Here is a 57671-nt window from a genome sequence, read left to right on the forward strand (position 1 = left end):
CCAGCCCCGGCCGCCAGTCCCCCGGGCGGATGAGGAGCGTGCCCGGGTAGTACCAGGAGGCGTAGCCCTCGGGGCTCTCGAGCGGCTGGGGAGCTCCGGGGGTGGTGTTGAATTCGGCGCTGTAGCCGCGCCAGCGCCCGTCCTTCCCGGGGAGGATGACGCGCGGGGTGCCGCGGGGAGCGTTGCGCACCCGCAGCTCCGCCCGCTCCAGCGACGTCTCCTCGGTGAGCAGCAATTGGGTGCGGACCTGGACGCTGGAGCCGTCGGACGAATAGAAGCGGCCCACCACGCTGCCCGGAGCCAGGACGGGCGAGCCATCCATGACGAGGTAGCTCGTCTGGAAGCGCGTGGAGCGCAGGGCGACGGCCTTGCGCAGGGGCTCGGCGGCTTCGCCCAGGGAGGGCCAGTCCGCGTCCCGCCAGGGGCCGAGCGCCTGGAGGTAGCGGTCGAAGTAGCTCTGCCCGGCCTCGTCCGGAATGTCCGAGCGCTGGGCCCAGCGCAGGCCGCGCTCCACCAGCGCGGCGGCCGCGGCCCTGTCCAGGGAGGCCGCCGAGAGCTGGGCACGGCTCCAGGCGGCATCCGCCTCCAACCGTGCCTCCAGGGCACCGCGCATGGCGGCGAGCAACCCTGGCACGAGCGCTGGCGGGTGGCGTACGCGCACACAGACCGGGAAGCCCTCCAGAGCGCTGGAGGGAGGCGCACGGGGCTCGAGGTCGAAAGCGCCCGCCGCCGCGGCCTCCCCGAAGAGGCGCGAGGCGATGTCCTCACGCGAGGCGTACCCGGCCACCCACAGCAATTCCGGCCATTCCGGGTCCACCTGCACGGGGAAGGAAGTCTCCTGGGCCGGGAGGAAGGTGAGCGCGCTGTCCTCCCCGTCCTCCGGCGTGTCCTCCCGCTCCCCTTCAACCCACTCGTCCTCCAGCCACTCGGGTGGAATGTCCTCCACGGGCGGGAGGCGCCAGGTGAGCTCCAGGGCGGGCGTGTCCCGATAGTCCCAGCCCCACTCATAGGTGAGGGTGAGCATGGCCCCGGCGCCCATGCCCTCCGGGACGTCTACTTCCACCTCTTCCCGGCCTGGCTCGCGGCTCACCACCCGCGGCAGCGGCGCGGGCGGGTAGCCCCTGCGTGGCTCCACTCGCAGCCGCGAGCCCTCGCCCCAGAGGAGCTCGCCCGCGGCGAGGACTTCATCACCTGCCTCCACCACGAGGAATCCCGGGTCCATCACCTGGAGGGAGAGCACGTCCCTCTTCCAATCTTCCACGCGGGGGCCAGGGGCCTTGGCTCGCGCATGCGCCTTGGCCGAGAGAGCTACCCGCTCTCGTCTCGGCTCTTCGCCGGCCGCGCTCATGCTGGCGACGAAGCAGCTTGCGAGCAAGAGGACCTGGAGTCCTCTGGCCCAATGTGGCTGGCGCCTGTTCCCTCCCTTTCCCTCCTTCTGCTTCCCCCCGCTGTGCGCCGAAACCACTGGCTCCGAGCCGGTGCTGGCCTTCCCAGGTGTCGATGCTCCGAAGCCGGGACTCGAGTCGGCCAGGGGGATGCCTGCGCGCACCGGAGGCAAAACCGCCAGTGCTGGGGGCGGCCGTGCGCACGCGGTGGATGCATCACCACGACGGGTGGACATGCTGCACCTCCTCACCTGGACGAGTCGGAAAGGGACACGGGATGCGTGAGGCACGCCGTGGCGAGGCTCTTGCCCGGGCGGAGAAGCCCCCGCCCCAGTGCGTCAGCGCCGTCAGGAATGTGCCGAGGCTGTCCCCGTCAGGGCGTTTCCGGGCGGCGAGTGCGTGGTCCTTCGCCATCCAGGGGCCCCTTGAACGACAACCGACCGGGAAGATAGTCCGAGGCACTGACTACCCGGAAGAAGGTTGGGACTGATTCGAGGCGCAGTTCCACCCTCTCAACTCCGGCTTTCAGCGGAGCTTGGGTTCGGATTCAACCTGGGCGCCCCCCTGTGGCTTCGCCCCTTTCCAGCCATGTGGAACACCGATTCCGGGCAAGTGGAACGCACCCGGCAGGGGACGAGGGGGGCAAGAAACCCTCCCCAGGTGTACGCGCCCAGGCGGGCCTTCCCGGAGGAGCCCCTGCCCGCGACAGCCAGATGCGTGCGCATGGGCGGTTTGGGCGCGGGGAGACGGGCCCGTTGCTCGACACGGGTAGACGTCTCCCACCGGGGCACTGGTAGACGTCTACCACTCAAGGCGCACATTGATATACATGTGGCTACATGACTGGTAGACGTCTACCAGTCAAGCCCACCCCCAGTGGCATTCACGGGGGCTTGGGAGGGGGTGTGTCCACCGCGTGGACGGGCGCGACAGGCTCCGGACGATTTCCATCGGGTGTCCCGCACGCCTCGAGCCGTCATGTAGGCTGGCCCACCTCGGAGGTGGTGTGCATGAGCGAGGCGAGCGCGCGCAGCGGTGAGCAGGAGCAGCAGCGGCCAGGGGTGCTGGAGTCCCAGGAGGAGGAGTCCTCTGCCTGGCGGCCCCGGCCGGGCCTGGTGGTGGCCGGCTACACGTTGGAGGCGCGCCTGGGCACCGGCGGCCAGGGCACCGTGTTCCGCGCCTCGCGCGGGGGCGTGCTGTACGCGGTGAAGTTCCTCTTCCTGCCGCGCGCGGCGCGCTGGGCCTGGCGCGAGCGCGACGTGCTGGTGAAGCTCAGCCACGCGGGCGGCCTGCCCCTGGTGCACGAGGGCGTGTGGCCCGAGCACCACCCCTTCTACTTCTTCCTCGTCATGCCCCTGGTGCGTGGGCTGCCGCTGGACGTGTGGACGCGCGTGCACAACCCCTGTGCCCTCGAGGTGGCACAACTCTTCGGCCAGGGCGCGCGCCAGCTGGCGGTGGTGCACGCGGCCGGCGTGGTGCACCGGGACGTCAAAGGCGCCAATCTGCTGGTGCATGGCGAAGGGCAGGTGGTGCTGGTGGACTACGGCGTGGCCACCTACGAGGACGCTCCCAGGCTGACGGGCGCATTTCCCCCGGGCACCTGGTCCTATCTCAGCCCCCGGGTGTGGCGCGCCTGGCGCGGCCTTGAGGACTCGCGCGCCTGTCCGGGCGACGACGTGTGGGCGCTGGGCGTGGAGCTCTACCTCACGCTCACGGGCAGGCTGCCCTTCCCGGGCCGCGAGGGCGAGCTGGTGCATGCCGTGCTGCACGAGGAGCCCCCGGTGCCGCACGTGTCCAACCCCCGGGTGCCACCGGCGTTGGGCGAGGTGTGCTGGCGCATGCTGCGCAAGGCGCCCGAGGAGCGCTACGCGGACGCGCTCGCGGTGGAGGGGGCCATTTCGCAAGCGTTGAAGGAGGCGGACGAGACGTGGCGGGAGCCGCTGTGCGAGGCCTGGGGGCCGCACCACGCCACCACCGTGCTCGAGGGCGACATGTGGCGCGGGGGAGACGTGCTGGCCCTCTATGAGCGGCGGGCCTCCTACGCCCGGGTGCCGGTGCGAGGCAAACCGCGTGCGCCCGACGAGGTGTCCACCCTGCTCGCGCATGCGCCGCCCGAGGCGCTCCCCGTGGGCACGGCGCCCGTGGAGCCGCCCGGGCCGCTGCCCGCGCAACGGGAAGCACCCGAGGTGGCGGTGCCCCAGTCGGCTTCGACGGAGGCCGTACCGCTCGCCGTGTCCGAGGAGAAGCCCGAGGTGACACCCGGAGTAGCCGTGCCCCCGGTGGCGGCGGAAGAATCCATGCCGCTCGCGGGATCCGAGGTGCCGCCAGCGGCGGACGAGGCTCCGGCGGTGCCGCCAGCGGTGGACGAGGCTCCGGTGGCCGCGCGGGCTCGGCAAGCCACGCGGCCCGCTGCACGCTCGCGCCGGGCGCTGCTGGCCGCCAGTTCGGTGCTCGTGCTGGGCCTGGGGCTGTGGCTCGCCGTGCGCCCTTCGCCCCCCGCCGCCGTGCGTACCGCGTCACCGGTGGAGACACCTCGCGCCAGCCTACCCGAGGAGTTCCTTCCTAACGCCCTGGCGGGGGAAGGCCAGGAAGTGGCGCCGCCGTGGAAGCGGCCAGAAGGTGACGGCGGCGCGACGCCCCCTGGGGCGGCAACCCCCGCGCCCGTCGCCCGTGCGACGCTGCCCCCAGAGACGCGCGTGAAGACTCCATCGAAGGAAGCCAAGACCCCCACCCTCCCGAAGCAGACGGGCTCCACGGCCACGAAGGTGGGCGCGGCCGTGCTCGGCTGCGCCCTGGCCACCGGCTGCCCCAGCCCCGCCACCACCGCCACCGTACTGCCCAAGCCCCCGCTGCCCCCTCCCGCCGAGTGCCCCCCCGGTGCGCAGCAGGCCATGAAGGAACTGGAGCTCACGGATCACTACGGCCTCGTCGAGATTCACCCGTTTCAGGGGATAACGCACACCGTGAGGCCGGGGCCGGTGACAATCCGTGTGGCGGGCCATGGCGGTTGGGGCAAGCTGCCGACAAACACCCTGTTCACCGGCCAGTTGCTCTTCGGCGAGCGGGTGCAGGCGCGCCTCTCCCAGGCGTACACCCCCGAGGGCCAGGCCTATCCGGTGTGCCTGGAGCTGAGGTCCGGGCGGTACTGGGGCTGGGAGAAGCTGGAGGGCAGTGGCCAGGACACCGCCGTCGTCCGCAGCGGCGGGTCTCTGTATCCGGTGAAACGCTTCGGCGAGGCGTCGCGGTACGAGGACCAATAGACGCCGCGTTTCGACTGACAGGAGGGGCCGACTTCCGAGGACCTGCTAGTGTGGGCCACTCTGGAGGTCACCCCCATGTCCACACTGCTCGCCGCCCCCCTGCTGCTCGCGCTCCTCGTGTCCACGCCCGCCGCGCCCCACGGGGAGGAATGGGATACGCCGGGCGCACGCCACCTGGAACTGACGGCGGAGAACGCCGACGTGCAGCACCCGGTGCGCATCCGCCCCCATGAGTCCACCACGCTGGTGTTCGACACGCCGCTGCAACCCGGTGGCGTGCGGGTGGAGGACGGGCAGGGGGTGAAGGTGGCGGTGAGCGAGGCCGAGGGCGTGGTGCTGCTGCTGCCCACGCGGGCGCCGCCGCTGGACAGGCCGCCGCGGGTGACGGTGCGCTTCGCGGACGGGCAGGTGCCCGGCGGCGTCACCTTCCGGCTGGTGGAGGACGTGCTGCGGGCCGAGCACCAGGTGCGGGTGTACCGCCAGCCCCGCTCGGGGGAGTCGTTGCAGCTGGAGTCCCGGCAACAGCGCGAGCGGGCCGAGTGGTGCGAGGCCGCGCTGGCACAGGAGCGTGCCCGTCCGCCGGGGCCGTGTTCCGGAAGTCTCCAGGGACTGCTGGAGGCCGGGCTGGTGGGGGAGGGGCTGGGCATCCTGGCGCGCGAGCTCATGAGCAGCCTCTCCTCGCGTCCCGGAGCGCCGCTCATGGTGACAGAGGCCTGGAGCTACCGCGCCGAGGCACGGCAGCAGGTGGCGGTGGAGCTGAACGTGAAGAACACGAGTGCCCTGGCCTGGACGACGGAGGGGGCGGAGCTCGTCAGCACGGAAGGCGTCCGGCTGCGGGTGACGCGGGTGTGGCAATCCGGGCCCCTGTTGCCGGAAGGGCAGGTGCGGCTCGTGGTGGAGGCGGAGGCGCCGGAGAAGAAGCAGTTACAAAGCACCTTCCTGCTGAAGCTGGGCGAGGCGGGCGGAGCGCGCACCTTCACCGTGCGCGGCGTGGCCTTCCCTTGAAATATCCTGGCAGTGGTCCCGCGACATGCCGCGACTGGATACAACCGGTGCGAGCTCGGAGCCGTCTCCGGAATGGGACGCGAAGAGGGGACTATGACACCCGCGCAAATGCCCTAGAGTGCGCCGCCGTGGAAAGGCGACTCGAAGGCATCCGTATCCTGGTGACGCGACCCCGTGAACGCTCGGAGGAGCTGTGCTTCCTCCTGGAGGACGAGGGCGCGGAAGTCCTGCATGTACCGTTGCTGGAGCTGCTGCCTCCAGAGGACCCCCGTCCGCTGATGGCGGCCGCGGAGTCCATCCAGCGCTACAAGTGGGTGGTGTTCGCGAGCCCCTCGGCGGTGGAGGCGCTCATGGAGGCGCTGCGCGAGGCGGGCACGGTGGATGTGCTGCCGCGGGTGCGCGTCGCCGTGGTGGGGCCGCGTACCGCGCGCACCGTGGAAGGCTACGGGCTGAACGTGGCCGTCGAGTCCCCCGAGGGCACGGGCGCCGCGCTCTACGAGGTGATGCGCCCGGGATTGGATCCGGAGGACGAGGTGCTGCTGCCGGCCGCGGAGGAGGGCCGCCGCGAGCTGGAGGACGCGCTGCGCGAGCACGGCGCCCGGGTGACGCGGGTGACGGCGTACCGCTCCCGGCCCGCGCCCCTGCCGCCCGAGGCCCAGGCACTGCTCGAGTCCTCGCCGCCCCACGTGGCGCTGTTCGCCTCGCCGCGCACCGCGGAGGCCTTCGTGGATGCGGTGGGGCGTGAGCGGCTCGGGGCGGCCCGGCTGGTGGCCATCGGGCCCACCACGGCGGCGGCGCTGACGCACCTGGGGCTGCCGGTGGCCTCGGTGGCCGAGCGGCCCACCCCCGAGGCGCTGGTCGAGGCCACCGTCCGGGCCATTCGCGGGTAGACTGTCGCCCTCGGGGGGGACGGCTTCCGTCCTCGACTCGCCGGAATGGCCCGGCGCCCCCCTGTTGTTCTTCGTGGCCGCAAGGAGACGACGTTGCCAGCGCCCGTGACCCCGCCTGCTGCCCCGCCGAGCCGGAGCAAGACCGACTTCTCCCTCGCCTTCGTGCTCGAGGCGCTCGTCGCGCAGCGGGTGCTCACCGCCGACCAGGCGCAGAACATCGCCACCCGCGAGGCCGCCGCCCGCGCCCGCGTCCTCAAGAACAAGAACATCGTCGGCACGGACGCCGCCCGCTACGACGTCTCCCCGGTGGAGATCGTCGCCGCCTTCCAGGTGCCCCTGGCCGATGGCCGCGGCGCGCTCGACGAGGACCGCGTCACCGAGCTCGTCGCCCGGGCCGGGGGTCTGCCCTACAAGAAGATCGATCCGCTCAAGCTGGACATGGCCCTGGCCACCCGCACCGTGTCCCGCCCCTTCGCGCACAAGCACGTGCTGCTGCCGCTGGAGAAGGCCCAGGACGGCCGGCTGGTGGTGGCCGTGGCCAACCCCTTCGACAAGGAGCTCTTCGAGAGCATCCACGTCCTCACCGGCATGCCCATCGAGCCGGTGTTCTCCTCGAAGACGGACATCCTCAAGGCCATCGCGGACGTCTACGGCTTCAAGCGCACGCTGGCCAAGGCCGCGGACGACTTCACCACCAACGCCCACAACTCGCCGCAGGTCAGCAACTTCGAGCAGCTCGTCACGCTCAGCGGCCGCCAGGAGCTGGACGCGGCGGATCAGCCCGTGGTGCAGGCCGTGGACTACATGCTGCGCTACGCCTTCGACAACCGGGCCTCGGATATCCACATCGAGCCCAAGCGCAACACCTCCCTGGTGCGCCTGCGCATCGACGGCGTGCTGCACCCCGTGTACACGCTGCCCGCCGGTGTGCATCCGCCCATCGTCTCGCGCGTGAAGACGCTCGCGCGCATCGACATCTCCGAGAAGCGCAAGCCCCAGGACGGCCGCATCAAGACCGAGCGCGATGGCCGCGAGGTGGAGCTCCGCGTCTCCACGCTCCCCACCGCCTTCGGCGAGAAGGTGGTCATCCGTGTCTTCGATCCCGAGACGCTGGTGCAGGACATCGCCCAGCTCGGCTTCGACCCGGACGAGAAGCGCGTCTTCGAGTCGTGGATCGATCAGCCCCACGGCATCATCCTCGTCACCGGCCCCACGGGCAGCGGCAAGACGACGACGCTCTACTCGGCGCTGAAGGCAGTGGCGGGCCCGGACGTGAACGTCGTCACCATCGAAGATCCCATCGAAATGGTGTGGGACGGCTTCAACCAGGTGCAGGTGCAGCCCAAGGTGGGGCTGGACTTCGCCAACGCGCTGCGCAGCATCCTGCGCCAGGATCCGGACGTCATCATGGTGGGCGAAATCCGTGACGCGGAGACGGCGGAGAACGCCGTGCAGGCCGCGCTCACGGGCCACCTGGTGCTCTCCACGCTGCACACCAACGACGCCATCGGCGCGGTGGCGCGCTTGAAGGACCTGGGCGTGCCGCCCTTCCTGCTGGCGCAGAGCCTCATCGGCATGATGGCCCAGCGTCTGTTGCGGCGCGTGTGCCCCCACTGCGCGCAGCCCACGACCCTCACGCCGGACGAGCTGACCCTGCTGGGCGCGCCGATTCCGCTGCTGCCCGGTGGGGTGAACATCGTCAAGGGCGCCGGGTGTCCGCGCTGCCGCGGCACCGGCTACTGGGGCCGCACGGGTGCCTTCGAGATTGTCAATCTGAACAACGATCTGCGCGAGCAGATCTCCCGGGGCGGTAATCATCAGCAGATGCTGGACGCGGCGCGCCGGGGCGGCACGCGCACCCTGCGCGAGGCGGCGGTGCGCAAGCTGGCCATGGGCCTCACCTCCTTCGACGAGGTGGTGCGCATGACGTCCGTGGCCTGATCGGCGGCCCTGAAGGGAGCCGGTGCAATCACCAGGCGCCCGGCCCGTTCTTTGTCGTGTAGCCCACGGACCGGGGGGCCGAGGGGTTTTCCGGAATACTGGCATGGCCGTGGGGTTACGCTCTGGATGCGCGGTGACCTTCACTCAGAGGAAGAGCCATGGCGGGAGGAAAGACCGGAATGACGCGACGTGACTTCGTCGGCTACGGCACGACGGCATTGGCGATGGCGGGAGCGGGTGAGCTGTTGTCTGGCTGTGCGACGGCACAGCGGGCGGGCGGTGGACCCGGTGGCGGCTCGGATGGGCCCTCGCAGTCCATTGGCTACTTCGCCCGCTTCGGGGTCGACGAGACCCTCATCCGCGAGACGCTGGCCGCCGCCCTGTCGCGAGGCGGCGACTACAGCGACCTCTTCTTCCAGCACCGGGTGTCCACCTCCATGGCGCTCGAGGACGGCGCGGTGAACAAGGCGTTCACCACCGTGGAGCTCGGCGTGGGCGTGCGCGTCATCAAGGGTGACCAGACGGGCTACGCGTACACCGAGGAGCTCACGCTGGACGCGATGCGCAGCGCCGCCCGCACCGCTGCGGCCATCGCCGATGGGCCCTCGCGGCCCGGCCCCCAGCGCCTCCACGTCTACAAGGACATTCCGCAGCGCTACGTGCTCAAGATGGGCTGGGACGCCGTCCGCCCCGAGCAGAAGCTGCCCATCCTCGAGGGGCTGAACGCGGCGGCCTTCAAGGCGGACAAGCGCGTCTCCAAGGTGACGCTGTCGTTCTCGGATGAGCACGGCGCGGTGCTCGTGGCCGACAGCAACGGCCGGCTCGTCGAGGACGTGCAGCCGATGACGAGCCTCTACCTGTCGTGCGTGGCCGAGCAGAACGGCAAGCGCGAGCAGAACACCTACGGTGTCGCCGGCCGCGCGGGCCTGGACTTCTACTCGCCCGAGCGGCTGGACCGCATGGTGCGCGAGGCGGTGGGCCGCACCACCATCCTCTTCGAGGCCATCCAGCCTCCCGCCGGTGAGCTGCCGGTGGTGCTCGCGGCGGGCTCGTCCGGCATCCTCCTGCACGAGGCCATCGGCCACGGCATGGAGGCGGACTTCAACCGCAAGGGCACGTCCATCTACGCGGACAAGCTCAACAAGCCCATCGCGCACCCCTTCGTGAACATCGTGGACGACGGCACCAACGAGTACGCGCGGGGCGCCATCAACGTTGACGACGAGGGCAACGAGCCCGGCAAGACGATGCTCGTGGAGAACGGCGTCCTCACCACGTACCTGCACGACTCCATTTCGGCGAAGCACTACAAGGTGAAGCCCACGGGCAACGGCCGCCGCGAGAGCTACCGCTACGCGCCGCTGCCGCGCATGCGCTCCACGTACATGCTCCCGGGCCCCCACAAGCACGATGAGATCATCGCCTCGGTGAAGAAGGGCATCTACTGCACCAACTTCACCAACGGGCAGGTGAACATCGGCGCGGGTGACTTCACCTTCTACGTGAAGAACGGCTACCTCATCGAGGATGGCAAGCTGACGCGGCCCATCAAGGACGTGAACATCATCGGCAACGGGCCGAAGGTGCTCGAGAAGGTGGACATGGTGGCCGATGACCTCGTCATCGACGAGGGGGGCTGGACGTGCGGCAAGGACGGGCAGGGGGTGCCGGTGTCGCAGGGCATTCCGACGGTCCGGGTCGCGTCGATCACCGTGGGCGGACGCAACGCTTGAGGGAGGCGGGCATGAGCACGACGAACACCACGAATCTGGCGGATGTCGCGCGGCAGGCGGTGGACCTGGCGCGTCAGAAGGGCGCTTCCGAGGCGGCGGCCACGGCCAACCGCACGCGCGATGTGGAGATGCAGTGGCGCGATGGCCGGCTGGACAAGGTCTCCGAGGCCACCACGCGAGGCCTGTCCCTGCAGCTCTACGTCGATGGGCGTTACTCCGCGGTGGCCACGAGCGATCTGCGGCCGGAGGCGCTGGAGCGCTTCATCACGGACTCCATCGCGATGACGCGCGTGCTGGCGCGTGACGAGCACCGCCGGCTGCCGGAGCCCGAGCTCTACGCGGGCCGGAGCGCGGTGGACCTGGCCATCGAGGATCCGCGCCAGACGGCGCTCACCGCGGATGAGCGTCAGCGCTTCGTCCGGGAGCTCGAGGCGGGGGCGCGCGAGGTGGACAAGAAGGGCGCCATCCTGTCCGTCACCACGGCCTTCGGGGACACGCTCCGGGAGATGTTCCGGGTGAGCTCGAACGGCTTCGAGGGCGGGCTGCGCGGGACGCAGTTCGTCGCCTCGGCGCAGGTGAGCGCGCAGGATCCGGACGGGCGCCGGCCGGAGGAGAGCGACTTCGCGGTGGCGCGCTTCTTCGAGGACCTGCCCGAGGCGGCCGCCCTGGGCCGCCGTGCCGGAGAGCGGGCCCTGGGCCGCATCGGCTCGACGAAGGGCGCGTCGGCGGTGATGACCATGGCCGTGGACAACCGGGCCGCGGGCCGGCTCGTGTCGATGCTGCTGGGGCCCATGTCGGGCGGCGCCATCCAGCAGAAGCGCTCCTTCCTGGATGGGAAGCTCGGCCAGCCGGTGGGCAGCGGGCTGCTCGTGCTCACCGACGAGCCGCACGTGAAGCGGGGCCTCGGCTCGCGCCTGTTCGACGGCGAGGGGATTACGGCCCGGCCCATGCCGCTGTTCGAGGGGGGCGTGCTCCGCACGTACTTCATCGACACCTACTACGGCCGCAAGCTCCAGGCGCGTCCGACGTCGGGCAGCGCGTCCAACCTCTCCTGGAAGCTCGGGGGCAAGGGGCGGGCGGAGATGCTCGCGGACCTGAAGGAAGGGGTGCTCGTGACGGGCTTCCTCGGAGGCAACTCCAACCCCGTCACCGGTGACTTCTCGCTCGGCGTGCAGGGCTTCCGCGTGCGCGGCGGGAAGGTGGCCGAGCCCATCGGCGAGATGAACATCTCCGGCAACCAGTTGGATTTGTGGAAGCGGCTCGTCGCGGTGGGGAACGATCCCTACGTCAACAGCGCGATGCGCACGCCCACCCTCGTCTTCGAGGGCGTGCAGTTCGCGGGCGTGTAGCCGCGGGGCTGTGAGGTGAGGGTGCCCGCTCCCCGGTGGATGGCCGGGGAGCGGCGTGTGCCCACGGCTCAAGCGGGCTCGATGAAGTTGAGCCGGTAGCCGTCGGGATCCGTGACGATGATCTCCCGGGTGAACCAAGGCTGCACGGTGGGGCCCTCGACATGAGCGCCCAGTGCGCGGGCGCGCGAGGCCACCTCCTCGAGGTCCACGGCGCCGATGCGGAAGCCCAGCAGCACGCCGAGCCCTCGCTGGCCCTCGAGCTTCACCATGGGAGGCAGGGTGACCAGGTACACCTCCGCCTGCTTCTCCCACTGCAGGTGGATGAAGGGCGGAGCGGCCTGGGTCCGTTTGAAGCCGAGCGCCTCGTAGAACTTCGCCGAGCGCTCGGGATCGGACACGAGCACCTTCACGAAGGACGACAACAGCTGATCGCTATCCATACGCGCGGTCTGTAACACGAGGCCGCGTCAGCCGCTCGGGGACATGAAGTCCCCACCCTTCGCGTTGGCTCACCGCAGGGCATGGACCGCCCCAGTGCGCTCTTACCGCGCTTCCTCGCCAGCAGGCTCGCCCTGGGGACGGCCTCCCCTTGGAGGCTCCATCCGCCAGCGGGAGACCCCCACTGCTTGCTGGGTGACCACCATCGGCTCTCGAGACCACCGGGCTTCACCGAGATGAAAGGCTGACTCGGCCTCGAAAAAGCATTCAATCCATCACACATCCTCATCCCCTGGTGCGATGGCAAGGAGTCACTTCCTTGGCCGATAGTACGAGTCACCAGCACGGAGCGGACTGGGCATTGACTGGCACGTCACTGTTCCCTGAGCAGAGAAACAGTCGCTGTGGTCATCATCCGCCTCTCCTTGCCAACGGGAGGGGAGGCAATGATTGCTCAGACTCGCGCCAGCGCTCAGGCCGGTATGGGGGAGGAATCAGGATATGGCAGGGATTGCATCCGAGCGGTCGATCGAGGTGGCCATTGTCGGAGCAGGGCCCGTAGGGCTCACCGCGGCGAATCTGCTGGGGATGCATGGAATCAAGACACTGCTCCTCGAACGAGCCCCCTTGTCGAGCGCCTACCCTCGAGCCACGAACGTGGACGATGAAGCCCTGCGGACGTTCCAGATGTGTGGGCTGGCGGAGCAACAATTGGAAGGCATGCTGGCCAACCCCTACGTGAGGGTTCAGACGGGTTCGGGGGAGGTCGTGGCGGAGATGCGGACGGCGGGGGTGGAGTCTCTTGGTTTTCCTCGCGTATGCACCATGCTCCAACCGCTCATGGAGGAGCACCTGCGCATGGGGTTGGGGCGCCATCCCTGCGTGGAACTCCGGTCCGGGCACATGGTGACGTCCGTGAGCCAGACCAGCGGACGCGCCAGCCTCCGGGTACAAGGTCCCCAAGGGGAGAACTACACCGTCGAAGCGGACTTCGTGCTGGGTTGCGATGGCGGCCGGAGCACCGTGCGCAAGGCATGCGACATCCCATTGCGTGGCGCGTCCTCCGAGGAGAAGTGGATGCTCATCGAGGCCCGCGCCGAGCCGCAGCCGGAGGGGTGCTTCCGCTTCTTCGGGGCACTCGAACATCCGATGGTGTTCGTTCAGCAGCCCCTGGGTTATCAGCGCTGGTCCATCCGCCTCCGTCCGGAGGATACTGCCGAGCAGTTCGAGCGATTGGACCGGGCGGGCCTCGAGGCGCTCACCGGGCGCTGGCTGGGCGGCCCCCGTCTGGGCGAGGTGTCGCGGTTGCGCACCTACCGGCTCAACACCTGCGTGGCGGAACGCTTCCGGGCTGGTCGCGTCTTCCTGCTCGGTGATTCCGCCCACATGATGCCACCGTTCGCGGGGCAGGGACTGTGCAGCGGACTTCGGGATGCAACCAATCTCTGCTGGAAGCTGGCGCTCGTGCTGCGCGGCGTGGCCGGTACGCGGTTGCTGGATAGCTATGAGTTGGAGCGGATCCCTCACGTCGAGGAGTCGATCTCCGCCACGCAGCGCGTCGGCTGGCTCTTCTTTCCAAATGGCCGGCGGCATGACCTGGTCCGCCGCTCCGTGCTCAAACTGCTCTTCGGGGTGCCACTGCTGCGCGAGCAGTTCGCGAAGCGCTCCCGCGCGTTGCCGGCGCTCCGCCAGGGGCTGTTCGTCGGCCGCGCTCCTGCCGGCACGATGTTCATCCAGCCCCGGGTCCGGCGGGCGGATGGAAGACAAGTGAGGCTGGATGAGGTACTGGGCAGCGGCTTCGCCGCGCTCGGCCTGGGGGTGGATCCAAGGGAGGCCATGGACGAGGCATCGCGGCACGCCTGGGATGAACTGGGAGCACGCACTCTCAAGATCGTCCCGGCGGGACAGGCACCGCTTCGCGGCACGGCTCTTTGTGAGGAAATCCAGGATGTGGATGGGGACCTGACCCGCTGGTTCGCGGAACACGGAGCGCCTATTGCCTTGCTCCGCCCGGACCGTTTCCTGGCGGCGCTCTCCACGCGGCAGCAGGTCCCCTCCGTCATCCGCTCCCTGCACCGTTTGATGGCAGCCACCACCGAGGTTCCATGAAGACAGGCTCGATACGCGTCGATGCTCCCCTTGCGGCCAGAGGCTTTCCCACCTTGATTGATGCCCTGCGGCATCAGGCCCTACGCAATCCAGATGGGGAAGCCTACCTTTTCCTGGAGGACGGCGAGCACGAGGGGCAGCGCCTCACCTTCTCCAGCCTGGAGCGGAGGGCTCGCGCGCTAGGACAGTACCTGTCCCAACAGGTGCCCATCGGCTCTCGTGTCCTGCTGCTGTTGCCCTCGGGATTGGAATTCATCGAGGCCTTCCTGGGATGCCTGTATGCCGGAATGGTCGCCGTGCCCGCGTACCCCCCGGAGCCCGCGAGGGTGAACCGGATGCTGCCGCGGCTCCGCGCCATCATCCAGGATGCCCACTCCTCCTTGGTCCTCACCACCCGCGAGCTCCTGGCGGCGATGGAGCATGTCCAGGTCCCGGAACTGCGGAGCGTTCACTGGCTGGCCCTGGACGAGTTGGACCTGGAGGTGGCCGGAGATTGGACGCCTCCCGCGCTCGACAAGAAAGGACTTGCCTTCCTCCAATACACGTCTGGCTCCACGGCCACGCCCAAGGGCGTACGGGTCAGCCATGCCAATCTGAGCAGCACCCTGGCGGACTCGGACGTGGGACTCGACCACACGCCTCAGAGCGTCATGGTGACATGGCTGCCGGCCTTCCATGACCTGGGGCTCATTTATGGACTGCTCCTGCCCCTGTGGGTGGGCTTCCGCTGTGTCATGTTGCCCCCCGCCAGCTTCCTCCAGCGCCCACTGCGGTGGTTGGAAGCGCTCTCTCGTTACCGTGGCACCCACTCGGCCGCTCCCAACTTCGCCTACGGGCTGTGTGTGGAGAAGAGCACCCCCGAGCAGCGGCGGCGATTGGATCTGTCTTCCTGGCGGGTGACGCTCAATGCCGCGGAGCCCATCCGCCGCGCCACCGAGCAGCGCTTCATGGAGGCCTTTGCTCCCTGCGGATTCCGGCCGGAGACGTTCTGCCACGCCTACGGGCTGGCGGAGTTCACGGTCAAGGTGTCCTCTCAGGCCGCCTGTAGGCTCCCCTCCTTCTGCTGCGTGGATGATGGGGAGCTCAAGGCCCACCGCATCCGCGAGGTGGAGGAGGGCCACCCGGGGGCGCGGTGGATCGCCAGCTGCGGGAGCCCCGCACTGGATACCCGGATTGAGATAGTCCACCCTGAAACGCGCGAGCGATGCCGCCCTGGCGAAGTGGGGGAAATCTGGGTCACCGGCTCCTCGCTGGCTGGTGGCTATTGGCAACAGCCAGAGGAGAGCGCCGCGACCTTCGGTGCCACCCTGGCCAGTACGGGCGAAGGGCCCTTCTTGCGCACGGGAGACCTGGGCTTCTTGAAGGAGGGGGAACTCTTCGTCACCGGACGGCAGAAGGATCTCCTCGTCGTCCGCGGGCGCAATCACTACCCGCAGGATCTGGAGCAGACGGCGGAGGAATGCCATCCGATGCTGCGTTCGGGCTGCTCGGCGGCCTTCGCGGTGGAAGAGGACGGCGAGGAGCACCTGGTGCTCGTGGCCGAGGTCAAGTCCCCCATGCCACAACCAGGGGAGCTGGAGGAGGTACTGGAAGCCATCCACCGTGCAGTGGCCGCACAGCACGAAGTCCATGTCCACACCGTCGTGCTGATTGACGCCCGCACGCTTCCCAAGACGAGCAGTGGAAAGATTCAGCGCCGGGCCTGCAGGTCCGTCTTCCTGGATGGAGGGCTGCGGGAAGCCGCCCGCCGCGTCTTCGCCAGAAGGCCCTGGAGTGAATCCGGGTCTGGCGGCAGGGCGCAGTTCCCCGAAGCAACCCGGGACGAGAGTGCCATCGCCAGCTGGATTGCCGCTCGCCTGTCGCAGTGGATGGATATCCCACTGCACGAAGTGGACACCCAACGCGCGCTCCTGGACTACGGGATGGATTCGGAGCAGGCGCTGGAGCTCACGGCGGATCTGGGCTCGTGGCTCGGCCGGAAGGTGCCAGCCACCGCCGTCTACGTCCATCCCACCATCCATGCGCTGGCCGTGCATCTCGCCGGAGCACACGAAAAGCCGTAGCCACTTGCCGGTGTTCCGCTGGAGAGCGGCTCGGCCTGAACCCCTGGACATTCATTACAAACGAGGAGCGCTGCACATGAGGAGAGTCGTCGTGACAGGAGTGGGTCCCGTGACCGCGGCCGGAATCGGCTCCGCTTTCTGGGAGAATATTCTGGGCAATCGTAGCCATGTCACCCGGAACAAGCTGTTCACTCCCTCTCCAGGGCAGGCCACGGCAGCGGCGAGCTTCAACCTGGAGGAGGTGGTGTCCACGGCAAGCCGGGTGCCGCATTGGAAGACCGTCGAGCACAGGCTGAAGAGGCTGGAAAACCGGGATCTGCACTTCCTCCCCAACCGCACCATCTACTCGGTACTGGCGGCCACGCAGCTCGCCCTCGAGGACTCCGGGCTGGACGAGCAGTTGCTGGAGGCGAACCGGGAGAACATTGGCAGCATCGTCGGTAACACCTGTGGTGATTCCGCCAACATCTTCGACGGCAAGCCTTCCACCATGTACACGGCGCTCAACCCCGCGCATGGACCCGCGGGCGCCATCAGCATGGCCTTTGGCTTCAATGGCGCCGCTCAGGGCGCGGCGGCGGCGTGTGCCTCGGGCAACATCGCCATCATCAATGCCGTGGAGAAGATTCTCCTGGGACGCACCCCTCTGATGCTGGCGGGCGGCACTTCGGCGGTCATCCACCAAGATGTCGGCTGGGAGTCCTACAACCGGCTGGGCGTCCTGGTGCAGAAGGACGTCCCCCCCGAGTTGCTGTACAGCTCCTGCGATCAAGACAGTGATGGCTTCGTGCTCGGGGAGGGCGCCGGCATGCTGGTCCTGGAGGAGTTGGAGCACGCGCTCGCACGCAAGGCTCGCATCTATGCGGAGGTGCTCAGCTACTCCCAACGCATGTTCCCCACGCGGATGATGGTGGATGTTGACGAGCATGGCTATTCATACGTCATCCAAGAGGTCTTGCATCGCGCTGGCCTGGAGCCCCGGGATCTCGGCAACCAGTTGCTGTATCTCAACCTGCATGGGACGGGGACGAAGCAGGGTGACAACGCCGAGCTCACCGCCATTCGCAACACCTTTGACGCCTCCCAGCTTGGAACCTCTGTCTTCGCGTCGAGCACCAAGCCGGCCTACGGCCACACCCAGGAGTCTTCCGCAGCCATCGAATCCATCATCTGCGCGCTCTCGCTGCACCATGGCGTGATGCCCGGCAGCCCGAACCTCAAGAATCCGATTCACCCGGGTGGGTTCCTGCTGCAGAAGCCAAAGCAACTCGACTATCCGCTCGCCCTGAACCTGGCGGCGGGTTTCGCCGGGTATCACACCGCCGTCCTCTTCAAGAAGTACACGTGATCAGGCCGGGTGAATCAGGGGCGGGGGTTGACCGCCTCCTGTCTGGCCCGGGTGGGTTTGGAACTCGAGCGCGCCTCCCAGCCCGTTGCGCGCGAGCGGGCCGCGAGTTCCGCGCTGGACCGCGGGGCCCCTCCCTGGGCGCCGTCATCCGTGTTGGACATTCAGTGCATCGAGGTCTCGATCGTGAAACCGTCCAGGACGCCACTCTTCGCCGGGCTCGCCGCCGTGGGATTGGCCGCCGCCGTACTGCCTCTTTCCGGATGTGAGGCGGACTCCGCATCACCTCCCGCTCCGGTCACCACGCAGCGCCTGCCCTCGGTGACAATGACCACGGCGCGCGCCGTGCGGGCCACGCCGCGCGAGGAGGTGACGGGCACGCTCTTTCCCTCCCAGGGGCTCCAGCTGGGCTTCGAGGTGGGCGGCCGGTTGGAGAAGCTGCGGGTGAAGAAGGGGGACCAGGTGCGGGCGGGCCAGGTTCTGGCCCGGCTCAATGTGGAGATCTCCGACGCGCAGGTGACGCAGGCCCTGGCCACCGTGGCCGCCGCCGAGGTGGCCGCCTCCATGGCCATCGACGTGGCCGGGCGCAACATGAAGCTGCAGGAGGCGGGGAGCGTGAGCGACCTGGAGAACCGCACCGCGTCCACTCAGGCGAGGCAGGCCGATGCCCAGCTCCTCGCGGCCCGGGCGCAACTCTCCCAGGCGCGGAGTGGCCGCCGTAGGCATGACCTCGAGGCGCCCTTCGCTGGCACCGTCATCGACGCGCCCGAGCAGGTGGGCGCCATCGTGGGGCCCGGCGTGCCCCTCTTCTCGGTGGAGAACCTGGACAACCTGCTGCTGAAGACGACGGTGGCCGAGCCGGCTCTCGCCTGGCTCAAACCGGGGACCCGGGTGCGCGTGGAGGCGGTGGGCGGAGGCGCCCGCACGGACGAGGCCGTCATCCGCACCATTCTGCCCTCGGCGGACCCGGTCACCCGGCGCATCCCCGTGGACATCCTCGTGCCCAACAAGGACGGGCGCTTCGTGGCCCACTCCCTGGCGCGGGCCGTCCTCCCGCAGAGCGGCCCGCAGGAGGCCCAGGCCGTCCCCTCCACGGCTCTGTCCGCCTCAGGCGGGGAGCATGTGTGGGTGGTGGATGCCTCCAGCCAGGTGCGGCGCGTGGCCGTCCAGGTGGTGGAGCGCCGCGCCCGCGAGGTGGTGGTGATGGCCGCTACGCCGCTGGACAAGGTCATCGAATACACGACGCCGGCTCTCATCGAGGGCACCCGCGTCTCCGTCAAGTAGTCCTCCGCGGCCCTCCTCGCGTCATCCGAGCGTTCCATGCTCCTCAGCGATGTCTTCATCCACCGGCCCGTCTTCACGGCCATGCTCTCCCTGTGCCTCATCGTCCTCGGGGTGATGGGCTACAACCGGCTGGGCACCGACCTGTACCCGGACGTCTCCTTTCCCGTGGTGGTGGTCAACACCCTCTATCAAGGCGCCGGCCCGGGAGAGATTGAAACGCAGGTGATCAAGCCCATCGAGGATGCGGTGGCCGGCATCAGCGGGGTGGAGAAGATCCACTCCTGGAGCCGCGAGAACCTAGCCTCCGTGGTGGTGCGTTTCACGCTGTCCACGAACCTGCACCAGGCGGTGCAGGAGGTGCGCGACAAGGTGGCGGGCGTGAGCAGTCGGCTGCCGCAGGAGGCGGATGCGCCGGTGGTGGGCCGCGTGGATCTCTCCGCGGTGCCCATCCTCACCTATGCGATCAGTGCCGAGGCGGACTCGCGGACGGTGCGCAAGCTGATGGAAGACAAGCTCAAGCCGGCCCTGTCGCAGTTGGAGGGCGTGGCGGAGGTGCGCATCAGCGGCGGTGACGTGCGGGAAATCCAGGTGGACATTGACCAGGGCAAAGCGCGCGCGGTGGGCGTGGCGCCGCTGGAGATTGCTCAGCGCATTGGCATGGAGAACCTCGACCTGCCGGCCGGACGGTTGCGGCTTGGCCCCACCGAGCTGACGGTGCGCTCGCGAGGACAGTTCAAGGACGTGGACGAATTGCGCACCCTGCCCGTGGCACAGAGCCGCACGGGGGCCCAGGTGCGGCTGGATGAGATTGCCCTCGTCACCGACGGCGTGGCCGAGCGGCGCACGGCGGCGCGGCTCAATGGCAATGACGCCGTCATCCTGGAAATCGTGAAGCAGCCCGGCTCCGACACCTTGGCGGTGAGCCAGTCGGTAAAGCGCGGTCTGGAGCAGCTCGTGCCCGCCCTGGGCAGCGGCTTCCAGATGCGGCTGCTGGTGGACCAGTCGGTGCTCATCCAGGAGAACGCCCGGGAGGTGTGGATTGCGCTCCTCTTCGGGGGCTTCATGGCAGTGCTCATCATCCTGGCGTTCCTGTTGGATCCGCGCGGCACCTTCATCTCCGCGCTGGCGTTGCCCACCTCCGTCCTTGGCACCTTCTTCGTCATGTTCCTGTTGGGCTACACGCTCAACCAGATGACGTTGCTGGCACTGTCATTGGCCATTGGGCTGCTCATCGATGACGCGGTGGTGGTGCGAGAGGCCATCACCCACCGGCTGGAGAGGGGCGAGGACCCGGTGAGCGCGGCCTCCAACGGCACCAGGGACGTGGGCCTGGCGGTGCTCGCCACCACCTTCGCGCTGGTGGCGGTGTTCATCCCCGTGGCCTTCATGCCCGGGTTCGTGGGCCAGTTCTTCCGGCAGTTTGGCGTCACCATCTCGGTGGCGGTGCTCCTCTCGCTCTTCATCTCCCTCACCCTGGACCCAATGCTCTCCGCGCGGGTGGCGAAGCGGCGCACGCCGGGTGATCAGCCCCAGGAGAACATGCTCAAGGCCTCCATCCGCCGCTTACTGGACGGCAGCGAGCGTTTCTACACGGGCATCCTGCACTGGGTGCTCAAGCACAAGTGGCTTACCACGGGCATCACGGTACTGGTGATGGTGCTGTCCGCCGGTGCGGCGAGCCGCCTTGGCGTGGAGTTCATGCCGGCGGAGGACCGCTCGCAGTTCATCGTGGACCTGCAACTGCCGGACTCCTCCAGCCTGGAGGAGACGGGCTTGCGCGCCGCCCAGTCCGAGGCGCTGCTGCGGCGCATCCCCGAGGTGCGTGACATCTACACCATTGCCGGCCCCAACGGAGACGTGAACAAGGCACGTATGCGCGTGCTCACCTCGGGCAAGCACGAGCGAGAGCGTGGCATCCAGCTCATCAAGGAGGAGGCGCGGGCCCTGCTCACGCCCGCGCTGTCCGCCACGCACGTCAACCTGTTGGAGCCGCCAACCATCGAGGGCCTGGGCGGTGACTTCTTCCCCATCATGGTGCGCATCACCGGTCCGGAGCTGGCGCGCGTGCGCGAGGAGGCGGAGCGTGTCGCGCGGATTCTCCGCGACATCAAGGGGACTGCGGACGTGCGCGTAGACTTCAGCCCACCCAAGCCGGAGCTGGCCATCGAGGTGGACCGAGCGCGTGCGAGGGATCTGGGGGTGACGGCCACGGCGGTCGCCTTGCAGATGCGGCTGGCGATCGGTGGTGACGTGGTCGCTAAGCTGCGCGAGGGCTCGGACGAGACGGACATCCGTGTGCGCTTGTCCGAGCGCGATCGCGCCACCCCGGAGCGGGTGCGCCAGCTCGAGATCCTTACGCCGAGAGGGCTGGTTGCCGTGTCAGACGTAGCGCGCGTGGAGCCGCAGGACGGCCCGAGCGTTATCGAGCATGAGAACCGCCAGCGGCAGATCGCCGTCTACGCCCAGCTCCAGGGCGCTGCGCTGGGTGACGTGGCGAAGCAACTCCGTCAGCAGATGGCCGAGCAGCCATTGCCCCCGGGTTACTCGCTCATCTACGACGGGCAGATGAAGCGCCTGGACGAGCAGAACGGCGCCTTCGCCACCGCGTTCCTGCTCGCCTTCGTGTTCATCTACATGGTGCTTGCCAGCCAGTTCGAGTCCCTCAAGCACCCCTTCACCATCATGGTGTCGCTGCCGCTGGCGCTGGTGGGCGCGCTGTTGGGATTGGTGTTCTCGGGGCTCGACGTCTCCATGGGGGCGATGATTGGCATCATTCTTCTCATGGGGCTGGTGACGAAGAACGCCATTCTCCTGGTGGACGGTGCGCTGCGGCACCTGCGCGAGGGCGCCACGGTGGAGCAGGCGTTGATGAAGGCCGGTCAACGCCGTCTGCGCCCCATCCTCATGACGAGCGCCGCCATGGTCATGGGCATGGTGCCCACGGCCATCGGCCGGGGGGTGGGCGCCGAGTTCCGCGCTCCAATGGCCATCTCCGTGATTGGGGGCGTCATCACTTCCACCTTCCTCACGTTGCTGGTGGTGCCGGTGGTCTTCGCCTCCATGGAGCGGGTCGGCTTCTGGCGCTCGAGGCGGGAGGCGCCGGGTGAGGAACTGCCGTTGGCTCCCGTCAAGGAGGCGCGGGCGGACCGCGTGGCCTGAGCGGGGGAGGGGAGCGCTGGCACCTGGGGTTCCACGCTGGGGTTCAAGCGTCGATACCCGCCGCTCTCCGTGTTGGATGGCCGCGCGCTCAAGCGGCCACGCTCAGCACGAGCCGCTGCTCGGGCCATCGAGCACGACCATCCACCGCCACTCCAGGACACCGCCCGCTTCCATGAACTCCAGCAGGAAGGTGTGGTGCCGATCATCGAGGGGCTGGTTCGCGCTCCGCAGCACCTCGCCCGTGTCCGCGTCCTCGAGCCGAATCCACGCACCCCATCCCAGCTCGCTCCGCTCCTGAGGCGCCCAGGCGAACCACCGGCCCGCGATCACCAGCCGCCCATTGGCGACCCTCGGCGCCGCGAGCTCCGGCGGCCGGGGCCAGATGGGCGTGGGCTTGTCGGTGGGTGGCCGGGGCTCGGTGAGGGCCCGGTGTACGCCTGGATTCATCGTGAAGCGCGCCGTCCCCGATGGGAACGCCGCTGTGGCGCTCATCGCGAGCGCATCGAAGTGCTCGACGAGCCAGTGCTCCGTGTTCCGTCCCCAGAGCGTGCTCGAGCCCTCGTAGTGCTGTGCCTTGTACTCCCGCTCGGTGGTGAGGTAGCCGGCGTAGTCACCGCATACGGCCGTGACCATGACCTCACGAGCGCCCCGCGCGCGCATCACCTGGGCCAGCTCATGCGCCAGCCAGGAGGTCGGCTCTCCGGGACAGCCCATCAACCACACGTCGCCCACCTCCAGCAGCCGGAGGGGCAGGGTGTGCGGCTGGTACTTGAGGGACTCGCGGATCAGCCGCTCCAGGGCACGCGGAGGCGCCTCGGGCCACTGCGGATCCGTGTCTGGCAGCTCTTCCAGCCGCTCTCCCTCCTTGAAGAAGGGCACGCCCCCGCCCATCTCTGAGCCCCGGAGCGTGGGCGCGCCGACTAGGCTCCCAGCAGGGTGGGGCCCCAGCCCGCGAGCGACGATAGGAAGCCGGGCGTGATGTCCACCCGGGAGGCGCCCGCCTGGAGGACTCCCGTGGCGGGAATCGGCTCCGGGGGACGTCGCTGGACCTCCACCACCTGGGGAGGAAGGTTCATCAGCAGCGTGTCGTCTCGTCCCATGGTGACTCCACCCCCATGACACAAGAATGGAGAGGGGGGCTCCGGAGTGTGACGGCGCGCTTCCCAGGGCCCGGCTGCCTGTCACCCCTCTTCCCGGGTGGAAGAGGGGCGGGAGACACGCCAGCCCGGGTCACTCCTGGGTGACGTACAGGAAGGCCACGCACATCTCGTCGTTGGTGCCCTCGCCCCAGTTCAGATCGGACACGGGCGGGAGCGGAGCGCCATGGTGGGGCGTGAAGCCCGCGTTGTTCCAGTGGCACTCGAGGCGCAGCGAATCGCCAGGCGAGATGCGCGACGGCTGCTTCAGGTAGTGCACGCCCTGCCAGTGGAAGTTCCACTCGGGAATCTCCAGCAGGCAGGCCTTCTCCTTGTCCCCCTTCTCGACGGTGAGCACCGTCCGTGTCCCGCGCTGGTGCATGTGCAGCTGCGCGCCGTAGACGCTGAGGGGCGCGTTGGCGCGGATCTTCTGCTTGCTCGCGCGCGAGGCGAACTCCAGCGCGTCGTAGCTGAAGATGTGGACGGCGTCGCTCTCGCCCTGGGGGATGGACATGGCCCTGTCCCGGATCCACTGCGGATTGGTGAAGGGGAACAGGAAGGCCTCGTGCTCCACCGAGCCGTCCAGCTTCAGCAGCAGCTTCGACATGTCCGGGGAGGGCGGGGCGGACGACATGTTGTAGTGCAGTTGCATCACCAGCTTGGAGCCCGGCTGGACGCGGACGCCCGTGCCCGCGGGCAGATCCCTTCCCTCGCCACCGGGGGCCCATCCGCCGATCAGCGCGCCACGGCTGCCCTGACCCTGCGGGACACTCGGGGGATTGGGGCCTCCGGGACACGAGAACCCGGGACCCGGATCGGCCTCGTCCGCCTGGAGGTAGGCGTCCAGGTTCTCCGGCGGGACGGCCGCGAGGAGGACGTGGTGCACGAGCTCCGTCTTGCCCGGACGCACGCCGATTCCCGTGATGAACTTCTCCTCGGTCTCGGGCCAGTCGAGCATGAAGCAGCGGTACTCGTCGGGAGACTCCTGGGGCGTGTAGGGCTCGCTCATGGCCAGCTCGAGGTCCACCCGCGAGAGCTGCGCACGGTCCGAGGGCGTCTCCGCGGGAGCCTCGCTCGCATCGCCCAGGGGAGCGCCCGCGCGCACCCAGTCGCGGATGAGGGCGATCTGCTCGTCCGAGAGCGAGCGGTCATGTTCGTACTGGTTGCAATCCCGGTGGGCCGGCCAGGGTGGCATGCTGCGCTCGCAGACCGAGTGGAGGATGGCGCCCTTCATGGCCTGGACCTGCTCGGTCGTCGTCAGCGCGAAGGGCGCGATGCCTCCCTCCTCGTGGCACCCGGCACACTTCGCGTCGATCACCGGCTTCACGTCGCGGTACCAGGTCACCTCCCGCTGGGCGGTGCTGGTGTCGGCGCACACGTCCGGAAGGGCGGGCGAGGGCTCCCGTGGCTTCTCCGTGCAGGCGGAGAGCGCGAGGGCACCCAGCACGCTGGCGAGCCAGAGGGTGGTGCGGCGGAGCGGGGTGGAGGGGGGTGAATCGGTGGGTCGCATACGAGTCTCCTTGGGGATGCAGTCTCCCAGCGCTGCCACCGTACGGACGAATCCTTGAGAAAAGATGGAGACGGGGCGGAAGCCCCTCCGGGCGAAGTGCCGACTAACATCACGGCCCCTATGAAACGGGTGCTGATGGTCGAGGACGACCCGGTCATCGCCAGGACGCTCCAGCTCGGTCTGGCGTACCGCGGTTTCGAGGTGACTCCGTGCGAGACGGCGCGGGAGGGCTTGAGTGCCTTCGCGCGGCAGCGTTTCGATCTGGTGCTGCTCGACGTGGCCCTCCCCGATGGGACCGGGTACGACGTGTGCCGGAAGATCCGCGAGCGCGATGCGGAGGTGCCCGTCCTCATGCTCACGGCGCGGCTCGACGAGCAGTCCGCCGTGGACGGACTGGAGGCCGGTGCGGATGACTACCTGCGCAAGCCCTGTGGCTTGAACGAGCTCGTCGCGCGGATGATGCGGTTGGCGGAGCGGAGGGTCCGGAGTGAGGACGTGTTGGCGCTCGGTCCCTTGCGGATGAGCCTCCAGCAGCGCCAGGTCTGGGTGGGGGAGACGCCCGTGCACCTGGCCCGGCGTGAGTTCGACATCCTCGCGGTGCTCCTGCGCCGTCCGGGGGACGTCGTCCGCCGCCAGGAGATCCTCGATGGGCTCGGCGACGCGGGAGAGGTGTTCGACCGCACCATCGACTCACACATGAGCCACCTGCGGCGGAAGCTGCGCGAGGCGGGCCTGTCCGAGGTGCACATCGCTCCCGTCTACGGCGTGGGCTACCGCCTGGAGCGCAAGTGACGCGGTGGACCCTGGTGCGGCTGGTCCTGCTCGGCGCCGTCTGCGCGCTGGCCCTGGCGGCGCTGACCGTGCTGGTGCTCCGGACGCTGGGGGAGACCGCGAGCGCGGGGGCGGGCAGGACGGCCATCTTCCTCCTCGCGCGGATGCTCGAGCGTGGCACTCCCGCGCGCGCCCTCTCCCGTGACGAAGGTGCGGGTCTGGACGAGGCGGGGCTCCGGGCGGACTTGTGGGTGGTGTCCCCGGACGGCGCGGTGCTCGAGAGCAACACGTCCAACCCGCTCCCCTGGCCGTGGGAGCGGTTGCCTCAGCCCGAGCGCATCCACGAGGTGCGGGTCTCGTTCCGTCCCTTCGGCCTCGTGGCCGAGGAGGTCGTGACGCGGCTCGACACCCCGGAGCCCCGCTACCTCGTGGCCCGGTTCGAGCCGCGCGGCGCGTCGTGGCGGACGAGGACGCTTCGCGTGACGATTCCGGTGCTGGCCGCCGTCACCTCCGGCTTCCTGTCCCTGCTCTTCACCTTCGTGTACCTCCGGCGCAAGTCGAGGGAGGCGCGGGAGGTGCTCGCGCGCATGGAGCAGGGGGACCTGAAGGCCCGCTTCCGGGTGAAGCACTTCGACGAGGTCGGCAGCCTGATGCTCGACTTCAACCGGATGGCGACGGAGATCGAGCGGCTCGTCGCGCGCATCGAGGAGACGGAGCGCACGCGCGCGGCCCTGCTCCAGGAGCTGAGCCATGATCTCCGCACGCCCCTGATGAGCCTGCGCGCCTCGGCGGACACCCTGGTGCAGTGCGCCGGGGAGCTGTCGGAGGCGCACCGCCGCGAGCTGCTGGGCGTGCTCCAGTCGGAGCTGGCGTACTTCTCGAGCCTGCTGGAGGAGCTCTTCTTCATCGCGCGCATGGGCGAGCCCCGCTACAAGCGGACCACCGAGCGCATCGATCTGCGGGAGCTGCTGGGCGCGGAGCTCCAGGCGGCCCGGACCCAGGAGGCCACTTCTCCGCGGAGCCTGTCCTGGGTGCTCGAGCTGCCGGGGGAGGGGGAGAGCCTCGTCATGAGCGGGGATCCGCGCCTCATCCGGAGGCTGTTCCGCAACGCCCTGGACAACGCCGCGAGGTTCGCACGGGGCCGCGTGAGCGTCTCGGTGTCGGCCGGCGCGGAGGCGCTGTCGGTGCGCATCGTGGATGACGGGCCGGGGATGCCGGCCGAGCAGCTCGCCCGGTTCGGCGAGGTGCGCTCCCGCCGGACGGTGGTGGAGGAGGGCCCGGTGCTGCGCGTCTCACTGGGCCTGGGCTCCGTCATCATGCGCACCATCCTGGAGCTGCACCGCGGCTCCTGGCGCGTCGAGAGCCCGCCCCCCGGAGGTGAGCCCGCCTCCGGGGTGGCCCTGACGCTGGTGCTGCCGCGTGCCTAGAAGCGCGCCTGCAGCAGCGTGTTGAAGCCCAGCGCGTGGGGATCCTCGAAGCTGGGCTGCGCGACGCCGAAGACGTCGTCCCGGAACGTCGTCCGGTTGCGATCATAGGTGTAATAGACCTCGCCCACCGCGGAGACGCTGTCGGAGAGATCCCACCGGAAGGTGGCCTTGGCGGAGATGATCGGATCCGCGCGGCAGATGGCGTTGTCGTCGCCGCAGGTGGTGGGGAGGATGCTCAGCACGTTGACGTCACGCACCACCACGGTGCGCGTGCCCGTGAGGCCCGGCGGCGGGTTGTTGCCACCGAAGAGCGGATCCGGGCTGCGGAACGACGACGGCTGCTGCACGCCGAAGATGAAGCCCGGGGTGAAGTGCAGCGCGGGGAAGTGGTAGTCCGCGCCCACGGCGAAGAACATCTCCGGCTTCACCTCGGTGCCATCCGGGAAGTCGTTGAAGGGCGGCAGGCCGGGCACCTCGAACTGGATGAAGGACAGGTCGCGGTACAGGCCCAGCGCGTGGAAGCGCCAGTAGTTCCACTTGGCGCGCGCCTGCAGCGCCACCGCCTTCGCCTCCTGCGGCACCGTGCGGCCGAACACGTCCGGATCCGACAGCGTCTGCACCAGGTAGCTGCCCTCGAGCGACGCCGTGTACGACAGGCCGCCCGGGTACTGCTCCGGCGCGAAGAAGCGCTGGTACATGTCCGGATCGTTCTTGTAGAGCCGGAAGTCGATGCTGGTGCCGACCGGCACGCCCACGTGGTAGACGGCCTGCGCGGACACGCCCGCCGAGTTCACCGGCGCCTCGACACCCAGCGCGGCCAGACCCGGGACGATGCCCTTCTGGAAGTAGCCGCCGCCGGCCTCCAGGCGCAGCGTCTCGAGCACGTCCACGCCCGCGCCCGCCATGAAGCCGTAGAGCGTCTCCTGCTCCTTGATGAGATCGTTGAGCACCAGCGCCGTCTTGGCGCCCGCGTACGCGTACCACCGGTCCCGCGTGAGCTGGAGCCGGACGCCCGGCACGCCCGCCGCGGCGGCGCGGGTGGTGAAGATGCCGCTGCCACCCCAGGAGATGCGGTAGGCGTAGCCCAGGCGGAAGCGGTCCGCGGACACCGGGAAGCCGGTGAGCGACAGGCCCTCGTTCTCGCCCCAGCCCGAGGGCTTGTAGTGCAGGCGGATGTAGCTGGAGTTGTCCCGCAGGTCGATTCCGCCCGAGGGCCGCTCCAACATCAACACCGTGAGGGCCGCCTCGGTGGTGAGGCCCTCGAAGAAGGCCGGCATCCGCTTGTAGAGGACGATGTGGGACAGCGTCTCGAAGCCGGAGAACCGGGTGTTGAAGTTGTCGTAGAACTGGGTGTTCTGCAGACCGCCGCCAAACCGGGCCGAGGGGCTGTTGGGCGTCGTCTCGCCCGCATCGGCGAAGACGTTGTCGTCCGCGAAGGCGAACGACAGGCGGGTGTCGACGAAGTCTCCTGCCCATGCGGGCGCGGAGAGGGTCATCAGCCCGGTGAGGGCCAGGGTGCGCAGCGTTCTCAAATTCCCTCCAGGCGCGGCGTGGGGGCGCCGCTCCTTCCCAGCGCCCCGGGGAGCGGGGCGCTCACTTCTCTCAAGACACAGACAACGGCATCACGGACAAGGCTTGATGGGCCGCGGGCACTCCAGGCCGGGGCCAGGGTAGCAGCAGAGATCGTCCTGGTCGCGCGGCAGCACCATCCAGCGCGGCCGGGCGGCCTGCACCTGGCGCAGGTGGCCCACCACGTCGAAGGAGGCCCCGTGCAGGTAGCGGCACTGTCTGGCCGCGTCCGTGTCCTGGGTGGCCTCGGTGCCCTCGCTGCAGTCCACCTTCAGATCCGGCACGGCATCCTTCGTCAGCAGGAGCACGCGCGTATGGGTGTTGCGCGCCACGGAGCAGCGCGGCGCCGGGGACGTGGCCACCGGTTGCGCGGCCAGGAAGGCCGCGACGCTCTTTCCGGACTCCATGATGACGTCCTTGCGCGTCCTGGCCGGCAGCAGCTCGTCCGCCCTGGTGGCGGTGGCGGTCCCGTCGCCGAGCTTCACGTGGGTGTCCACGTCGCACCAGATGCTCACCGCGACGCCCGGCTCGTAGCCCGAGGAGAGCCGCTTGGACGAGGTGTCGGACACGAGCACGTCCTGCTGGCGGCTGGACAGCGTGTCATCCAGGCCGGCCTCGCGCGGTCCGGGACCGGCGAGCTCCACCACGAACTGGCCGAAGCTGGTGAACTGGGCCTTCTCGGAGCAGCGCAGGTTCTGGTACGCGCCGCCGCTGGTGGTGCAGTCGATGCTGCACTGGCGCTCCTCGGCGTCCGGATCCACCGCGGGAGGCGGGAAGGCGCAGCCGGCCCACGTCCACACGCCGTCCACCGTCGTCTCGCAGAACATGGGCACCTGCCCATCGCCGTTGAAGTCGCAGTTCTTGAAGACCTGCGGGAAGCGCACGCGGCGCAGCTTCACCAGGCCCGACTCCATGCTCTCCAGCTTCATGTTGCGCCGGTTCTGGCCGCACGTGGTGTCCGTCACGAAGGGCGCCAGCGTGTTGTCCAGGCCGCAGTGGCGCAGGGTGAGCTCCACCGGCGGGGCGAGCGCCAGGTACTTGTTCCACTGGTCCGGCGGCAGCTCACGCACGTGCTCGCGCACCGTCCACGAGGGGAAGGTGATCTGCGTGGTGGAGGTGAACTCCTGGATGGAGCCGGACAGCGTCCAGAGCAGATCTCCCGGATCCAGGCCCTCGGGGAAGCTGTAGTTGTAGACGAAGACGGAGTTGAAGGCGCCGGGCAGGTAGCCGCTCGGCTCGGGGACGCGCACCTGGGCGGCGGAGGTGACGTCCTCGCGCGCGGGGCAGGCGGTGATGTCGGTGACGAAGAAGCCCGAGGGATCCGTTCCCGTCACCAGCAGCGTGACGGGCTTGGCCGGCTCCGGATCCGGCAGGCCATCGCCGTTCAGGTCGCGGTCCGGGCAGTTCTGGTACTGCACCGAGCCGGACTCGGGGGCGCGGCCGACGGTGACGAACTGCCCCACGAAGGGCGAGGAGCGGTTGTCGTTGCCCTGGGGGGACTGGATGGCCTGGAGCGTGGGCTCCTGGAAGTACACGGTGTCCGAGGAGCCGGCGGCGTAGGTGCGGCCCGAGTCCGGCTCCTGGGGGAACTGCTTGGGATCCCCCATGCCCCCGTCGGTGTAGAAGCGGATGCCGCCATCGGTGTAGCGCAGCTCCATGGGCTCATCCATGGCCCAGACGCGCACCTCGCCGTAGACGTTGCGGGCGCGCACCTTGACGTCGCCGGTGCTGCGGCCGTTCCTGAGCGTCGTCCAGGCGTAGGAGTAGTCGTCGGACAGGTCGCCCGGCACCACCTTGAACGTCACCGGCCCGTTGAAGTCGAGCGCCTTGCCCGTCTTGTCCAGGGCGGTGATGTCCAGCAGCAACTCCACCGCGCCATTGGGGATGACGTAGCGGCAGTCCTTGGTGCCGCGCACCTTGGCCGGGACGTCCTCCGTCCGGGTGACGTTGTTGGCCTTGAGGCAGGAGGGCACCACGTCGAGCGGCAGGAGCGAGCCCACCGGGGAGATCTTCTGCACCACCACGCGGAACGAGCCCAGTTCCTGGGTTCCGGCCGACGGCACCTCATAGCAGCCGGTCAGGGAGGCCGCGGTCGCGGCCAGCAGGAGCCACTGCTTCTTCATTACTTGACCCTCCGGCCGATACGGTTGTCCTCGGCGGCGTTGGCGATGGGCATCTCGGTCGGGTTCTTGCAGAAGGTTTCCAGCTGCCGGGTGACGGAGCCGCACTCCTGGGCCCCGCCCAGCGCTTCACGGCAGTAGCAGCGTCCGGTGTACGGGCCCTGGGGCACGCTGCCCAGGCAGGTGGAGCGGATGAGCTCCGGCGTGAGGCCCTCCACGCCACAGCGCTCGGCGGCATCGGCCGGAGGCGGGAGCAGCTGCTCGCAGCTGCAGGTGCCCACTGTCTGGTTCTTCAGCGCCTCGGTCAGCGACGTCTTGTACGCCTTCGTCTGGGTGCAGAAGTTGATGAGCTGGTCGTCGATCTTCCACTCGCCGTTCACCCGCGTGCCGCAGTACTCGCCCGTCTTGGAGGTCCTCGGCTCCGGCTTGCCGGGGTCGAGGATGTCGTCGCAGGTGCAGAAGCCCTGCATGTAGCCGATGAGTGAGTCGCGCAGGGAGATGCCCGTCTCCTGGCGGGTGGTGTTGCGCCTGAGGACGCTGAAGCCCGAGCCGCCCTTGGCGATGTAGTCGTTGACGGCCACGCGGTACATGCCGTTGGGGTTGAGCGGGTTGCCGTTGATGACCACGTCCGTGGCGGGGCGCGCGTAGCAGCGCGAGCCGTCCTGGTCCTGGAGGCACTGCCAGGGCGCGTGGCCCTCGCGGCCCTCCTGCGGGCAGTCCAGGGTGTTGTTCTTGGGCTCGCAGGGGATGCGCAGGTCATTGAGCTGCACCTGGGCGCAGTCCATGGTGAAGCGCGCGCCGGAGATCTGCGCCTGGCTGACGCAGCCGCGCTCGGCGGAGCGCTCGGCGACGAAGTCGAGCATCTCCTGAATCTCCACGCCCGAGAGGTACATGATGTTGATGGTGTTCTCGAACGGGAAGACGTTGAACATGGACTCCTGGGAGACCACGCCCGCGTAGAGGTTGTCGCGGATGCCCAGCGAGTTGGTGAGCGCCATCTCCGCCTCGACGGCGCGGCGCTTGCGCATGGAGTCCGCGGCGATGTTGCCCAGCGGCGAGTCACCGCCCGTGGAGGTGTTGCGGCGGGCCACGTCGCGCGGCGCGTAGGAGAAGATGGACGTCAGCTGCATGTTGAAGTCCATGCCCAGCAGGAAGGGCTGCAGCAGATCCGTGGTCTCCCGGTCCTCCAGCTCCTGGCAGCGCGCCATGGCCTGGCGCACGCCCGGGGCGTTGATGAACTGGCCGGGGCTCCAGAAGTTCTCCTTGTAGTAGGCGCGCATGGCGTCGTCGCACCACAGGCCGTCCAGCGGGAAGACGCGGTAGTCGTGGCTGACGATCTCCGCGCCGTCGATGGTGCGCTCCTCGGCCTTGGGCACCTTCACCACCAGGTCCGCCCGGCCCACGTACTTGGCGAAGGCGCCCGAGTGGATCAGCGTCACCTTGCGGCCGCTCGGATCGCTGAGCTGCTGCGGCGGGTTGAGCACCACGTGCAGGTGGCCGCCGACGATGGCGTCCAGGCCGGACACGCCCGGGATGAACACCCGCACCACCGCCTTGGGGTTGCCCTCCTGGCTGGGGTCCGCGTACTCCATCAGCCGCCACTGGTCGTGATCGCGCTCCAGGTAGGGCCTGGCGCGCTCGTACTCGTAATAGGCCTCGTAGCCGCGGATGAGATCCTGGTCCTCGGTGAGGCCCAGGTGGCTGACCACCACGAGCAGATCCACCACCGGGCGCAGCATCTCCACATAGGCGCGCGCCGCCTCGTTCTGCTCCAGCGGGGTGGCCTGCAGCGAGTTGCCGCCCTCCACCAGCGAGTTGAGCGAGGAGATGTTGGCCATGCCGATGATGCCCACCTTCAGGCCCTGCACGTTGCGGATGACGTAGGGGACGGTGTTGAGCAGGGCCTGGGCGTTGCCGGGCTCGTTGGGGCTGTCCCAGTAGTAGTTGGCCGCCATCAGCGGGAAGGTGGCGAAGTCGCGCGTCTTCTCCACGAAGTTGAGCAGGCCGGCGTCGAACTCGTGGTTGCCGATCACCGCCGCGTCCAGGCGCATCCTGGACAGGAAGCTCATCTCCGCCTGGCCGTTGTTGAGGTTGAAGATGGGCGCGCCCTGGAAGCAGTCACCCGAGTCCAGGTGCAGCAGGCGGCTGGCGCGCTGGCGCTCGCGCTTGAGGATGGCGCCCATGCGCGTGGCCCCGCCGAAGGGGCCGGCCTCGGGGACGATGCCCAGGTCCGTGTCCGTCTTCAGCGGCGCGAAGTCGTACGGGATGAGGCGGGAGTGGATGTCCGAGGTGTGCAGCAGCGTCAGCCGCACCTCCTGACCACTGAGATCGAGGTCCTGCTCGCCCGTCATCACGGGCATGCACGAGGCGCACAGCAGGACGCAGAAGAGTCCGGACAGGAGGCTTCGCATTCGGGGGCGGATCCGGGGGGCTTGAAGAATTTGACCGCTAGACGACGGCGCAAGGTACGAGACAAACGGATGGTGGGCAAGCAACGCCCCTCCGTCAGGGCATTCCGGTAAGGGAGCAGGCATGCGTTCGAGCAGCCAGGCTGTTGTGACGGATATCGAGGTAATCGAGGATTTCTCGTCGACCGCGAAGTGTGACGAGGGTTTTCTGCGAGTGCGGCGGCTGCGGTGTCAGAACCGGCGCGCGGATGGGACGGCGTCCAAGGTGTACCGGGTGGACGTGGTGGATCGGCCGCGGCTGGATGCGGTCTCGGTGCTGGTGTACCGACGCGGCGCGTCGGGGCTGGAGGTGCTGACGCGGATGAACCTGCGGCCGGCGGCGTACTTCCGGCGGGGCAAGGAGATGACGGTGCCGGACGCGGCGTCGTACCTGCGGGTGGAGGAGATCGTCGCGGGGCTGCTGGAGCCGGAGGACAAGGGTGAGCAGGGCCTGCGGAACCGGGCGGCGGAGGAGGTGTTGGAGGAGGCGGGCTTCGAGGTGAAGCCCGAGGAGGTGCAGCTGTTGGGGGCGGGCTTCTTCGTGGCGCCGGGGATTCTGTCGGAGAAGATCTTCCCCACGGCGGTGGACGTGACGGGCAAGGAGCAGGGGACGCCGAAGGGGGACGGTTCACCCCTGGAGGAGGGCACGCACCTGCAGTGGAGGCCCCTCCGCGAGCTGCTGGCGATGTGCCGGCGCGGGGAGGTGCCGGACGCGAAGACGGAGCTGTCCATCCTGAGGTTGCTGGCCGAGCAGGCGTGATTCACGCGGGGTGGGGGCGGGTAAGGTTGTCGGGAGCGGTCCGGGCAGGTAGGGTGCCCGGCGCCATGCACGACGCTGCCCCCTCGTCCTCGTCGCCGCGGCCGGAGTATTCGCGGAAGTTCCGCCTCCGCCGCGCCCAGAACTGGCTCACGCTCGGAACCATGTACGCGGCCATGTACATGGGCCGCTACAACTTCTCCTTCGCCAACGCGACGCTGTCGCAGAAGTACGGCTGGAGCAAGGCGCAGGTGGGGGCGATCATCAGCGCGGCCACCCTCATCTATGGTCTGTCCGCCATCTTCAACGGGCCGCTGGCGGACCGCATTGGTGGCCGTAAGGCCATGCTGGTGGGCGCGGGCGGCGCGGTGGTGTTCAACCTCGCCTTCGGCCTGGGGGCGTACCTGGGCTTCCTGGGGACGGGGACGGTGCTGCTCGGCTACCTGGCCACGGTCTGGTCGCTGAACATGTACTTCCAGTCGTACTCGGCCCTGGCGCTCATCAAGGTGAACTCGGGCTGGTTCCACATCAGCGAGCGCGGCGTGTTCTCCGCCATCTTCGGCTCGATGATCCAGGGAGGCCGGGCGCTCATCTACTTCATCGGGCCGCTGCTGGTGCTGGCGCTGCCCTGGCAGTTCGTCTTCTTCGTGCCCGCGCTGGTGATGACGACGCTGGGCCTGCTCACCTTCCTGTGGGTGCGGGACGCGCCGGACGAGGCTGGCCTGCCCGCGCTGGACACGGCGGACGCCTCCAGCGGGTACACCGGCAAGGTGGACTTCAAGTACGTGGCGAAGGTGGTGTTCACCAACCCCGTCACGCTCACCATCGCGGTGGCCGAGTTCTGCACCGGCTTCGTGCGCCACGGCTTCGAGCAGTGGTTCCCGCGCTACATGATGGAGGCGCAGAAGCTGTCGCTCGACAGCCCCGTCTTCCAGAAGGGCGCCACGGGCGTGGTGCTCGCGGGCATCGCGGGCGCGTTCACCGCGGGGTTCATGTCCGACTTGCTCTTCAAGGCGCGCCGGCCGCCCGTGGCCTTCATCGGCTACGTGCTCCAGGTGGTGTGCATGGCCATCATCTGGAAGGCGCCGAGCATCGAGCTCGTCATCGCGGCCTTCGTGGTGAACTCCTTCTCCATCAGCATCGTGCACTCCATGCTGTCGGGCACCGCGTCCATGGACTTCGGCGGGAAGAAGGCCGCGGCCACGGCGGCGGGCATGTTCGACGGCATGCAGTACGTGGGCGGCTCCGTGGTGGGCGTGGGCATGGGGTGGATGTTGGATCACTTCGGCTGGGGCGCCTGGGGCCCGAGCATGATCGGCTTCTCGGCCGTGGGTGGCGTGCTCATGCTCACGCTGTGGAACGCCCGGCCCAAGGCGCACTCGGCCCAGCCGGCCGCGGCGGCGCAGGCTCCCGTGCCGCCCTCCAACGAGCAGGGGTCCTCCCGGACCGGCACCGGGGGCTGAGGAGGACCTCCGGACGGAGGCGGACCGATGCACGTCATCGCCCACAACGCGCTCAGCCTGTTGATCCTCCAGCTGGTGGTGATCATCGGCCTGTCGCGGTTGATCGGCAGCGGGGCGCGGTGGCTGGGCCAGCCCATGGTCATCGCCGAGGTGCTCGCGGGCATCCTGCTGGGCCCCTCGCTGTTGGGGTGGCTGGCGCCGGGGGTGATGGGCGCGCTGTTCCCGGCCGACGCCATGCCGGTGCTGAGGATGCTGAGCCAGCTGGGGCCCATCCTCTTCATGTTCCTCATCGGGCTGGAGCTGGATCCACGGGTGCTCCGGGGGCAGGGCCGGGCCTCGCTGTTCATCAGCCACACGAGCATCCTCGTGCCCTTCGCGCTCGGGGCGCTGGCGGCGCTGGTGCTCCATCCGCGCCTGTCCGACCCGTCGGTGCCGTTCTTCTCGTTCGTGCTCTTCATGGGCGCGGCGATGAGCGTCACGGCCTTCGCGGTGCTGGCGCGCATCCTCTCCGAGCACGGGTTGTTGCGCTCGAAGGTGGGGATGCTCGCGCTCACCTGCGCGGCGGTGGATGACGTGACGGCGTGGTGCCTGCTGGCCTTCGTCGTGTCGCTCGTGCGGGCCTCGGACCTGCAGCACGCGGGGCTCACCACGGTGCTCGCGCTGCTCTACGTCGGCTTCATGCTGGGGCTGGTGCGGCCCTTCCTCGAGCGGCTGGGCGCGCGCGTGGCGAACAAGGAGGGCCTCACGCAGAACGTGGTGGCCTCCACCTTGATGATGTTGCTGGCGTCCGCGTGGGCCACGGAGCGCATCGGCATCCATGCCCTCTTCGGCGCCTTCCTCTTCGGCCTCATCATCCCGAAGCAGGGCGGGCTGGCCGAGGCGCTGGCCGAGAAGCTGGAAGACGTGGTGGTGGTGATGATCCTCCCCGTCTTCTTCGCCTACAGCGGGCTGCGGACCCAGGTGGGGTTGTTGGAGGGGGCCTCGGACTGGGCCCTGTGCGGCCTCATCCTGCTGGTGGCCTGCGTGGGCAAGTTCGGTGGCACCACGCTGGCGGCGCGCCTCACCGGCATGCGTTGGCGCGAGGCCGGGGCCCTGGGCATCCTGCTGAACACGCGCGGGTTGATCGAGCTCATCGTCCTCAACATCGGCCTGGACCTGGGCGTCATCTCCCCCAAGCTCTTCACCATGATGGTGATCATGGCGCTGGTGACCGCCCTGATGACCTCGCCGCTCCTGCGGTGGGTGTACCCGCCCGAGGAGGTGGCTCGGGATCGGGTGCCGCTCGTCCCCTTCATTCCCCCGGCGGAGCAGGCCCCCTTCACCGTGTTGATGTGCGTGTCCGAGGGGGAGACTGGAACCGGCATGGCGGTGCTGGGGCGCGCGCTCACGGGGAGCCCGGGCGAGTCCTTTCAGTTCTACGCCCTGCACCTCGTCCCGCCCGGGAGCGAGCAGGAGCGCGGGGGAGGCGATGCCCTGGTTCCGCTGGTGGAGCGTGCCAGCGGCCTGGGCCTGCAGGTGCGCCCGCTCTCCTTCGTCTCGGCCGAGCCGGCGCTGGACATCTGCCGCACCGCCGAGGCCAAGCAGGCCGATCTCATCGTCCTCGGTGGGCACGCGCCGCTCGCCGGCCGGACGCCGCGGGGCGGCACCGTGCACGAGGTGATGCGGGAGGCGGGCGCTGGCGTGGCGGTGTTGGTGGACCGGGGACTGGAGCAGGTGCGCCGGGTGCTGGTTCCCCTCCATGGCGGCGAGGAAGGGCGGATGGCGCTCACCCTGGCTAGGCGCCTGATGCGCTCCTCGGGAGCGGAGGTGACGGTGCTGCGGGTGTCCGGGCCGGGGCGTGACCCGCGGGAGGTTCGCTCCCGGGCGCTGGTGGACGAGCTCTTCCCGGCGGGCTCCGGGCGGGTGCACTTCAAGACGGTCTCCCACGCATCGCCCGAAGAGGTTGTCCTGGAAGAGGCGCGGCGCGGGTATGATTTGATGGTGGTGGGCATGGGGGCCGGCTGGGGAGGGCAGGACAGGGAAGTGCCCACGTCACTGCTGGTGGTCCACGACCCGGCTCGTGGCACCCTCGCCCATGAGGCGGGAGACGCGCACGGCGCGGCTCCGGTTCTCGCCTCCGCATCCTGAGTCAGACGCCATGCACGTGGGAGCGACCATCCGACTGCTGCGAGTGGACGCGGGGCTGAGCCTGCGCGACCTCGCGCGTCGTATCGGCGTGTCCAGTGCCTACCTCAGCCGGGTGGAGAACGGCCTGGACGCGGTGCCCACGCCGGAGCGGCTGTCCGCCATCGCCCGCGAGCTGGACGTGCCCCCCACGCTGTTGATGGACGCGGCGCACCGGGTGAGCCCCTTCGTGGCCCACTACCTGGAGCAGGTTCCGGGGGCGAGCATGCTCTTCCTGGAGCTGGCGCGGCGCAATCTCTCGGGCCCGCAGCTCGCCCGTGTGCGCGAGTTCCTCGACACGGAGTTCCCCGTGCGAGCCTCCGGACAGGAGACGCCCATCCCCGCGCTGGCCCCGTTGCTGGCTCCGGAGCGGATGGTGCTGCGCCTCACCTGCACCGCGCTGGAGGACGCGCTGGACGTGGCCGCGGGGCGGCTCGCGGCGGCCTGCCCCGGGGTGAGCGCGCTCCGGCTGGTGACGGAGCTGAAGCGGCGCGAGGCGGAGGCCTCCAGCATGGTGGGGAGCGGAGTCGTCGTGCCCCATGCCTTCCTCGAGCACACCACGCCCCTGGCCGCCCTGGTGACGCTGGCCAAGCCCCTCCCGGCCGAGACGCCGGATCGCGTGCCCCTCCAGCTGCTGGTGGTGCTCGTGGGCGGGGAGCTTGGGCGTACGCACCTGATGCGGCTGGCCCACGTGGCCCGGCTGGCCAGTCATGGGCTGGCGGAGCGGCTCGCCAACGAGGACCAGCCCCAGCGGGTACTGGCCCACCTCACGGAGCTGGAAGCCCTGCGCTGAACGAGCCCCGGCTTCCGGCCGCGCGGCGGACCAACTGGTCCGACAGTCGGACCAGTTGCTCCCGGTCGTGCCCGGAGCCTCCTGCTCAGGATACCGTGTTGCCCGCGGTGAGTGCTCCGGCCGTCTCCGGCTCGGCGGTCGCTTCAGCGGCGGTCGCCGGGGCCGGGTGCCGCACGACCAGCAGCGAGGTGGGCGCGTCACCAATCAACCGCTGACGGTGCAGGCCGAAGAGGCTGTCCTCCAGACCCCACTCGGAGCCCACGCCCACCACCACCAGGTCATACCCGCGCCGCGCCTCCTCGAGGGCCGCGTCCTCGGGCGACTCGTGGGACACCACCTGGAAGTGCACCCGCCCGGAGCCCTCCGGGAAGAGCTCATCGACGAGAGGGCGTGCCCCCGAGTGCCCGGGCGTGCCGTCGGACTGGGTGACGTGCAGGATGGTGATCTCCGCGGAGGCGTGCTGGAGCAGCCGCCGGGCCAGGCCGAGCGCCGCCCGGTCATGCGTGCTGCCGATGAAGGGCACCAGCACCCGGCGCACGTTCTCCAGGCCCCGGTCCACGAGCACGGCCACGCCGGTGCTCGCCGCCTGCATCACCTCGTGGACGGTGCCGCCCAGCAGGGTTCGGCTGAAGAGGGGCTTGTGCCAGCCGAGGAGGATGAGGTCGGCCTGCTTGGCCTCGGCGGTGCGGCAGATGTCCGGCCCGGGCTCGGTGGAGACGAAAGAGAGCGGACGCACCTGAAGCCCCAGGCCGTTGGCGCGCCCGAGCAGCGGCGCGAGGCTGTCGCCGCTGGCCTTCTCGGGGTCGTGGCGCAGGTGGAAGGAGGCCCGCTCGGTGGGGCGGATGAGGTGCAGGGCGAAGAGCCGCGAGGGCTCCTGGGGAGCTCCGGTGAGCGCGCGTCCCAGCGTCACCATGCCGGCTCCGCTCTGGCCGTGGGACACGCACATCATCACGGTGTAGGGCGGCGCCTCCACCGGCTCCGCCTCCACGGGGGCGGACACCTGGTCCTTGATCATCTCCTCGGGGGGGTAGATCCACCGCAGCAGCGGCGTCGTCATGAACGTGGTCACCAGCGCCATCACCACCATCATGGTGAAGAGGGTGGGGGAGATGACGCCCAGGTCCAGGCCAATGTTGAGCACGATGAGCTCCATCAACCCACGGGTGTTCATGAGGATTCCGAGCGCTCCCGCCTCGCGCCAGCGCATGCCGGTGAGACGTGCCGCCACCGCGCTGCCGCCGAACTTGCCCAGGCAGGCCAGGAGGATGATGAGGCCGCACATCACCCAGTGGTCGCCGGTGGACAGCAGGCCGATCTGCGTGCGCAGGCCGCTGAAGGCGAAGAAGAGGGGCAGCAGCAGCACCACCGCCACGTCCTCCAGCTTCTCGGCCAGCGCCTGGGCCAGTCCGCCCTCCTTGGGGATGACCGCGCCCATCATGAAGGCGCCGAAGAGGGCGTGGATGCCGATGAGCTCCGTGGCCCACGCGGACGCCAGCAACATCATCAGCGTCAGGGCGACGCCGTTCTGGTTGAGGCCCTCCTTGTTCGCCACGCGCGCGCCCAGCCGCGCCAGGAAGGGCCGCACCACCACCAGCATGAAGGCGATGTAGAGCATCGCGAGCACCGTGGTGAGCCCCGCGTGCATCAGGTCCGAGGCGCGCACGATGGAGACGACGAAGGCCAGCAGGCACCACGCCGTCACGTCATCCACCGCCGCGCAGGTGATGGTCATGGCTCCCACGCGCGAGCTCATCAGCCGCCGCTCGGTGAGGATGCGCGCCAGCACCGGGAAGGCGGTGATGCTCATGGCCACGCCCATGAAGAGCACGAACGAGGAGAACGGCACGGACGGCTCGCTCAGCTTCGGGTAGAGCCACAGCGCCGCCCCCGCGCCCAGTCCGAAGGGCACGAGGATGCTGGTGTGGCTGATGACCACCGAGGCATGTCCCCGGCCCTTGAGCAGCTTGGGGTCCAGCTCCAGGCCGATGAGGAACATGAAGAGGATGAGCCCCACCTGGCTCAGCATCTTCAGCACCGGCATGGAGTGGGCGGGGAACAGCCACTCCAGGGTCCCCGGGGCCAACCACCCCAGCAGCGAGGGCCCCAGCAGGATGCCCGCGAGCACCTCGGCGATGACCAGTGGCTGGCCGAGCCACCGCGCCCCCCGCCCGATGAGCCGGGAAACCCCAATGATGACGAGGAATTGCACGATCAGCAGGGTGAGTGCGTTGTGTGCCAGAGCGTGCATGCTTCCTCCTGGGCTTGCGTGATAAGTAAGCACTTAGCAGCCGAAGTCTCGGGGCGTCAATGCGGGGAGGTGCGCGCTCTCCTCACATCCGGAAGCCGCGGGGCTCGAGCCATGGGTAGGCGAAACGATGAACGACCTGTCAGGTGACCCCAGGGCTCGGACCCCGCATCGCGAGGCCTGTTCCTCCGTGGAGCTCCAACGAATTGCCTCGGGAAATGCCGACGTTCACCAGCAACGGGGTGTGACCTGGGGGCCACTGTCGTGTGACAGGCCTGTCACCTAGACTGCGTGCGTGTCCCAGGCTCCTGCCCCGCTGTTACAGAACCGGCTCGACGTTCATGACCGGAAGCAATTCGAGATCAAGCTCGAGTACCAGCCCTCCGGGGCGGACGACGAGACGCGCTATCTCGTGGAGACGTACGTCTTCCTGCCGGCGAGTCTGAACATCGACGCGGAGACGTACCCGCGGGCGGCCTTCTACGCGGACATCCACAACTACATCCGCTTCAAGACGCCGGTGATGACGCTCGAGGAGCTGCTGGCCTCGGACGTGGCGCCGCTGGCGCGGTTGGAGGCGGGACTGCTCACGGGGCTCGTCAGCGAGGCGGAGCTCGTCTATCAGGCCAAGCTCCTGTCCTGCATCTTCCGGGGAGCGCTGCGGCGCTTCGCCAACGGCGTGGACGAGCAGTGCGAGGGCATGGCGCGCATCCCGTCCGAGGGGGCGTGCGCGCGGCTGGAGAGCGATGCGCGGGCGGTGACGGCGGGAGCGAGGCGGGTGCTGGAGCGCTTCCGCGTGTGGGCGCGCTCGGCCAACCGCTACCGGCTGCAGGAGAAGACGCGCGCCTCCATCCGCCTGGTGGACGAGTACCTGAGCCTCACGGTGGAGCAGTTCTTCCGCAAGGCCGTGGCGGACATGGACGCGCTGCCGCGCTCGGGCGTGTACATCGAGCTGCGCAAGGACCTGATGGACGAGGTGCTGCGCGAGGAGCAGTACCGCAAGGATCACCAGCTGCGCTCGGTGATCAGCCCCACCGGTGACAACGAGGAGTACATGCACCGGTTCGGGTTCCTGAAGAAGTTCTGCATGAACATCCTCTTCCTGTCGGCGCGGCGGGCGCAGCGGCGCCAGGGCTGGGAGGAGGTGCTGTTCGCGCTGGCGGCGGGCGTGGCGATGACGTTCGCCACGGCGGTGGCCTTCTGGGCGCAGGTCCGCTACACGCAGGCGAGCCTCAACTTCTTCCTCATCATGGTGGTGGGCTACATGATGAAGGACCGCATCAAGGAGGGCATGCGCCGCATCTTCAGCCAGGTGGCGGCGCGGCACCTCTTCGACCGGACGGCGCACATCGTGGACCCGGTGACGGAGCGGAGCCTGGGCACCTGCGAGGAGAAGGTGGACTACGGCCGCGCGGTGCGGGTGCCCGAGGAGGTGATGGCGTTGCGCTTCCGGGACGACTTCATCACCGCCACCCAGGGCGAGCTGTCCGAGACGGTGCTGCGCTACCAGAAGCAGGTGGTGCTGGACGTGGACCTGCTGCCGCGCACCGAGCGGGGCGTGAGTGGGATCACCGACATCATCCGGCTCAACGTGGAGCGCTTCCTGCGCGACATGGACGAGCCCGAGTACGCGCTGGAGTACGTGGACCTGGAGGACTTCTCGGTGGGGCGGGTGCGCGGGGCCAAGAGCTACCAGGTGGACCTGGCCTTCCGCTTCTTCGTCCAGGAGGCGGGGCAGGAGCGGGTGTCGCTGCAACTGGTGCGGCTGGTGATGGACCGCAACGGCATCAAGCGGATGCTGCGGCTCTACCCGGAGCAGCCCCCCCGGCCCGAGCAGCCCATGCGCTCGGCCGCCTGAGTGGCGGATTTCCGCGTGGTCCGGACGCCGGGTGCCCTATAGAAAGGGCCATGGCTTTCGATCTCAGAACCCGCGTCCGGGAGGGCTGGCAGGACACGCTGCGCGGCATCCTGGAGCAGGCGCGCTCGCTCGGCTCCCAGGCGGTGCTGGCCTTCGACCTGGACTCCACGCTCTTCGACAACCTCCCCCGGCAGGCGCGCATCCTCCGGGAGTTCGGCCAGGCCCGGGCGGTGGAGAAGCTGGGGGTGTGCGAGCCGCGCCACTGGGACAGCGGCTTCGACATGAAGGGGGCCATGCTCAACTGCGGCCTGTCGGCGGAGGAGGTGGACACCCACTTCCACGCGGCCCGGGACTTCTGGCTGGAGCGCTTCTTCACCAGCGAGTACTGCGTGGACGACGTGGCCATCCAGGGCGCGGCGGCCTTCACCCACGCGGTGGCGGCCACCGGGGCCCACCTGGCCTACGTCACCGGCCGCCACGAGGGCATGCGGGCGGGCACCGTGGAGTGCATGCGCCGCAACGGCCTGGCCGTGCCCGGCGAGGGACGCATCCACCTGCTGATGAAGCCGGCCATGCAGGACAACGATGACGAGTTCAAGCGCATCGCCCATGCCCGCCTGGGCGAGCTGGGGACGGTGATCGCCGCCTTCGACAACGAGCCCACCCACGCCAACGACTACCTGCGCCGCTTCCCGGGGGCCCAGGTCGTCCACCTGGCGACCGACCACTCGGGCCGGCCGGTGACGCTCCTCGACGAAATCGTGTCGGTGCCGCACTTCTCACACGAGCCGTGACGCAATGCGCCTAAAGGGGGTCCGCAGGACGGCCCGCCCGGTGGGTGCACGAAAGCGCTTTGGCAGTCCCATGTCCGCGCGCTATGAGGCGCACGGCGTCTGCCGTCCCCAGTTTCCGGGACGGCCTCAATGTTCGGAGGCTTGGCGGTGGCCAGCAAGTACTCGAAGGACCTGCTGTTGACGATGTACCGGAAGATGTACCTGATGCGCCGCTTCGAGGAGCGGGCGGGCCAGCAGTACGGCCTCGGGAAGATCGCCGGTTTCTGCCACCTGTACATCGGCCAGGAGGCGGTAGCGGCCGGTGTCGAGGAGGCCATCCGTCCGGATGACTACATGCTCTCGGGTTATCGCGACCACGCCCAGCCGCTGGCGCGTGGCTCGGATGCCGGCATGGTCATGGCGGAGCTCTTCGGCCGCACCGGCGGCTACAGCAAGGGCAAGGGCGGCTCGATGCACATCTTCGACATCGAGCACCACTTCTACGGCGGCTACGGCATCGTGGGCGCGCAGATCGGCCTGGCGGCCGGCATGGCCTTCGCCAGCCGCTACCGCAACGAGGACCGCATCACCGTGTGCTACTTCGGTGACGCCGCGGCCAACCAGGGCATCTTCCACGAGACGCTCAACATGGCCGTGAAGTGGAAGCTCCCCGTGCTCTACATCTGCGAGAACAACCGCTACGGCATGGGCACGGCCATCGCGCGCGTCGCGGCGGTGCCGGAGATCCACAAGCGCGGTGAGGGCTACGGCATGCGCCACGAGGCCGTGGATGGCATGGACGTGCTGAAGATGTACGAGGCGGTGAAGGACGCGGCCGCGTACATCCGCGCCGGCAATGGCCCGGTGCTGATGGAGGCCAACACCTACCGCTTCCGTGGCCACTCCATGGCCGACCCCGCCACCTACCGCACCAAGCAGGAGGTGGAGGACGAGCGCAAGAACGACCCGATTCCGCGCCTGAAGGACTACACCCTCAAGCAGAAGCTGGCGAAGGAAGAGGAGTTCGACGCCATCGACGAAGAGGTGAAGGCGCAGGTGGACGCGGCGGTGAAGTTCGCCGACGAGTCGCCCGAGCCGGACCTCTCCGAGCTCTGGAAGGACACCATCGTGGAGGAGGGCGAGGAGGACGTGCGCCCCCGCGAGCGCGTGCTGGGCGTGAAGGTGACGAAGTGGCCCAAGTACCCGTCCGGCCAGGAGCTGAAGGTGACCTGGGATCTCGAGCCGCGCGAGCAGGCCGAGAAGGCGGACAAGGCCGCGGGCCTCAAGCGCTAGTGCTCTTCCACTGACCACCCATTACGGATTTCGCATTCGGAGCCAACAATGGCCGAGTTGATGTACCGCGAGGCGCTGAACCAAGCGCTCGCCGAGGAGATGGAGCGCGACGCCAACGTGTTCCTCATTGGTGAGGAAGTGGGCCGCTACCAGGGCGCCTTCAAGGTGTCGCAGGGACTGCTGGACAAGTTCGGGAGCGCGCGCATCATCGACGCGCCCATCTCCGAGCTGGGCTTCACCGGCCTGGGCGTGGGCGCCGCGATGGTGGGCCTGCGTCCGGTGGTGGAGATGATGACGTGGAACTTCGCCATCCTGGCGATGGACCAGATCGTCAACAACGCGGCGAAGCTGCGGCACATGTCCGGTGGCCAGCTGCGCTGCCCCATCGTGTTCCGCGGCCCGGGTGGCGCGGGCGGCCGGCTCTCCAGCCAGCACAGCCAGGCGCTCGAGGCCAACTACGCCCACTTCCCGGGACTGAAGGTGATTGCCCCGGCCACCCCGGCGGACGCCAAGGGCCTGCTCAAGGCCGCCATCCGCGATGACAACCCCGTCATCATGATCGAGGGTGAGCGCCTCTACGCCCTCAAGGGCGAGGTGCCCGAGGGCGAGCACATCGTCCCCATCGGCAAGGCGGACGTGAAGCGCGAGGGCAAGGACGTCAGCATCATCACCTGGTCGCGCATGTACTACTTCGTCGAGGAGGCCGCGAAGCAGCTGGAGGCCGAGGGCATCTCCGTGGAGATCCTCGACCTGCGCACGCTGCGGCCCCTGGACGAGGAAGCCATCCTCGCCACGGTGCGCAAGACGAACCGCGCCATCGTGGTGGAAGAGGGCTGGCCCCTGGCCGGCGTCGGTGCGCAGGTGGTGGACATCATCCAGTCCAAGGCCTTCGACGACCTGGACGCGCCCGTCGTGCGCGTGACCGGCCTCGATGTGAACATGTCCTACGCGGCGAATCTGGAGAACGCGATCCAGCCGGACGCGCCCAAGATCATCGCCGCGGTGAAGAAGGTCCTCTACCGCGAGGGAGCCTGAGAACCGTATGGCCACGCCCATCCAGATGCCCTCCCTCTCTCCGACGATGAAGGAGGGCAAGATCGTCAAGTGGCTCAAGAAGGAGGGCGACAAGGTCTCCTCCGGCGAGGCGATCGCCGAGTGCGAGACCGACAAGTCGAACCTCGAGATTGAGGCCTATGACGACGGGTATCTCCTGAAGATCGTCGTCCCCGAGGGGGAGATGGCCACCGTGGGTGCGCCCATCGCCATCCTCGGTGCCAAGGGCGAGAAGGTGGACGCCGGGGGCGCAGCCGCGCCCGCCGCTCCGAAGGCCGAGGCCCCCAAGCCCGCCGCCGCGCCCGCGCCCGCCGCTCCTGCTCCCGCCGCACAGCCCGCCGCCGGTGGTGGTGGAGGCGATGGCATCCCCGTGGTGATGCCCGCGCTCTCTCCGACCATGACGGAGGGCAAGCTCGTCAAGTGGCTCAAGAAGGAGGGCGACAAGGTCTCCTCCGGACAGGCCATCGCCGAGGTGGAGACGGACAAGTCCAACCTCGAGGTGGAGGCCTACGACGACGGCGTCCTGGCCCGCATCGTGGTGCAGGAGGGCCAGATGGCCAAGGTGGGTGCGCCCATCGCGTTCCTGGCCGGGAAGGGTGGCGCCAAGGCCGCCGCTCCCGCCGCCCAGGCTCCGGCGCCCGCCGCGGCTCCGAAGGCCGAGGCCCCCAAGGCCGCTGCTCCGGCGCCCGCCCAGGCTCCGGCTGCCGCTCCGAAGGCCGCCGTGTCCACGCCGGGAGGCCGGCTGCGTGCCAGTCCGCTGGCGAAGCGCATGGCCCGCGAGCGCGGTCTGGACCTCTCCCAGGTCCAGGGCTCCGGTCCGCTCGGCCGCATCGTGAAGAGCGACATCGAGAAGGCGCTCACCCAGGCTCCGGCCGCCGCCGCCAGGGCTCCCGCCGCCGCGGCGGTTGCTGCCCCGGGCGTGCGTCCCGAGCCGAAGGCGGTGCCCGTCACCACCATGCGCAAGGTCATCGCCCAGCGCATGGCCGAGGTGAAGCCCGGCGTTCCGCACTTCTACCTCTCGGTGGACGTGGAGATGGACGCCGCGCTGAAGATCCGCGAGGAGGCCAAGGCGCTCGAGTCCAAGGTCTCCGTCAACGACATCATCGTGAAGGCGTCGGCGATGGCGCTGCGCCGCTACCCGAAGATGAACGTGTCGCTGCAGGGTGACACCATCCTGCACTTCGAGACGGTGGATGTCGGCATCGCGGTGGCCATCGAGGACGGCCTCATCACCCCCATCATCCGCGACGCGGACAAGAAGGGGCTGTCGGCCATCTCCGCCGAGGCGCGCGACCTGGCCGAGCGGGCCCGCAAGCGTGGCCTCAAGCCGCACGAGTACACGGGCGGCTCGCTGACGGTGTCCAACCTGGGCATGTACGGCATCGACTCGTTCATCGCCGTCATCAACCCGCCGCAGGCGGCCATCCTCGCGGTGGGCTCCGTGTCGGACAAGGTCGTGGTCCGCGACGGGCAGATGGTGGTGCGCAAGCTGATGACGGTGACGCTCTCGGGCGACCACCGCGTCATCGACGGGGCCATCGGCGCCGAGTACCTCCGGGAGCTCAAGGCGCTGCTCGAGCACCCCATGCGGCTGCTGTTCTAGCCGCACCCGCCCCGGCGGGCCGCCCACTCGCGCGGCCCGCCCGGGGCTTCCGGCCCGTCATTCGCGGGCCGGCTCCTTCTCCTCGTGCATCTCGTGCTCCAGCTTGCGCTGGGCCTCGGTGACGCCGGCCTGCTCGGCGCGCTGGGTACCCGTGGGCAGCTCGTTCTCGTGCTCCTCGGAACGGCCCTTGATCCCGGGCCACGGGTCCGGATGGGTGGCCTGCACGTGCTCGATGTGCTCGGCGTAGTGGGGGTCCTTTTTGTCCGCCATCTCGTGCCTCCTCGCTGGTGGGAGTCTCGCCATACGGTGGGGGTTGAGGTGGGAGACGGCCATGGTGGGTGCGATTCCGGAGGCGCCGCTCCCCCGCCTGCTGGGAAGGCGTTCGAAAAGTGCGCGCAACTCTTTCGTGAGCTGCTTAACTTCTCAGCAATGAATGATGACGACATGAGGCGCACGCGGCTGGAGGAAGGCATGAAGGAGTTGGAGACGCGCATGGGAACTCCCTCGCCGCTGGCCCAACCCCTTCACCAGGCCCTGCTCGGGGCCGTGTTCCCCCTGTCCGTGGATCAGCTCGTGCTGCTGGCCCGGGAGAACGAGGCCCCCTCGCTCGTCGTCTCGCTGCTGGGCAGCCTGCCGGCGCGGCGCTTCGAGTCCCTGGACGCCATCCAGCAGGCGCTGGAGTCCCAGGCGGGCGCGAGCGAGGAGGCCACCGAGGCCCCGCTCGCTCCCATGCCCTCGCGCTGAAGGCCCCAGGTGCGCTCTCCTGGGAGCGGGTAGGGGAGCGCTTGACGCCGAGCATGCCGGGGTTCCCGGTGCGTGCGGGTGTTCTCATCTGCTCAAACACGGCCCATCGGGTTTTGGGCGTGACGTGGTATCTCTTGGGGCGTGGGCGCAGTGGGGAGGCACGGCGGAGTGGCGTGGTGGGGCCTGGCCCGGAGAGGAATTCCATGAACCCGTCTGACCTGCCCGCCGTCCTCTATGTCGACGACGACGCGCTCAACCTGAGGGTGTTCGAGGCGAACTTCGGCTCGAAGTTCCGCATCTTTCGCTGCTCGACGCCGGCCGAGGCGCTGACGCTGCTGGAGCAGAAGCGCAGTGAGATCGGCGTCATCCTGTCGGACCAGCGCATGCCGCAGATGACGGGCGTGGAGCTGCTGGAGCGCGCGCGCACGCTGGCGCCGGACGCCAAGCGCATGCTCGTCACCGCGTACTCGGACATGCAGGCCGTCATCGACGCGGTGAACCGCGGCCAGGTGAGCCGCTACTTCGTCAAGCCGTGGGACCGGGCCGAGGTGCTGGCCGCGCTCGAGGACGGCCTGAAGATCGCCCGGCTGGAGCTGCGCATCCGCGAGGTGGAAGGGCGGATGATGAAGGCCGAGCGTCTGGCCACGCTGGGCCAGGTGACGGCCGGCATCGCGCACGAGCTGATGGGCCCCGTGGGCTACCTGTCGCAGAACGTGGCCTCGCTGCGGCGCGATCTGGAGTGCGTGGTGCAGTACGCCTCCAAGCACCTGGCGGCGGATGCCTCGCCCGAGGTGGCGAGCGTGCTGGAGGATCTGCCCTCGCTGCTGCAGGACCTGGCCACGGGCGCGGATCACCTGCGCGGGGTGGCGCTGGGCCTGAGGGCGCAGGCGCGCGGCGAGGACATGGAGGTCTCGGCGGACGTGGCCGAGGTGGTGTCCTTCGCGGTGAAGCTGGCGCGCGCCGAGGTGCGTGATCGCGCCCGCATCACCACCATGGGCGAGCCGGTGAAGGTGACGTTCGGCCCGGTGAAGCTGACGCAGGTGCTGCTCAACCTGATCGTCAACGCGGCGCAGGCCATGGAAGGCACGGGCCGGCCGGGCCGCATCGAGGTGCGGTGGACGTCGCGCGAGCAGAACGTGGTGCTCACCGTGGCGGACAACGGCTGCGGCATCTCGCAGGAGCTGCAGGAGAAGGTCTTCCAGCCGCTCTTCACCACCAAGCCGGTGGGCATTGGCACGGGCCTGGGCCTGTCCATCTGCAAGGAGCTGGTGACGCAGGCGGGCGGCGCGGTGCGGCTGTCGTCCAAGCAGGGCGAGGGCACCGAGGTGGAGCTCACGCTCCAGCGAGTCCAGCTCCCCTGAGTCCGAAGGCGTTGTGCAGCAGGCGCCACACGCGCAGGAGCGCCTGCTGCTCATGGGCGCCGATGTGCTCCACCAGCACCTCGCGCCGCGTCTCCTGCTTCGAGTCCTTGCCCCCGGGGCGCCACGCCACCACCAGCGCGTAGCGTCCGGGCGCACGCTCCACCACATCCACCGAGGTCACCTCGTCGAAGGGCACCCACTCGGCGCGGGTGGCTCCCGGGGCCCAGCGCAGCCGCTCCAGCCGCAGCCGCTCGGTGGCGAAGTGCAGCACGAAGCGGCGCCGGCCGAGCTGTCCCTCCAACTGGAGCGCGAAGCCCACCAGGGCCACCGCCACCATGCCCAGCGCGAGCGGCACGGAGCCCACCGCCCCCTCGCCGCCCAGCAGCACCCCCACCACCGCGCCCGCCGTGCACAGGGCCGCCAGCACCAGACAGAGGCTCGGGAGCTGCCGCCGCCAGAAGGCGGGCGGGAGGGACTCGCCCAGGAGTCGGCCGGGCTCGTACCGGAGTCGTACGTCGCCCAGCCGCCGCGGGGCGGGGTTCTCCTCCAACGCGTTCGCGAAGCTCGCCACGTCTTCCAGCATAAGCCTCACATGGCGTTGCTCGAAGTCCGGCGCGAGCTGTGCGATTCTCGACCGCATGGACCTCCCCTTCGAGACGGACGAGGGCGGCGGGGGTGAGGAGGGTGGAGGGACCCTCGCCTCGACCGTGCTGGTGGTGGACGACGAGCCCGTGGTGCGCGACGTGTGCGCCCGGTTGCTGTCGCGTGAGCCGGACCTGGTGGTGAGCCTGGCCGAGGACGCCGAGGAGGCGCTGGAGCTGCTGCGCTCCCAGCGCTTCGACGTGCTCATCACCGACAAGAACCTGCCGGGCATGGGCGGCGTGGAGCTGATCGCCGAGGCCCGAGGCCTGCAGCCGGCGCTGGAGGCGGTGATGATCACCGGCTACTCCAGCTCGGAGTCGGTGATCGCCGCCTTCGCGGCCGGAGCGAGCGACTACATCCTCAAGCCCTTCGAGGACCTGCGGCTGGTGCGGGCCAAGGTGCGCGCCGCGCTGGAGCGCCGCTCGGAGCGGGTGAAGGGGCGCGAGCTGGCGCGGCGGGTGGCCCGTGAGGCCGCCGAGCTGCTGGAGGCCGGTGGGCAGGCCTCGCCCGAGGCGCGCGAGCAGCTGGAGACGCAGCTGCGCGCCTACGAGCAGGCGAGCCGGGTGGCCCCGGGCGGGCAGATCGCCGTGGTGGGCAGTGCGGATGCGCTGCGGGCCCTGCTGGACGAGGGACTCGAGGCCGTGGCGCTGCCCCCGGACTCTCCGGCGCTGATGGGCGCGGCCGTGGTGGTGCTGGAGACGGGCTCGGCGGACTGGTGGGAGATCGCCGAGCGCCTCCAAGCGGCCACGCCGGACGTGGTGCTGCTGGCCGGCCCCCACGCGGACCTGGCGGACCTGCTGGATGCGATCACCCTGCGCCTGGAGCTGGTGGGCTTTGGCACCGCCTCTCCGCTGTCGCTGCCGGAGCGGGTGCGCATGCTGCTGATGCGCCGCAGCCTGCAGCGGGCCCAGGCGGGCCTGGCGTCGGCCCTGGCCACCTTCCGCGCGAGCCTGGGCGCGTAGCCTCGAGCGGGGCGGGCCCGCAAAAGCGAAGCGCCCGCCTCTCGGAGAGAAGCGGGCGCTTCAGTGACCCTGCCGGGATTCGAACCCGAGTTTGTGCCGTGAGAGGGCACCGTCCTAACCGCTAGACGACAGGGCCGTGCTACCCAACCCTACTGTGCTTCAGTGACCCTGCCGGGATTCGAACCCGAGTTTGTGCCGTGAGAGGGCACCGTCCTAACCGCTAGACGACAGGGCCGGTATTGCTACGACCGGGTAATACAAGCTGGGGAACTAGGATTCGAACCTAGATAAGCAGAGTCAGAGTCTGCTGTCCTGCCGTTAGACGATTCCCCAAGGACTGCTCTGCTGCGTGCTGCCGAAGTGCTGTCTGACTACCGCAACCGCCCTGCCTCTGCAACTTCCTTTTTCGAACCGCCCGGCTACCGCGACTTCTTCCCGGACTTCGATTCCGGCTTCTTCGCGGGCTTGGCCGGAACCGGCGCCGCCTGCAGCGGAACGACGTAGATACGGACCTCGTCGTTCGCCTCATAAATGTTCAACCCCTCGAAGTTCCTTCCCGAGGGATTGACGATGTGGACGGCCTTCACGCCCGGCTGGTTGACCACCGACCTTCGAGGGAAGGCGCTCGCTGGATAGACCGTCTTGTAATACTCCAGCGTCTTCTCGAAATCGTGCGGTGCCCGGTACCGCAGCTCGCCGACCTTCTGCGAGCCATCGGGGATTTGAGCCCCGTTCACCACCTCCGCCGCCGCCACCGATACCCAGAGCGCCGCTACCGCCGCCCCGAGCGGGCGCGCCTTATAGAAAAGGCAGATCAGGCTGTCAAGGGCTCGCGTCATGGGGCGGCAGGATAGGGCCCACGGGCGGAGGTGTCCACCCCAACCTGTGGGCCCTGTTGAGGGCAGGTGACTACGGCCGGGCCAGCGCCGCGTCCAGGCGGTGGAGCGTCTCCTCGCGGCCCAGCAGCTCGAGCGTCTCGCCGATGCCCGGGCTCACCGTTCCGCCGGTGGCCGCCACGCGCACCGGCTGGGCCACCTTGCCCATGCCCACGCCGGCCTGCTCGCTCACCTTCTTCACCACCTCGTCCAGCGCGGCGGCGCTCCACTGCGGCAGCGCGGCCACCTGCTCGCGCACCTGGGTGAGCAGTGGCTTGGACTCGGCGGTGAGGTGCTTGGCCGCGGCCTTCTCGTCCAGCGTCACGCCGTGCTGGAAGTACTTGAGGGCCATGTCCGCCATCTCCTGCAGCGTCTTGGCGCGCTCGCGGAAGGCCATCACCACGCGCTCCAGCCGCGGGTCTCCCGCCTTCACCTGCACGTCCCGGGCGGCGAGGAAGTTCACCAGCTGCTCGGCCACCACCGCGGGAGGCAACATCTTGAGCCACTGCTGGTTGAGCCACATCAGCTTGTCCGGGCTCCACACGCCGGAGGTGGTGCCCACGTGGTCGAAGTCGAACCACTCCACCATCTGCTCGCGCGAGATGACCTCGTCGTTGCCGTGGCTCCAGCCCAGGCGGATGACGTAGTTGCTCAGCGCCTCGGCCAGCACGCCGTTGCGCTTGTGCAGCATCACGTCCGCCTCGGGGTGCTTGCGCTTGGAGAGCTTCTCGCGGTCCGGCCCGAGGATGAGCGGGAAGTGGGCGAACTCGGGCGGCTTCCACCCGAAGGCCTGGTACAGCATCAGCTGCGGGAAGGTGGAGTTGACGTGCTCCTGCCCGCGCCCCACCAGGGTGATGTCCATGGTGCGGTCGTCGATGACGCAGCCGTAGTTGTAGAGGGGGATGCCGTCCGCGCGCATCATCACCCAGTCATCCAGGTCCGAGTACTGCTTGGTGATGGGCCCGAGCACCTTGTCGTTGAACGTCACCTGACCCTCGCCATCCGGCATGCGGAAGCGGATGACGGCGGTGCGGCCCTCGGGGATGTCCTTGCGGTCGCGGCAGGTGCCCTCGTACTTGTAGGTGCCCGGCTTGCCCGTGGCCTTCTCCACCGCGGCGCGCCGCGCGTCGATCTCCTCGCGCGTGCAGTAACAGCGGTAGGCCTTGCCCTCGGCGATGAGCTGGTCCGCGTACTTCTTGTAGAGCTCCAGGCGCTGCGTCTGGAAGTAGGGCGCCACGGGGCCCTCCTTGCCCGGACCCTCGTCCCAGTCGATGCCCAGCCAGGTGAGCCCGTCGAGGATGGCCTTCACGGACTCCGGCGTGGAGCGCTCCTGGTCCGTGTCCTCGATGCGCAGGATGAACACACCCCCGTGGCGCTTGGCGTAGAGGTAGTTGAAGAGGGCGGTACGGGCGCCTCCGATGTGCAGGTAGCCGGTCGGAGACGGAGCGAAGCGGACGCGAGGAACAGGAGCCATATCGAAGGGGCGCGGATAGCAGGAGCGGGCTTGGGTGGTCAACGAGCGGCCGGGACTGGCCGTCTTCGCTGCCCGCGGCCCGGCCAATGCATTAGACTGCCGCGCACCGAGGGCTCTTGCATGAAACTTCACACCGCGCTCCGCGCGCTCCTGCCGTTCGTCCTACTGCTCTCCCTGGCGGCGAGCGCCACCACGATGCTGAGGGCGGACCTGCCGGAGCTCGCCCAGTCCTCCGATGCCATCGTCCACGGCACCGTGCGCCGGGTGGAAAGCCGGTGGAGCGGCGATGGACGCCGAATCATCACGGATGTGGAAATCCAGGTCACCGAGGCCCTGAAGGGGCAGGCGAGCGGCACGGTGCTCGTCACCCAGCCGGGTGGGCGGGTAGGCGACATCGGGCAGCGGGTGAGTGGCCTCGCCGCCTTCACCCCCGGGGAGGAGGTCGTCGTCTTCCTGGAGCGCCACGGCAAGCAGGCCTTCCGCGTGTCGGGCATGGTCCAGGGCAAGTACCAGGTGCAGCGCTCGGAGGATGGCAAGAGCGCCATGGCCGTGCCGGAGCCCACCGGTGACGTGCTCCTGCTGGACCGGGACTCGCGCCAGCCCACCCCCTCCTCGCAGCGCTCCATGTCGCTGCCGGAACTCAAGGCCGCCATCCGCACCGCGCTCGAGCAGAAGCCGGCTCCCACGCGCGCCCAGGAGAAGCGGCCGTGATCGTCGCCTCGCTCCTGGTCTCGCTCGCCCTCGGGCAGAGTGCGCCCTTCATCCGCAGCCGCGTGAATACGGCCGCGGATGCGCAGTGCCTCTTCTGGACGGTGCCCACCCTCAACTGGCAGCTCAGCAGCGTGGGCAACCCGAACACCAGCACGGAGGAGCAGAAGCAGAAGGAGTTCGCGGCCATCCGGCGCTCCTTCCAGAGCTGGCAGTCCATCTTCGACTCCTGCGGCAACCTCCGCTTCTCCGAGGGCTCCCCCGTGGATGACCGCAAGGTGGGCTACGAGCTGAAGGGGGACAACCGCAACCTCGTCCTCTTCCGCTCCCGGCGCTGCGCGGACTTCGTCCCCTCCGACAACAAGTGCTGGGACGAGGAGACGTGCGGCAACGACTTCGACTGCTGGGACAGCAACCCGGACACCATCGGCCTCACGCTCACCACCTACGACGAGAAGTCCGGCATCATCTACGACTCGGACATCCAGCTGAACGCGAGCGGCTTCGTCTTCACCACCGTGGATCCGCCCGCGCCCATCTGCTCGCGGCCCGTCAGCACCAACCCCGGCACCTGCATCGCCACCGACGTGCAGAACACCATGACGCACGAGATCGGCCACCTGATCGGCCTGGACCACACCCGGGCGCTCGGCTCCGTCATGAACCCGAGTGCCCCCCAGGGTGAGGTGTCCAAGCGCACCATCGACGAGGGCTCCGCCGACTTCGTGTGCGAGACGTACCCGAGGGGCCAGGCCAGCCAGAGCTGTGCCTCGCCCTCGCTGGAGCGCAGCGGGACCGCCACCGTGCTGGGTCCGCATGCCGGGTGCTCGAGCTCCGGCGCCGGGGCCTGGTGGCCCGCGATGATGGGAGGGGCCCTGCTCGCGTGGCGCCGCCGCCGGAGCAGCCGCCGATGATGCGCTCCTCGCCGTGGCTCGCCCTCGTGGCGCTCGTCCTCTGCGCGCCCGGGGCCGAGGCCCAGCGGTACCAGCGCACCCTGGTGCCCGGGCGGCCCTACTGTGTCCTCTGGCCCGGCCGTGACTTCGTGTACCGGTTCGATGCCGCCGGCAGCCGCCGCACGCCCGGGGACTCCGAGTTCGCTTCGCTCGAGGCCGCGTTCTCCTCCTGGCGCGCGGTGTCCGCCACCTGCAGCGACTTCACCTTCACCCGCGGGCCGGACATCCAGAATCCCCGGGTGGGGTACGTGCGGGACAGCCAGGATCCCAACGCCAACGAGAACGTCATCACCTTCCGCGAGGTGGACTGCAACGACATCGTCCCGCCGGAAGATCCGTGCCTCGAGTCCGACACCTGCTCCAACGTCTACGCCTGCTGGGACCACGGCGCCGCCGTCATCGGGCTGACCACCACCACCTTCAGCTACCGCACCGCCTACATCCTCGACGCCGATGTCGAGTTCAACGCCAGCGTCAACGGCCGGGGCTTCCTCTTCACCACCGTGGACTCGCCGATGTGCGAGGGCGCGCAGTCCACCGACTGTGTCGTCACGGACGTCCAGAACACCGCGACCCACGAGTTCGGTCACGTGGTGGGGTTGGACCACGTGTCCGAGCTCGGCTCCACCATGGAGCCCACCGCGCCGCCGGGGGAGACCCACAAACGCATCATCGACGCGGGCAGCGCCGCCGGCTTCTGCCAGGCCTACCCCCGGGGCCTGCCGCCCACCCAGTGCGTCGGGCCCGAGCCCGGCCGTCACTTCCAGGCCATTTCGCAAGGCCCCGGCATTGGGTGCGGCGCGGCGCCCGAGGCCCTGTTTCCCACGGCGGCGTTGCTGGGACTGCTCTCGCTCGGCCGGCGGAGGAAGCGGCCAGCCAGGCGTGATGGAGCGGACTCCTGACGCTGGAGTGATTAAAGAAGGGGGGCCCATGGCCATCGCCTTCTTCGACCTGGACAAGACGCTGCTCGCGGTGAACTCGGGTTCCCTGTGGATCCGCCGCGAGCTCGCCCTGGGCCACATCTCCCGCATGCAGGCGATGCGCGCCAGCCTGTGGCTCGCCCGCTACCACATGGGCCGCGTCTCCATGCAGGACGCGCTGCTCCAGGCCATGTCCCATCTCCAGGGCCGCGACGAGCAGCCCATCCGCGAGCGCACCATCCGCTTCTACGAGGAGCTGGTCCGCTCGCAGTACCGCCCCGGTGCCCTGCGCGCCCTCGAGGAGCACCGCTCGGCCGGGGACAGGCTCGTCCTGCTCACCTCGTCCTCCGGTTATATGTCCGAGCTGGTGGCCCGCGACCTGGGCCTGGATGCCATCCTCTGCAACCGCCTCGAGGTGGATGCCGCCGGCTGCTACACCGGGCGCCCCCTGGGCGAGGTGTGCTTCGGCGAGGGCAAGCGCTCCCATGCCCAGGCCCATGCCGCCGAGGCCGGTGTCCCGCTGTCCTCGTGCGCCTTCTACACGGACTCGTACTCGGACCTGCCCGTGATGGAGGTGGTGGGCCGCCCCGTGGCCGTCCACCCGGATCGCCGCCTGCGCCGCGAGGCCCTGCGGCGCGGCTGGCCCGTGGTGGATTGGGGGACGCCCGAGGCGGCGGGGGCCGTGGCCCTCGAGTTCCCCTCACAGTGAGGCATCACTCGTAGTCGACTACGAGTGGTGTAGGTTGATGTGCCACATCAATCGTAGTCGACTACGAGTGATGGTGTTCAAGGCGCTCATACCCTCACCCCGACCCTCTCCCAGAGGGAGGAGTGGGGGTGAGCGAGGAGGGGAGGCGGCTCAGCGGCGGCGCGGCGCCACCAGCCGGATGTTGAAGACGTAGTCCACCGCCACCGGCTTGCCCTGCAGCTGGATGGGCTTGTAGGTGCGCGACTGCAGCGACTGCACCACCGCCTCGTTCATGTGCGGCAGGCCCTTGATGACCCGGCAGTTCTCCACCTGGCCCTTCTTGGTGATGGTGCACTTCACCACCATCGTCCCCTCCACGCGGGCCGCCAGCGCCTCGCGCGTGTAGACGATGTCCTTGCCCTGCAGCTCCACCGGACGCGGCATGCCCTCCTGGAAGGGCACCGGCCCGTCTCCCGTGGGCGCCAGGCCCTTGGACAGCGCCAGCACCGGCACCGCCAGGCCTCCACCCGCGGGCTCCGCCGCCGGCTTCTGCTCCGCCTGCTTCGGCGCCGCTCCGGGCACCGGCGCCGGAGGCGGCTCCGACTCCAGCATCACCGGCGCAGACATGGAGCCCAGCGCCGTCACCGTGGAGTTCCGTCCCTCGGTGCCCGAGGCATGCTCCACCTGGTTCCTCGAGGAGGACGCGACCCGGCTGCCCCCGCGCGCACGCTGCAGCTTCTGGGAGAACACCACGTCACCCGAGCCGCCCGTGATGACCGTCTCCGTCTGGTAGCCGTCGAGCGAGAAGGTGAGCTCGGCGGTGACCGTGTCCTGGCCCTTCTCCTTGGGAATCTCCAGCAGCAGCGGCGTCGTGCCGCGCTCCTCGCCCCTGTAGACGACGCGCGCCCCCGTGGGCTGGCTCATCAGCCGGAAGCGCACCACCTGAGCCGCCGCCTTCTCCTCGGGCGCCGTCACCTGCGCCGCCGCCACCGGCTCCTGCTTGGGCTCCGCGCGCGTGAAGACCCCAGAGGACCACAGCAGCCCGCCCGTGAGGGCCACGGCGATGCCTCCGCCCACCAGCCCTCCCAGCAGCAGCGTGCGCCGGCGGGTCTTCTGCATGTCCGGCGGCACCACCACGCTGATGTCCACCGCCAGCGTGTTGTTCTCCGCCCCGTTGTCCCCGGTGATGCCCGCGAAGAGCGGCGTCTTGTGCGGACCCGTGGTGTTCTGCCCACCCGGCCGCTTGAAGATGCCGCTGTGTCCGCCCGCGGCCATGCTGGCCCCGCGCATCGCCTCCAGCAGCTCCTCCATCGTCTGGAAGCGGCGCGCTGGATCCTTCTCCAGGCACCTGCGCACCAGCAGCTCGATGTCCGGCGGCACCTGCACGTCCGGCCTCACCGAG

The 57671-nt window shown here is 69.3% G+C and carries 43 protein-coding genes and 3 tRNA genes (1 of these 46 running past the window's edge); 29 read left to right on the top strand and 17 right to left on the bottom strand.

The genetic code is table 11. The features are described 5' to 3' along the window. Positions 1 to 1240: hypothetical protein (locus AC16DP_RS05170; RefSeq protein ID WP_483956644.1), on the bottom strand; the 1240-nt coding region annotated here is incomplete at its 3' end. A 1155-nt stretch (positions 1241 to 2395) separates the two neighbouring features. Here AC16DP_RS05170 and AC16DP_RS05175 point away from each other — a divergent pair. From AC16DP_RS05175 to AC16DP_RS05200, 6 genes are all read left to right on the top strand, one after another. Next, on the top strand, positions 2396 to 4645 hold the full coding sequence (locus AC16DP_RS05175) for a protein kinase domain-containing protein (protein WP_329732693.1): 2250 nt from the start codon (positions 2396 to 2398) through the stop codon (positions 4643 to 4645). 75 nt (positions 4646 to 4720) lie between these two features. Next, complete coding sequence (locus AC16DP_RS05180) at positions 4721 to 5650, top strand: DUF2381 family protein (RefSeq protein ID WP_329732692.1); 930 nt, start codon at positions 4721 to 4723, stop codon at positions 5648 to 5650. Positions 5651 to 5808: 158 nt separating this feature from the next. Next, positions 5809 to 6540 carry a uroporphyrinogen-III synthase gene (locus tag AC16DP_RS05185; protein ID WP_329732697.1) on the top strand — a complete coding sequence of 244 codons (732 nt, stop codon included), beginning with the start codon at positions 5809 to 5811 and terminating at the stop codon, positions 6538 to 6540. A gap of 93 nt (positions 6541 to 6633) precedes the next feature. After that, a complete protein-coding gene (locus tag AC16DP_RS05190) occupies positions 6634 to 8481 on the top strand; it encodes a GspE/PulE family protein (protein WP_329732691.1) in 1848 nt (615 codons plus the stop codon). Positions 8482 to 8660: 179 nt separating this feature from the next. Further along, positions 8661 to 10214 carry a TldD/PmbA family protein gene (locus AC16DP_RS05195; RefSeq protein WP_329732690.1) on the top strand — a complete coding sequence of 518 codons (1554 nt, stop codon included), beginning with the start codon at positions 8661 to 8663 and terminating at the stop codon, positions 10212 to 10214. An 11-nt stretch (positions 10215 to 10225) separates the two neighbouring features. After that, entirely contained in the window at positions 10226 to 11563 is a 1338-nt protein-coding gene (locus AC16DP_RS05200; RefSeq protein ID WP_329732689.1) for a TldD/PmbA family protein, read from the top strand. Positions 11564 to 11631: 68 nt separating this feature from the next. Here AC16DP_RS05200 and AC16DP_RS05205 read toward each other — a convergent pair whose 3' ends face one another. Continuing rightward, positions 11632 to 12003 (bottom strand): VOC family protein, encoded by a 372-nt coding sequence (locus tag AC16DP_RS05205; RefSeq protein ID WP_329732688.1) that lies wholly within the window; start codon positions 12001 to 12003, stop codon positions 11632 to 11634. Positions 12004 to 12502: 499 nt separating this feature from the next. Here AC16DP_RS05205 and AC16DP_RS05210 point away from each other — a divergent pair, with 499 nt between their 5' ends. The 5 genes from AC16DP_RS05210 to AC16DP_RS05230 all read left to right on the top strand — a co-directional run bounded on the left by AC16DP_RS05210 (position 12503) and on the right by AC16DP_RS05230 (position 21961). Further along, a complete protein-coding gene (locus AC16DP_RS05210) occupies positions 12503 to 14110 on the top strand; it encodes a bifunctional 3-(3-hydroxy-phenyl)propionate/3-hydroxycinnamic acid hydroxylase (RefSeq protein WP_329732687.1) in 1608 nt (535 codons plus the stop codon). A gap of 53 nt (positions 14111 to 14163) precedes the next feature. Beyond that, complete coding sequence (locus AC16DP_RS05215; RefSeq protein ID WP_329732686.1) at positions 14164 to 16173, top strand: AMP-binding protein; 2010 nt, start codon at positions 14164 to 14166, stop codon at positions 16171 to 16173. A gap of 76 nt (positions 16174 to 16249) precedes the next feature. Beyond that, positions 16250 to 17521 (top strand): beta-ketoacyl-[acyl-carrier-protein] synthase family protein, encoded by a 1272-nt coding sequence (locus tag AC16DP_RS05220; RefSeq protein ID WP_483956645.1) that lies wholly within the window; start codon positions 16250 to 16252, stop codon positions 17519 to 17521. A 183-nt stretch (positions 17522 to 17704) separates the two neighbouring features. Then, the gene (locus tag AC16DP_RS05225) at positions 17705 to 18802 is read left to right on the top strand and encodes an efflux RND transporter periplasmic adaptor subunit (RefSeq protein ID WP_329732684.1); all 1098 of its coding nucleotides are present in this window, start codon (positions 17705 to 17707) and stop codon (positions 18800 to 18802) included. 36 nt (positions 18803 to 18838) lie between these two features. Next, positions 18839 to 21961, top strand: a complete 3123-nt coding sequence (locus AC16DP_RS05230; RefSeq protein WP_329732683.1) for an efflux RND transporter permease subunit — start codon at positions 18839 to 18841, stop codon at positions 21959 to 21961. A 102-nt stretch (positions 21962 to 22063) separates the two neighbouring features. On the opposite strand, the gene AC16DP_RS05235 is transcribed toward AC16DP_RS05230, so the two are convergent. The 3 genes from AC16DP_RS05235 to AC16DP_RS05245 all read right to left on the bottom strand — a co-directional run bounded on the left by AC16DP_RS05235 (position 22064) and on the right by AC16DP_RS05245 (position 24607). After that, positions 22064 to 22840: a neutral/alkaline non-lysosomal ceramidase N-terminal domain-containing protein gene (locus AC16DP_RS05235; RefSeq protein ID WP_329732682.1), complete on the bottom strand. Its 777-nt coding sequence runs from the start codon at positions 22838 to 22840 to the stop codon at positions 22064 to 22066. A 41-nt stretch (positions 22841 to 22881) separates the two neighbouring features. Continuing rightward, positions 22882 to 23061 (bottom strand): hypothetical protein, encoded by a 180-nt coding sequence (locus tag AC16DP_RS05240; RefSeq protein ID WP_329732681.1) that lies wholly within the window; start codon positions 23059 to 23061, stop codon positions 22882 to 22884. Between the two features lie 130 nt (positions 23062 to 23191). Continuing rightward, positions 23192 to 24607, bottom strand: a complete 1416-nt coding sequence (locus AC16DP_RS05245; RefSeq protein ID WP_329732680.1) for a monooxygenase — start codon at positions 24605 to 24607, stop codon at positions 23192 to 23194. A gap of 135 nt (positions 24608 to 24742) precedes the next feature. Here AC16DP_RS05245 and AC16DP_RS05250 point away from each other — a divergent pair, with 135 nt between their 5' ends. Continuing rightward, on the top strand, positions 24743 to 25399 hold the full coding sequence (locus AC16DP_RS05250) for a response regulator transcription factor (RefSeq protein ID WP_329732679.1): 657 nt from the start codon (positions 24743 to 24745) through the stop codon (positions 25397 to 25399). Further along, entirely contained in the window at positions 25396 to 26805 is a 1410-nt protein-coding gene (locus AC16DP_RS05255; RefSeq protein WP_329732678.1) for a sensor histidine kinase, read from the top strand. The genes AC16DP_RS05250 and AC16DP_RS05255 overlap by 4 nt, the downstream gene beginning before the upstream one ends. Here the strand turns inward: AC16DP_RS05255 and AC16DP_RS05260 are convergent. From AC16DP_RS05260 to AC16DP_RS05270, 3 genes are all read right to left on the bottom strand, one after another. Continuing rightward, on the bottom strand, positions 26802 to 28337 hold the full coding sequence (locus AC16DP_RS05260) for a hypothetical protein (RefSeq protein ID WP_329732677.1): 1536 nt from the start codon (positions 28335 to 28337) through the stop codon (positions 26802 to 26804). The genes AC16DP_RS05255 and AC16DP_RS05260 overlap by 4 nt on opposite strands. Before the next feature lie 90 nt (positions 28338 to 28427). Continuing rightward, positions 28428 to 30497 (bottom strand): hypothetical protein, encoded by a 2070-nt coding sequence (locus AC16DP_RS05265; protein WP_329732676.1) that lies wholly within the window; start codon positions 30495 to 30497, stop codon positions 28428 to 28430. Beyond that, a complete protein-coding gene (locus AC16DP_RS05270) occupies positions 30497 to 32905 on the bottom strand; it encodes a bifunctional metallophosphatase/5'-nucleotidase (protein WP_329732675.1) in 2409 nt (802 codons plus the stop codon). The genes AC16DP_RS05265 and AC16DP_RS05270 overlap by 1 nt, the downstream gene beginning before the upstream one ends. 121 nt (positions 32906 to 33026) lie before the next feature. On the opposite strand from AC16DP_RS05270, the gene AC16DP_RS05275 reads away from it, so the two are divergent. From AC16DP_RS05275 to AC16DP_RS05290, 4 genes are all read left to right on the top strand, one after another. Further along, positions 33027 to 33701 carry an NUDIX hydrolase gene (locus AC16DP_RS05275; RefSeq protein ID WP_329732674.1) on the top strand — a complete coding sequence of 225 codons (675 nt, stop codon included), beginning with the start codon at positions 33027 to 33029 and terminating at the stop codon, positions 33699 to 33701. Positions 33702 to 33766: 65 nt separating this feature from the next. Further along, positions 33767 to 35161: an MFS transporter gene (locus tag AC16DP_RS05280; protein ID WP_329732673.1), complete on the top strand. Its 1395-nt coding sequence runs from the start codon at positions 33767 to 33769 to the stop codon at positions 35159 to 35161. A 27-nt stretch (positions 35162 to 35188) separates the two neighbouring features. After that, positions 35189 to 37288, top strand: coding sequence for a cation:proton antiporter domain-containing protein (locus AC16DP_RS05285; protein ID WP_329732672.1), 2100 nt, complete (start codon positions 35189 to 35191; stop codon positions 37286 to 37288). Between the two features lie 10 nt (positions 37289 to 37298). Then, positions 37299 to 38117: a helix-turn-helix domain-containing protein gene (locus AC16DP_RS05290; protein WP_329732671.1), complete on the top strand. Its 819-nt coding sequence runs from the start codon at positions 37299 to 37301 to the stop codon at positions 38115 to 38117. 85 nt (positions 38118 to 38202) lie between these two features. Here AC16DP_RS05290 and AC16DP_RS05295 read toward each other — a convergent pair whose 3' ends face one another. After that, positions 38203 to 40365, bottom strand: a complete 2163-nt coding sequence (locus tag AC16DP_RS05295; RefSeq protein WP_329732670.1) for a cation:proton antiporter domain-containing protein — start codon at positions 40363 to 40365, stop codon at positions 38203 to 38205. Between the two features lie 292 nt (positions 40366 to 40657). On the opposite strand from AC16DP_RS05295, the gene AC16DP_RS05300 reads away from it, so the two are divergent. The 5 genes from AC16DP_RS05300 (at position 40658) to AC16DP_RS05320 (ending at position 46942) form a co-directional block, all read left to right on the top strand. Continuing rightward, entirely contained in the window at positions 40658 to 42220 is a 1563-nt protein-coding gene (locus tag AC16DP_RS05300; protein WP_329732669.1) for a hypothetical protein, read from the top strand. Between the two features lie 50 nt (positions 42221 to 42270). Then, positions 42271 to 43014, top strand: coding sequence for a hypothetical protein (locus AC16DP_RS05305; RefSeq protein WP_329732668.1), 744 nt, complete (start codon positions 42271 to 42273; stop codon positions 43012 to 43014). A 147-nt stretch (positions 43015 to 43161) separates the two neighbouring features. Beyond that, positions 43162 to 44286, top strand: coding sequence for a pyruvate dehydrogenase (acetyl-transferring) E1 component subunit alpha (gene pdhA, locus AC16DP_RS05310; protein ID WP_329732696.1), 1125 nt, complete (start codon positions 43162 to 43164; stop codon positions 44284 to 44286). Between the two features lie 48 nt (positions 44287 to 44334). After that, positions 44335 to 45321 (top strand): pyruvate dehydrogenase complex E1 component subunit beta, encoded by a 987-nt coding sequence (locus AC16DP_RS05315; protein WP_329732667.1) that lies wholly within the window; start codon positions 44335 to 44337, stop codon positions 45319 to 45321. A gap of 7 nt (positions 45322 to 45328) precedes the next feature. Beyond that, positions 45329 to 46942 (top strand): pyruvate dehydrogenase complex dihydrolipoamide acetyltransferase, encoded by a 1614-nt coding sequence (locus tag AC16DP_RS05320; protein WP_329732666.1) that lies wholly within the window; start codon positions 45329 to 45331, stop codon positions 46940 to 46942. A 57-nt stretch (positions 46943 to 46999) separates the two neighbouring features. Here the strand turns inward: AC16DP_RS05320 and AC16DP_RS05325 are convergent, their stop codons facing one another. Then, the gene (locus AC16DP_RS05325; protein ID WP_329732665.1) at positions 47000 to 47212 is read right to left on the bottom strand and encodes a hypothetical protein; all 213 of its coding nucleotides are present in this window, start codon (positions 47210 to 47212) and stop codon (positions 47000 to 47002) included. Positions 47213 to 47386: 174 nt separating this feature from the next. On the opposite strand from AC16DP_RS05325, the gene AC16DP_RS05330 reads away from it, so the two are divergent. Both AC16DP_RS05330 and AC16DP_RS05335 read left to right on the top strand, forming a co-directional pair. Continuing rightward, a complete protein-coding gene (locus AC16DP_RS05330; RefSeq protein WP_329732664.1) occupies positions 47387 to 47686 on the top strand; it encodes a DUF2795 domain-containing protein in 300 nt (99 codons plus the stop codon). 203 nt (positions 47687 to 47889) lie between these two features. After that, positions 47890 to 49047 carry a sensor histidine kinase gene (locus AC16DP_RS05335; protein ID WP_329732663.1) on the top strand — a complete coding sequence of 386 codons (1158 nt, stop codon included), beginning with the start codon at positions 47890 to 47892 and terminating at the stop codon, positions 49045 to 49047. Here AC16DP_RS05335 and AC16DP_RS05340 read toward each other — a convergent pair. Beyond that, positions 49019 to 49687, bottom strand: a complete 669-nt coding sequence (locus AC16DP_RS05340; protein ID WP_329732662.1) for a hypothetical protein — start codon at positions 49685 to 49687, stop codon at positions 49019 to 49021. The genes AC16DP_RS05335 and AC16DP_RS05340 overlap by 29 nt on opposite strands. Between AC16DP_RS05340 and AC16DP_RS05345 the strand changes: the two genes are divergently transcribed. Continuing rightward, positions 49686 to 50651 (top strand): response regulator, encoded by a 966-nt coding sequence (locus AC16DP_RS05345; RefSeq protein ID WP_329732661.1) that lies wholly within the window; start codon positions 49686 to 49688, stop codon positions 50649 to 50651. The two genes, AC16DP_RS05340 and AC16DP_RS05345, sit on opposite strands and share 2 nt — an antisense overlap. A 64-nt stretch (positions 50652 to 50715) precedes the next feature. Here the strand turns inward: AC16DP_RS05345 and AC16DP_RS05350 are convergent. From AC16DP_RS05350 to gltX, 5 genes are all read right to left on the bottom strand, one after another. After that, a tRNA-Glu gene (locus AC16DP_RS05350) sits at positions 50716 to 50787 on the bottom strand. 27 nt (positions 50788 to 50814) lie between these two features. After that, positions 50815 to 50886 (bottom strand) — tRNA-Glu (locus AC16DP_RS05355). A 27-nt stretch (positions 50887 to 50913) separates the two neighbouring features. Continuing rightward, positions 50914 to 50984 (bottom strand) — tRNA-Gln (locus AC16DP_RS05360). 86 nt (positions 50985 to 51070) lie between these two features. Further along, on the bottom strand, positions 51071 to 51490 hold the full coding sequence (locus AC16DP_RS05365; RefSeq protein WP_329732660.1) for a hypothetical protein: 420 nt from the start codon (positions 51488 to 51490) through the stop codon (positions 51071 to 51073). A gap of 70 nt (positions 51491 to 51560) precedes the next feature. Beyond that, on the bottom strand, positions 51561 to 53000 hold the full coding sequence (gltX, locus tag AC16DP_RS05370) for a glutamate--tRNA ligase (protein ID WP_329732659.1): 1440 nt from the start codon (positions 52998 to 53000) through the stop codon (positions 51561 to 51563). Positions 53001 to 53120: 120 nt separating this feature from the next. On the opposite strand from gltX, the gene AC16DP_RS05375 reads away from it, so the two are divergent. The 4 genes from AC16DP_RS05375 to AC16DP_RS05390 are packed head-to-tail and all read left to right on the top strand — an operon-like array spanning position 53121 to position 56290. Then, positions 53121 to 53711, top strand: coding sequence for a hypothetical protein (locus AC16DP_RS05375; protein WP_329732658.1), 591 nt, complete (start codon positions 53121 to 53123; stop codon positions 53709 to 53711). After that, positions 53708 to 54622: a myxosortase-dependent metalloprotease, MXAN_2677/MXAN_2678 family gene (locus tag AC16DP_RS05380; protein ID WP_329732657.1), complete on the top strand. Its 915-nt coding sequence runs from the start codon at positions 53708 to 53710 to the stop codon at positions 54620 to 54622. Before AC16DP_RS05375 ends, AC16DP_RS05380 begins: the two co-directional genes overlap by 4 nt. Then, the gene (locus AC16DP_RS05385) at positions 54592 to 55563 is read left to right on the top strand and encodes a myxosortase-dependent metalloprotease, MXAN_2677/MXAN_2678 family (RefSeq protein WP_329732656.1); all 972 of its coding nucleotides are present in this window, start codon (positions 54592 to 54594) and stop codon (positions 55561 to 55563) included. The genes AC16DP_RS05380 and AC16DP_RS05385 overlap by 31 nt, the downstream gene beginning before the upstream one ends. Positions 55564 to 55591: 28 nt before the next feature. Then, on the top strand, positions 55592 to 56290 hold the full coding sequence (locus AC16DP_RS05390; protein ID WP_329732655.1) for an HAD family hydrolase: 699 nt from the start codon (positions 55592 to 55594) through the stop codon (positions 56288 to 56290). Positions 56291 to 56440: 150 nt separating this feature from the next. Here the strand turns inward: AC16DP_RS05390 and AC16DP_RS05395 are convergent, their stop codons facing one another. Then, positions 56441 to 57671: the 3' portion of a TonB family protein gene (locus AC16DP_RS05395; RefSeq protein WP_329732654.1), read on the bottom strand. The gene runs 782 nt beyond the window's last position; only the last 1231 of its 2013 coding nucleotides appear in the window; its start codon lies off the right edge, out of view; the stop codon is at positions 56441 to 56443.

Source organism: Archangium sp. (assembly GCF_057119385.1).

Coding starts and splice junctions, on each gene's coding strand:
- gltX (WP_329732659.1), bottom strand. CDS start 53,000: ATGGCTCCTGTTCCTCGCGTCCGCTTCGCTCCGTCTCCGACCGGCTAC.
- AC16DP_RS05365 (WP_329732660.1), bottom strand. CDS start 51,490: ATGACGCGAGCCCTTGACAGCCTGATCTGCCTTTTCTATAAGGCGCGC.
- AC16DP_RS05245 (WP_329732680.1), bottom strand. CDS start 24,607: ATGCGACCCACCGATTCACCCCCCTCCACCCCGCTCCGCCGCACCACC.
- AC16DP_RS05375 (WP_329732658.1), top strand. CDS start 53,121: ATGAAACTTCACACCGCGCTCCGCGCGCTCCTGCCGTTCGTCCTACTG.
- AC16DP_RS05205 (WP_329732688.1), bottom strand. CDS start 12,003: ATGGATAGCGATCAGCTGTTGTCGTCCTTCGTGAAGGTGCTCGTGTCC.
- AC16DP_RS05390 (WP_329732655.1), top strand. CDS start 55,592: ATGGCCATCGCCTTCTTCGACCTGGACAAGACGCTGCTCGCGGTGAAC.
- AC16DP_RS05280 (WP_329732673.1), top strand. CDS start 33,767: ATGCACGACGCTGCCCCCTCGTCCTCGTCGCCGCGGCCGGAGTATTCG.
- AC16DP_RS05325 (WP_329732665.1), bottom strand. CDS start 47,212: ATGGCGGACAAAAAGGACCCCCACTACGCCGAGCACATCGAGCACGTG.
- AC16DP_RS05305 (WP_329732668.1), top strand. CDS start 42,271: ATGGCTTTCGATCTCAGAACCCGCGTCCGGGAGGGCTGGCAGGACACG.
- AC16DP_RS05175 (WP_329732693.1), top strand. CDS start 2,396: ATGAGCGAGGCGAGCGCGCGCAGCGGTGAGCAGGAGCAGCAGCGGCCA.
- AC16DP_RS05295 (WP_329732670.1), bottom strand. CDS start 40,365: ATGCACGCTCTGGCACACAACGCACTCACCCTGCTGATCGTGCAATTC.
- AC16DP_RS05200 (WP_329732689.1), top strand. CDS start 10,226: ATGAGCACGACGAACACCACGAATCTGGCGGATGTCGCGCGGCAGGCG.
- AC16DP_RS05345 (WP_329732661.1), top strand. CDS start 49,686: ATGGACCTCCCCTTCGAGACGGACGAGGGCGGCGGGGGTGAGGAGGGT.
- AC16DP_RS05180 (WP_329732692.1), top strand. CDS start 4,721: ATGTCCACACTGCTCGCCGCCCCCCTGCTGCTCGCGCTCCTCGTGTCC.
- AC16DP_RS05270 (WP_329732675.1), bottom strand. CDS start 32,905: ATGCGAAGCCTCCTGTCCGGACTCTTCTGCGTCCTGCTGTGCGCCTCG.
- AC16DP_RS05275 (WP_329732674.1), top strand. CDS start 33,027: ATGCGTTCGAGCAGCCAGGCTGTTGTGACGGATATCGAGGTAATCGAG.
- AC16DP_RS05285 (WP_329732672.1), top strand. CDS start 35,189: ATGCACGTCATCGCCCACAACGCGCTCAGCCTGTTGATCCTCCAGCTG.
- AC16DP_RS05315 (WP_329732667.1), top strand. CDS start 44,335: ATGGCCGAGTTGATGTACCGCGAGGCGCTGAACCAAGCGCTCGCCGAG.
- AC16DP_RS05250 (WP_329732679.1), top strand. CDS start 24,743: ATGGTCGAGGACGACCCGGTCATCGCCAGGACGCTCCAGCTCGGTCTG.
- AC16DP_RS05320 (WP_329732666.1), top strand. CDS start 45,329: ATGGCCACGCCCATCCAGATGCCCTCCCTCTCTCCGACGATGAAGGAG.
- AC16DP_RS05330 (WP_329732664.1), top strand. CDS start 47,387: ATGAGGCGCACGCGGCTGGAGGAAGGCATGAAGGAGTTGGAGACGCGC.
- AC16DP_RS05265 (WP_329732676.1), bottom strand. CDS start 30,497: ATGAAGAAGCAGTGGCTCCTGCTGGCCGCGACCGCGGCCTCCCTGACC.
- AC16DP_RS05230 (WP_329732683.1), top strand. CDS start 18,839: ATGCTCCTCAGCGATGTCTTCATCCACCGGCCCGTCTTCACGGCCATG.
- AC16DP_RS05195 (WP_329732690.1), top strand. CDS start 8,661: ATGACGCGACGTGACTTCGTCGGCTACGGCACGACGGCATTGGCGATG.
- AC16DP_RS05220 (WP_483956645.1), top strand. CDS start 16,250: ATGAGGAGAGTCGTCGTGACAGGAGTGGGTCCCGTGACCGCGGCCGGA.
- AC16DP_RS05340 (WP_329732662.1), bottom strand. CDS start 49,687: ATGCGGTCGAGAATCGCACAGCTCGCGCCGGACTTCGAGCAACGCCAT.
- AC16DP_RS05335 (WP_329732663.1), top strand. CDS start 47,890: ATGAACCCGTCTGACCTGCCCGCCGTCCTCTATGTCGACGACGACGCG.
- AC16DP_RS05210 (WP_329732687.1), top strand. CDS start 12,503: ATGGCAGGGATTGCATCCGAGCGGTCGATCGAGGTGGCCATTGTCGGA.
- AC16DP_RS05240 (WP_329732681.1), bottom strand. CDS start 23,061: ATGGGACGAGACGACACGCTGCTGATGAACCTTCCTCCCCAGGTGGTG.
- AC16DP_RS05290 (WP_329732671.1), top strand. CDS start 37,299: ATGCACGTGGGAGCGACCATCCGACTGCTGCGAGTGGACGCGGGGCTG.